The following is a 57,671-nucleotide window of genomic DNA, read 5'->3' as shown; positions in this document are numbered from 1 at the left end:
CTCAAGTCATTTTCGCTTGTTGCTTACTTCCGACTCAAACCACCAATCAACCACAACAAGGCGTTTAAAAACCTTGCTTTTGCCAAAAATTCTTGACCCAAAAAAAACGCGACCAGGCAAAGCCCGATCGCGTTTTTTTTACCAGGGGGTAAAAATTATTTTTTACCTGAAGCAGCTTCCTGCTCAGCCTGACGTAATGCACGTGAAGTAGTTACAGATACGATAGTATCTTCCTGTGCATTGGTAATAGTTAAGTTTGGCAATTTAATTTCGGCCACTTTTACTGATTTACCAACTTCCAAAGCTGCAATGCTTACTTCAATAGCATCTAAATGATCTTTAGGTAATGCTTTGATGCGCAGTTTCCTTAGTTTTTGAACTAATTTACCACCCACTTTAACACCTGGCGAAGTTCCGGTTAATTTAACAGGGATCTCGATAGTGATAGGCTTTTTCTCGTCAAGCAATAAAAAGTCTACGTGGATAATTTGTTCAGTTAAAGGGTGAAACTGCAAATCTTTAATAATAGCCTGTGATTTAACACCAGCAACGTCAAGATCGATGAAATGAACAACCGGAGTGTAAACTACGGCTCTCAAATCAGCTGCGGACACTGAAAAGTGGGTTTGGGTTGGCCCACCGTAAAGTACTGCAGGCACTAAGCCTTGGTAACGCAGTTCTTTAGCGTCTCTTTTCCCTACGTTCTCTCTTGGAGAACCGCTAATAGCAATTGATTTCATTGTTTTTTATTTTATTTATTATTTATTAAGTCCATGGTCGATAGTCAATAGACCATGGATTTGTTTTAATGCGTGTTCCCTCTGCCATGGACTATTGACCATCAGCTATGGACTAATTAGTCTACCCTAAACAACTGGCTTATCGAACCGTGTTCATTTACATTGCTTATAGCTTTTGCAAACAATTCGGCAGTTGATAATACTTTTATTTTAGGGCTTTCATATTTCAATGGTATGGTGTCGGTAACTATTAGTTCGGTTAACACCGAGTTTTCGATAGTTTCGTAAGCTTTACCAGATAATACGGGGTGTGTACAAACCGCGCGTACGCTGCGTGCACCACGTTCCATAATTAAGCCTGCTGCTTTGGCCAGCGTGCCGGCTGTATCGCAAATATCATCAATCAATACAATGTCCTGGTCGGTTACGTCGCCAATCAATGTCATCGATTCAATCTCGTTGGCACGTTTACGACGTTTATCGCAAATTACAACCTCGGCATTAAAAAATTTAGCAAAGCTGCGCGCCCTGTATGAGCCCCCCATATCTGGCGATGCAATGGTTAAATTACCAAGACCAAGGCTTTTAATGTACGGCACAAAAATGATAGAAGCATCCAGGTGATCAACCGGAACATCAAAAAATCCCTGTATCTGCGCTGCGTGCAAATCCATGGTCATGATGCGGTTAATACCGGCTGCCACCAATAAATTGGCTACCAGTTTTGCGCTTATAGCTACGCGGGGTTTATCTTTCCTGTCCTGGCGCGCCAAACCAAAATACGGGATAACGGCGTTTACATAATGTGACGATGCACGGCGGGCGGCATCAATCATCATCAGCAATTCCATCAGGTTATCAGTAGGCTGGTGGGTACTTTGTATCAGGAATACATCGCATCCCCTTACAGTTTCATTAAAATGTGGTTGAAATTCGCCATCACTAAAACGTGAAAGTACTACATCGCCCAATTCGCGGCCATAGGCTTCAGCAATTTTTTGCGCCAGCGCTTTTGAGCCCGAACCTGCAAATAATTTAACCGGATTAAATTGTAATGGCATTTTTTTGAATTTTGAATTTCGGATGTCCGATTTCGGATTTGGTTAATTTTCAATTGCTTATCAAGCTAAAATAAAATAAACCAGGCCGTTAACAACCCCCTAAAATACAATTCGGACCTCGATTTTCTAAAACGGAATAAATCCGAAATCAAAAATTCGAAATCCGAAATTTCTTGTTGCCCGACCAGGATTCGAACCTAGACAAACGGTACCAAAAACCGTCGTACTACCATTATACTATCAGGCAATCTCCCTGGATGTTTTACTCTCCGAAAAGGAATGCAAATATAAGACGATTTTTTAACTCTCAAAACAGAATTTGAAAAAAGTATTTACAAGCCTGTTTTACAGCTAAAAACGATTAAAAAGAGTTAAGGTAAGCCGTTTGGTTTCGGCATCATAATAGTTTTTTGCTAATTTCGGCTCAATTAAGCCTTTTGATATACGAAAGTACCTGACATGAACTACACTAAGATCAACAATATTTTTGGCTGGATAGCCGGTATTATCGCTACCATTACCTACATTTTAACACTTGAACCATCGGCCAGCTTTTGGGATTGTGGCGAATTTATAGCTTGTATCTTCCGCATGCAGGTAGCTCATCAACCGGGAGCGCCTTTGTTTACCATGATAGGTAAAGTATTTACACTGTTATCTATGGGCGATAATACCAGGGTTGCCTACTGGGCCAATATGGCCTCGGCATTGGCCAGCGGCGCAACTATCCTGTTTTTATTCTGGACGGTTACTGCGCTTGCTAAAAAAATACTGGTAAAAAAAGCCGAAGATATTAATATCGCCAGCCTGATTATCATTATAGGTTCAGGTTTGGTTGGTGCTTTGGCCTATGCTTGGTCAGATACGTTTTGGTTTTCGGCAGTTGAATCTGAAGTTTATGCGCAATCATCTTTATGTACAGCCATCGTTTTTTGGGCTATACTAAAATGGGATGCCCATGCTGATGAACCCAACGCCAACCGCTGGATTGTTTTTATTGCCTACATCATGGGCTTATCAATAGGCATCCACCTGTTAAACCTGCTGGTAATACCGGCAATAGCTTTAGTAATCTATTTCCGCAAGGCAAAAGCCATAACCGCCCAGGGCACGCTACTGGCATTTTTTGCGGGTGTGGTATCGGTAGCTTTTGTGTTATGGGGCGTTATCCAGTTTACAGTTAAAGGCGCGGCCTTCTCCGATCTGCTTTTTGTAAACACCCTGGGTATGGGCTTCGGCAGCGGTGCTATTGCTTTTTTTGCATTATTGATAGGCACCATTGCTTTTGGCATTTATTATACTATTAAACAATCGCAGCTTGCCATTATAGCTTCGGCGGTATGTTTTATATTGGCGCTGGGTATTAGTACCGGCATTATTGGTGCACTTATTGGCATAGGTATTTTGGCCTTGTTGGAGTACGTGATTAAAATTCGTGAAAAACGTTTTGCTCTCAATAGCTTTTTTGTGTGCCTGTTGTTCATACTGTTTGGCTACAGTTCATTTGTGATGATAGTAGTGCGTGCCAAGGCCGATCCTAACCTTAATAACAGCGATCCGCAGGATGCATTTGCCCTTAACAGCTATTTAAACCGCGATCAGTACGGTGATACGCCATTACTATACGGCCAGTTTTTTGACTCTACCCCTACCGAGCAAACCCAAGGCGCCCAAATTTACCGCCGCGGCAAAACTCAGTACGAGGTTGCAGGCAAAAAACTGACAACCGTTTATGATCGTAATACCATTTTTCCGCGTATGTTTAGCGATAAGGGCGGCCATGCGCAGTTCTACCGGGCATGGAGCAAACTGGCCGATGGCGAAAAGCCAACCTTTGCAACCAACCTGGGCTTTTTTGGTACCTGGCAGGTTAACCAGATGTATACTCGCTATTTCCTGTGGAATTTTGTTGGCCGTACCAATGACCTTGACGGGCAAACCAGCAATAGCGGCGCCGATGGCAACTGGATAAGCGGCTGGAATTTTAACAAGCCATTGCCTGCCGAGGTTACCCAAAGCAAAAGCTATAACCGCCTGTACTTTTTACCGCTGATTATTGGCCTGGTGGGCTTATTCTTCCACTTTAAAAGCGACCAGCGAAACGCCGGTGTAGTATTGGTACTCTTCTTTTTTACCGGCTTGGCCATTGTGCTTTACCTTAACCAGGACCCCCTACAACCACGCGAACGTGATTATGCCTACGCCGGATCATTTTATGCTTTTGCCATTTGGATAGGCCTTGGTGTTATGGGCGTGGCCGAGCTTTTAAGGAAGGTGGTTAATGCTAAAACCAGCGGAATTATTGCCACCGTGGTTTGTTTATTAGCCGCTCCCGTTTTAATGGCCAACCAGGAGTGGGACGACCATAACCGGTCGACCAAGCTTACGCCGCATGATATGGCCTACAACTATCTTAACTCCTGCGCGCCAAATGCTATTTTGTTTACTTATGCCGATAATGACACCTACCCGCTTTGGTATATACAGGAAGTTGAAAACGTAAGGCCCGATGTACGCATTGTAAATTTAAGCTTACTGGGTACCGATTGGTACATCCGGGGCATGAAACATAAGATGAATGAATCGGAGCCTTTGCCTATTACGATGCCCGACGATAAATTTAAAGCCGGTGTACGCGATGTGGTTTATTTAAGCGATAAAAACCTGCCGGGCTCAACCGAGTTAAAGGATGTTTTTGATTTTATTACTTCGGATGAAAAGGAAGCGATGGCCGACTATGGTAATGGCGAAATGGGCAACTATCTGCCAACCAAAAAATTCAAAATAACGGTTAACGCAGACGATGTGGTAAAAACCGGAACAGTGCCAGCCGCCCAAAAGGATCAGATAACACCCGAAATGGATTGGACATTTAACGGCAAATACGTAACCAAAGATATTTTGGCTATGATGGATATTTTGGCCCACAATAACTGGAAAAGGCCAATTTACTTTGCTACCACCGTGCCTGATGAAAACCTGATAGGCCTGGGCAAATATTTGTATAGCGAAGGTTTTGCAAACCGCCTGATGCCATTAAAAGTTGATACTGCTGCAAACGCGGCCGATTTGATTAACACCCCGGTAATGTACCATAATATGATGACACAATACAAATGGGGCAACATGAAAACGGCCAGCTATCTTGATCATGAATCAAACACCATGTTTTATCCACTGATCTCGAGGTTATATTCCAGCCTGGCCGATAACCTGTTAAAAGAAGGAAAAACCGACCTGGCTAAAAACGCGTTAAAAAAATACGACGAGGTAATGCCGGAGACCATCCCAAATACCGAGATAGCCATCCGCAAATATTACCTGATTGAAACCGCCTATCGCCTGGGCGAAACCCAAATGGCCAACAAACTGGCCAACCTGATTGATGCTTACGTAACCAACCTTCTGGCTTATAATTTAACACTGTTGCAAAGCGGCGATACCACGCTGGAGAGCCGCGATATCCAATATTCGATGTCGATGCTGAACGGGTTGGTAGAGTTTACCAAAAACTACAAACAACCACAACTGAACGCCAAATTTAACGCGCAGTTTAAAGAATATGAGAAGAAATTAGGCATGGGTACGGGGAAATAGAATTAAGAATTTAAACGGGCTGTCATGGTGAGCCCGTCGAACCATAGCGGGCAAAGACCTCTCCGCGCGAGTCTTCGACAGGCTACCCATGACAAGTTAAAAACGGAAGTCATCCTTGTAACTTGTTTCAGGATCCCACAGGACAGGTGACCCGCATGAAGTATACTTAGCACGTGGGGTGCTGAAACAAGTTCAGCATGACATTAGGGCGAAATCATTGTCATTCTTCCTTCAGGATTTCGCGAAATTTTACAACTCAGACTGACAGGTCTCCCACCGAATACGTTAAGAATAGACGCTCTTGTAACAAAAAGGGTGATACTAAAAAAAGCGGCAATCGCCGCTTTTTTTAGTATATGGTTATTAAAGTCCGAAAACTATTATTCGTTTACTACACCCATCGAACAGAATTTTTCGATGCGCTCGTTAACCAGTTCGGTAACGTCTTTTTCTTTGAGGATTTTAAGATCTTTTAGCAATTGCTTTTTAAGCGTGGCAGCCATAGCTACGGGATCCTGGTGGGCGCCACCAAGGGGCTCTTTAATAACCCCGTCTATCAGCTTGTTTTTTAGCATTTCTGTAGATGTCAGTTTCAAAACTTCGGCGGCACGTTCTTTATTTTCCCATGTTTTCCAAAGGATGGTTGAGCAGTTCTCCGGCGATATTACCGAATACCAGGAGTTATCCAGCATCATTACTTTATCGCCAATACCTATACCTAATGCGCCGCCTGATGCACCTTCGCCTATAATAACACAGATGATAGGTACTTTAAGTATCGACATTTCTAACAGGTTACGGGCTATGGCTTCACCTTGTCCGCGCTCTTCGGCCTCCAGGCCGGGGAATGCTCCGGGGGTGTCAATTAAGGTAACAACCGGCTTGTTGAATTTCTCGGCCATTTTCATCAGCCTCAGAGCCTTCCGGTAGCCTTCGGGGTTAGCCATACCAAAGTTGCGGTACTGGCGCTCTTTGGTGTTACGGCCTTTTTGCTGGCCTATAAACATCACTGTTTGGCCATTTAATGTTCCAAAACCACCAATGATGGCTTTATCATCGCCAACTGTACGGTCGCCGTGCAATTCAATAAAATCATCGCACATCAGCTCAATATATTGCAGGGTATATGGCCTTTCGGGATGGCGGGAGATCTGTACCTTTTGCCAGCCGGTAAGGTTGCCGTATATTTCTTTTTTGGTGCTTTCCAATTTGGCTTCCAGCTCTGCAACCGTTGCCGACATATCCAACTTGTTTTTATCTTCAACCTGCTTCACCTTTTCAATTTGCTGCATCAGCTCGGCAAGGGGTTTTTCAAAATCAAAAGTTATTTTCATACACTTTATTTGGGGCCGCTAAATTAAACAAATCAATCGGCAAATTTATCAATTATGATTTTGCAAAGTTTCCAGCTTTTTTATCTGGGCCGGCGATAGCAGTTTCCAGGTATTGTAGCAGGCAATCAAAATGGCATCCCGCAGTTCGCCGTAGTACAAGCCCGACCGGTTACTATAAAAAATGATGCTGCCTTCGTCGGTTCCTTTGTTAAACAAATCATCCAGTCTCTTTTCGTTGGTAACAATAAATCCCCCCATTTCAATTCGTTTGCGTTTCAGCTCTTTAGCAATAGCTTCAATCTTAGTAATTTGTATGGGGCTAAGGCCTGCCTCCTTTTTAAACTGCATAGCCACATCCGGCATTGGGTAATGGTTCAGCAGTGCCACCGGCGGCATATTATAAATATCATCTCCTTTTAACAATGCGGTATACTGCGCATCAGTTAAAGTTTTAACAGGCGATTTTTTCAAGGTACTATCGGGCGTCTGCGCCGCAATTCCACTATAAATAAACAGGGAAGCTATAAATACAGGTATTGTTTTCAGCATAGGTTGCAGTTTACAAAAAAGCCGCAACTATTAGGCCAATAAACTTCCACCTTTCTTAATTTGCGTAATAGTTATGAAATACGATACGCCAAATAATCAAAACGAATCCTACTTAATATCCCTGACCTATGCTCCTTTACCTTCATGCCTAAAGATAGAAGCCTGAAACCTAAATTAATAATTGATTGTAGAAGTTATGCAAACGAAAGACCCATTCCGGCGGGTGAGTCTTCCGTTTCCACTAATCCTCGAACGAATACTTTATTTAACGACAGTTGCTTCCAACTCAACTTTTAAAGTTTCGAATAAGCTTTTCACCTCCAAAAGCGTAAGTGCTTGTTTGACGCCATTCCTGACAGCCCAATCTTGAAAAATCTTAAAATTCGACAAAAGCTCAGAGGTCGATGTCGTATAAATATTTAAGCGGACGATCCCTTCAGGTTTGTACCCTGCCTTGCTGATCACAGTCTCTAAATTCTGCAATGCTTTGGTCAGTTGAGTTTTCATATCGTCATTACTTGATATTCCGTCATCGCTTATAGCGGTTTGTCCCGAAATGTAAAGTGTGCTTTCCACATGTCTTGCTTCAACAGCCTGTACATAACTGCGTTCGTCCTGCCACCCCCAGGGATTGATTATCCTTTTTTCCATCTGTGCATGTTTTGAAGTTTGCGCCCATGCAGGTGCAGTAATTGTTAATAATAGTGTTGCCAGTTTTGCGATCTTTTTCATAATTGCAGTATAAATTTACAGTGCAAAAATCCGGATAACATTCGGGATCAAGCCTTGATATACCTCACCATTATCATGTGAGGTATATCACACTATTAATTAAAACGGCTCAAAGTTTCACGGGATACTCCCAGGAATGCAGCCAGCTGACTTTTCGGCACCCGCTGAACGAGTGAAGGATATTGCTTAAGAAGTTGTTCGTAACGCTGTTTTGCATTAGAGGTTAACAAAGAGACGATGCGCCTTTGTGCACCAAGAAAGCCGAAGTTGGCTTTTTCGAGAAAAAATTTTTCCATCTTTTCCATTCTATCACAAAGATTGCGGTAATTTTCCAGCGTTAAGCACAGTACTTCTGTATCTTCCAGGCATATCAGTGACATGGTCGATAGGGTCTGCGTATAATAGGCCAGAAAATCGCTTTCCCACCAGTCTTCCATAGCAAACGAGACAATATGCTCCTTTGCCGTATCGTCAATATACACCAGCTTTAAAAGCCCGGACAGAATAAAAAAATTGTGTTTTACAGATTCTCCTTCCTGAATAAGAAATTGATGTTTTTTAAATTTTTTAGCGGTGAAATGACTTAATACAAATTCATACTCATCATCGTTGAGTAACACGATCTTTTCTATATGGTTTCTTAGTCTTTGATCCATGCTCCTTTTTTAATGATTTCTATACTAATAAAGATAATTATCTCCCCCTTAAAAAACGCGGGGAGTATAAAAAAGGGTTTCCGATGCATACTAAACCCGAATGTTATTGGGGTCGGCTCTCGGCTTTCATTATCTTACCACTCTTCGATTTCATAATATAAAATAAACATTTCATTAAACAAGGAACAGAACGCTTTCTTATTCCACCTTTACCACCTTTGTCCTTGCCGAAATCCCGTTTTCATTAAAGGCCTCTATCTGGAAATAGTAAGGTAAATCCCTATCCATCCCGCTAAAATAAAACTCGTTTTTGCCGTATACCATCATGTTGTTGTACAGTTTATCGGGCGCTATGCCAAAATAAATGGTATAGCCGGTGGCGTTATCATTGGGTTTCCATTTAAGCCAGGAGTTACGGCGCTCGCTGTCGCCACGCAGCACAATCAGGTTTTGAACAGTATCAGGCTTTGCGCCTGCACCCTTACCAAATACCCGGAATCCTGATAGCGCAAACTTTCCGGTAGGCATATGCAGATTAATCATTTTCAGATAACGCGCTTTTGCTGGCGTTTTTAGTTCGATATAATCATGCGGTACATCTTTTTTATTTCGGCTTTTGTCAATCAAAGGTTTCCATGTTTTTCCATCTACCGACGAGTAAACCATATACTGGTGATAAACGCCCATTGATTTGCCCATAAACGTGGCGTCCTGGTCGGCATAGTTAATTTGCACGGCGTTGATGGTACTGATTTCGCCCAGGTCGGTTTTAAACCACTCGCCTTTGCTGGCAGTTTTGGCGCTCCAGTAAGTCTTGATATCTTCGTCAACCGCATTATTGGCGTAGTAAGCGCCCAGGGTCGACGATATTTCTACCGGCTTATTATAGTTCAGCAGCATCCAGCCGGTAAAGTTACTTTGCAGGTGGTCTTCGGCGCCGGTGGCCAAATATTGGGGATAATCACCATAGGCGGTGTTGCAATACAGCGTTCCGTCTTTATCAAAACCGGCAGGCCAAAAGCCAATGCGGCGTTCAAAGTTATTTTTTACCGAAATACCCATGGTGCTGATATGCCAGTAGTTGCCATACTTATCGGCCCAGGTTGCTCCGTGCCCCGCTCCTTTTGCAAAGCCGCCGGGCTTGTACGAGAACGGATTATGTTTTTGATAGGTAAACGGACCAAGTGGCTTATCGCCCACAAAAACGCCATCGCCATAGCCGCTTTGTTCGGTACCGGGCGCGCCAAATTGCAGGTAGTATTTGCCGTTATGCTTGTTCATCCACGAGCCTTCAATAAAGGGCAGCAGGAATACATTATCATTATGTTCGCCGAAGCGCTCCCAGCCATGCTTTTCGGGATCCAGCTTAACCATTTCTTTTTTGGGGCCGATGGGTTCAAATGTTTTCCTGTCTATCTCCTGCCCATAAAGCGGCAGGGTATTGCTCGATCCGTGGTAAATGTAAACCCGGCCATCGTCATCGGCAAACATGCCAGGATCCCAGGCGCCTACTTTAAAATAGTCTTTAGCCGCTTTCCAATCATCTTTGGTAGGGTTGGTGCTCATCCAAAGGGTAAAATCCTTATTATAGGTCGATCCTATCACCAGCAAGGTATCGCCTAAAACTAATGTTGCAGGCGCGCAAAGTTCATCGCCTGCAACCTGGTTGTAGGAGCGTACAAATTTGCGGTATACAAAATTCCAGTTCAGCATGTCATCACTCCACCAGTAACCAAACTGGTTTGTGCTGAACAGGTAGTATTTGCCTTTAAACAAGGTCATGGTGGGGTCGGCAGTTGCGCGGTGTTTGCCCCAGCTTGCAAAACTATCAAAAGGGGTGTAGCCGTAATCGAGGTTAAGGGGATTGCAATAAGTTAACCTTTTGGTTTGCGCGCTTGCATGCAGCAGGAAAAAGCAAAGCAATAGCATCAGTAAAATACGGGCAGCTATCTTCATCATATATGCACTGGTTTATATAGGTAATAACAGGATGCTAATATCTGTTTTTAAACAACAATTAAAAGATGGCTTACTACTACATTTACTGCACAAAAACACCCGGTTTGGCTAAAAGTTTACCCAAACCACATTAACCATTACTCCAATTGTAAACTTTTTATCATTGTGTGTTAAAAACACAATTAATTTGTAGCTTCATGGCGTAAACCAATTTGTACCAAAATCCAGTTTTATGAAAAAGAGATACCTGCTGCTTTTCATTGTGCAATTATTTTTTTGCGCCGCTTCATTTGCGCAATACCCCAAAATGGATAAGCTGCTTTACGGCGTAGCTTATTACGATGAATATATGCCTTACGAACGCCTTGACAAAGATGTGCAGATGATGAAAGAGGCGGGCATAAACGTGGTGCGCATTGCCGAATCGACCTGGAGCACCGTTGAACCGCAGGATGGTATTTTTGATTTTACCCATATTGACAGGGTGCTGGCGGCCATGCAAAAAGGCGGCATCAAAGTGATTGTTGGTACACCTACCTATGCCATACCTACATGGATGGCCAGAAAACATCCCGAAATATTAGCCATTACACCACAGGGCCAAAACCAATACGGACCAAGGCAAAATATGGATATTACTAATACCGATTTCAGGATGTATGCCGAGCGGGTGATCCGTAAGATAATGGAGCATGTGAAAGATAACCCCGCCGTTATTGGTTACCAGGTTGATAACGAAACTAAATCATACGGTACATCTGGCCCAAATGTGCAGGCGTTGTTTGTAAAATACATGCAGGCCAAATACAAAACGCTTGATAATATTAACCATATTTTTGGCCTGGATTACTGGAGCAACCGCATTAATGCGTGGGAAGATTTCCCATCGATGAATAACACCATCAATGGAAGTTTATCATCTGAATTTGCCAAATTTCAGCGCCAGGTGGTTACTCAATATTTAGGCTGGCAGGCGGCCATTGTGCGCGAATACAAACGCCCCGACCAATTCATTACCCAAAACTTCGACCTGGACTGGCGTGGCTCTTCTTTCGGTATCCAGCCCGATGTTGACCATTTTGCGGCTGCCAAGGTCCTGGATATTGCCGGGATAGATATTTATCACCCCAGCCAGGATAAGCTTAACGGCGCCGAGATTTCTTTTGGCGGCGATGTTACCCGATCAATGAAGGGCGGTAAAAACTATTTGACCATAGAGACCGAAGCGCAGGGATTTGCTCAATGGACGCCTTATCCCGGTCAGCTACGATTACAGGCTTTCAGTCACCTGGCCTCGGGCGCCAATATGGTTGGTTATTGGCCATGGCATTCCATCCACAACTCGGCCGAAACCTATTGGAAAGGGTTGTTAAGCCACGATTTTGAGCCCAACCCGGTTTATAACGAAGCTAAAACCATCGGCAAAGATTTTGACCGGCTAAGCCCGAAACTCATCAACCTGAAAAAGAAAAACGATGTAGCCATACTATTCAGCAACGAGGCGCTTACGGGCTTTAAGGCTTTTGGCTTTGGTTGGGGTGTACGCACCGGTTATAATGAAGTATTGCGCCAATTGTACGACGGCTTATACCATATGAACGTAGGCTGCGATTTTGTTGACCCTACCAGCCTGAACATCGAAAACTACAAGCTACTGATTGTGCCCGTTTTGTATGCCGCACCCGATAGTTTATTGCAACGGCTTAACCGCTATGTTAAAAATGGCGGCCACGTTGTTTATACTTTTAAAAGCGGCTTTAGCGACGAAAATGTTAAGGTACGCACCACTCACCAACCCGGCATAATTAATGAAGCTTTAGGAATTTACTACAGCCAGTTCACGGTGCCCGAAAACGTTGGCCTTAAAGGCGATGATTTTAACCTGAAACCGGAAGATAAAAAGCTTAATACGTGGATGGAACTCATCACCCCTACCACTGCCAAAGTACTGGCCTATTATGACCACCCGGTTTGGGGCAAATACGCGGCCATTACCGAAAACACATACGGCAAAGGCCTGGCAACTTACATTGGCTGCGTTACAACCAGCGCCGTTACCGATAAAATACTGGCCGACGCGGTTAAAAAGGCAGGCCTTTGGGGTACCGATCAGCAGTTGGCTTTCCCTGTAATTACCAAGTACGGCGTAAACCAGGCGGGTAAAACGGTGCATTATTATTTTAATTACTCGGATAAGGAAATAAACTTTACCTATCCTTATGGCAACGGGAAGGAACTGTTCTCAGGAGCAAATGTAAGCAGCAATTCGGCTATGCAATTGGAGCCTTGGGGGATGAAGATTGTGGAGGTAAATTGAGGGGTAATTTTGTCTGAACCTGGATTAAACAGATTCTCCGGATTTTTCGGATTTTGACATTGACGAGACGACAACACCAAGCAAAAAAACTTGCGAAGTTTTGAAAACTTCGCAAGTTTAAATTAGAGAGCAATGGGCTTTAGAAATTAAAAGTCTCCCCCTTCAGGGGGAGATTTAGAGGGGCTACACCGCCCTCTTCAGCGTAAAGGCAAACCGGCTCCCTGCCCCTATCTCGCTATCAACCATAATATGGCCGCTTTGGGCTTCAATAAAATCTTTGGCAATGGCAAGGCCAAGGCCGGTGCCGGTTTGGTCGGCGGTGGCGTTGGGCACTTTAAAGTAGCGCTCAAATAACCTCGACAGGTATTGCTCTTCTATGCCTTTACCATGATCTTTTACCGAAAATTCAATCTCGTCGTTCTTATGCTTTTTAACAGTTAGCTCCACAACTGATTTTTCGTGGCTGTATTTTATGGCGTTTGATAACAGGTTGATAAGTACCCAGGTAGTTTTATCAAGGTCGGCATGTACCTCGGGCAGGGTATCGTCGCATTTTACTTTGATGTTTACTTGCTTTTGATCGGCTGTGAATTTAATGGCCTTTACCGCATAATCAACAATGTTACGGGGGTGTGTGCTGCCGAAGTTAAGCTGTAGCTTACCGGTTTCAACCTGTGCCATATCCAACAGTTCGCCGGTTATTTGCAGCAGGCGGCGGGCATCATCGTCAATATTTTCCAGCAATTGGCGTTGCTCGGTATTTACATTACCTATGCGGTCGTCCTCCAGTAATTTCAGGCTCATTTTGATGGACGATATGGGCGTTTTTAACTCGTGCGATATGGTGGCGATGAAATTGGTTTTAGCTTCATCCAGCTGCTGGTACTCGGTAATATTTTTAAGGATAATTACCTTACCTATCACTTTACTTTTACTGCTCACGGATAATGAATCGCGGCTGTAAAAGCTTTCGCGATTATCTGCAAAAATCTTTAACCGTGGCTGTTCATTAATTAACAGGTTGCGCAGCAGGTCGTTCTCCAACGCTATGTCTGGTGCGTACCGGCCGGTAAGCTGTTCGGTGGTCATGCCTATCAGGTTACACGCTACTTCGTTGGCAAATATGATAAACTGCTTTTCGTCTAAACCAATAATAGCATCGTGCATGGTATTAATAATAGTCTCTATCCGTTTTTTCTCAAACAGGATGCTGGCCAGGTTACTGTTCTCATACTCATCCAGTTTCCGGGTCATATTATTAAAAGCCTGCCCCAATTCGCCAAACTCATCATCGGAGTGAAAGTCTATCTGCTGGTGGTAATTACGATTTGATACCTCTTTTATCCTTGCCGTTAATTCCTTTAACGGATCGGCTATATAACCCGGAAAATTTACCGCAAAAGTGAACGCGATAGTAAACAACAAAAAAGCACTGACGGCCACCAGCACATTTGCCCTGCTTGCCGTATCAGTGGCGATGGCATTTTTTCGCGAAATTGCATCCATATTCAGGTGCATAATACCATAAATAAGCCGGCGGGCATGGCTCCTTAAAGGCAATTGCGCGGCTATATTGTTATTATGCTGCTTTATCTGCGTGTAAACAAGCGTCAACGAATCTGTTAATTCCTGCTCACCCTTTTCTGTAACATTATGTTGCTGCAGTTTAAGGTTATTGTCGATAACCGCAATTTGTTTTGGCGAAAGCGCCTTATCATTCGCATCGATGGCATCCTGCATGTTTTGGGTAAACTGCAGGGTTTTATAATTATCCTTAAGTATTGCCCCGGCATCGGCCGACAGCCGGTTAAGGAAGTAAACAGATAACCCGCAACAGGTGAGCGCCAGTACAAACAAGAAACCGATGCCTGTACGGAGTTTATTTTTAATAGTCATGGTTATGATAGTATTACAAGGTCTATATCAGTTTTTGACATTTTATTTAACAATTGGGTAAACACTGCCGTTTTCATAATAACCTGGTAAAATTTAAACCGTGGCTTACCCAGGCAGATAGTGGTAATGTCGTATTTTTCGGCCGTTTCCCAAATGGTTTGAGCTATGCGGTCGCTTTTCACTTTAATTACTTCGCCCCCCAGTTGTGTTGCCAGTTTCATATTATTAATAAGGTGGCGCTGCGATGCAAGGTTTATTTTATCGCTGCTTTCTCTTGATGTTTGCACATACAAAACAAAAAATTTAGAGCGGTAATATGATGACAACCTTGCCGTTTTACGAATAATTATTTTGGCCGATTCGTCATTAGTACTAATGCAGGCCAAAAAAAGCTCGGGCCGTAGTTTAATGGTCTTGGGTATCTCAATATCTATCTTCCGCTCTACCTGGTGGGCTACTTCGCGCAGGGCCAGTTCGCGCAGCTGTAAAATTCTATCGGCCTGGAAAAAGTTGTTGAGCGCCATAGGCACTTTTTTCTCGTCGTATATCTTACCTTCCTTTAAGCGGTCTATCAGTTCATCGGCGGTAAGGTCGATGTTTACTACCTCGTCTGCCAGTTGCAAAACCTTATCGGGTATACGCTCGTTTATTTTGGCCCCGGTTATACGTTCCACCTCTTCGTTCAGGCTTTCCATATGCTGGATGTTTACCGCGCTGATCACATTAATACCCGCGTTCAATATCTCCAGCACATCCTGCCAGCGTTTTTCATTGCTGCTGCCTTCAATATTGGTATGGGCCAGTTCATCAACCAAAACCACCTCGGGGCGCAGGCTAATGATGGCTTTCAAATCCATCTCCTCCAGCTCTTTACCCTTGTAAAACAGTTTGCGGCGGGGTATTACCGGCAAACCCTCTAATTGGGCAACGGTTTCTTTGCGGTTATGCGTTTCAATGTAGCCAATTTTAACGTCGATGCCGTTACGCATCAAAGCCTGGGCCTCCTGCAGCATGCGGAAGGTTTTACCCACGCCCGCGCTCATGCCTATGTAAACCTTGAATTTCCCGCGCCTTGATTTTTTTATCAGCTCCAGGAAATGCTCAACCGACCGTTCTTTTTCGCCGTCCATATGCCCAAGCCCCCTCTAAATCTCCCCCTGAAGGGGGAGACTTTAAAAATTTTAATTTATTTGACACTTATTAATACCCATTATGTTTAAAGCCGCACAAATCCCATTTTGGTTTACAACCAAGCCCCCCCGCAAGTCAAAAGTCTCCCCCTTCAGGGGGAGATTTAGAGGGGGCTTATAAAAGGGAGAGCCCTCGCGGCCCCCCTTTTAAGGTATGAATGTTTCTCAAACTAACATATAATTAAACCAAAATTAACTATACAACCATTCATACATATCTTGAGCCCCACCTAAATCCTCCCCTAAAGGGGAGGACTTGAGAAAAAACTGCAATCCAAAGCCCCATACTTCAGGGGGAGATTTAGAGGGGGCTTAAAAGGCGTACACCGCTGCCAGCACAAATTGCGAGGCAGTTTTAGTCGGGTCGCCCGAGTTATTTTTAAACGCGTTTGCCGATCCATTGTCGACCCTAAACTCGGGTATCAATGCCAGCGGACCAGCCTTAATATTTGCTGTAAAAGTTACAGCCGCTACGTTTTCGCCGGGTGCAGGCGCTGCTGTCGAGGTATAGGTGCCGGTTTTTGTTTTAAAGTACTCGCCCCTAAGGCCTAATGTTACATCTTTTGAAACCGCGTATTGCGGATACAACGCCACCCCGTTAAAACCTCCTGTTATGCCATTGTTAGCTTTATAGTCGGCAGCGTTTAAGCCTAATTTAAAGGCATCTGTTATTTGGTAGGCTGTGGTCAAATCAAATTCTGTCCCCTGTAAACCACCTGTAATAACATTCAGATAAGCTGCCCATCCCTTTACCGGGATAACCGTTAGCTGAGCGCCAAAATTGTTAACCCTTTTGGTAGCTTGGTAGGCATTCCAGTTATCGTTAAATGCCCCAACCATCAGGCTTATTTTATCGGTAAAAGCATAAGTTGCCTTTACGCCTGCATTCTGGAACGGGCCATTGGTGAACAGGTACGATGTAGAATAGTTAAAATTACCAACAGGGCTTATCACCTCATAACCAATAAAGGTTGCCATATAACCACCGGTAAGGGTTAATTTACCGGTTACATCGTACGCTACATACAGGTTTTGGATATGATACGAGTCGCCGTTTGGCCCGTTAGGTACGGATTGCGCCTGCCCCCTTGGGCCAAAAGACATTTCGCCTAAAAAGGCAGCTTTACCAACTTTCTTTTTAATCCCCAGGTCTATCATCCCAATCGAAACTGAATTTTGGTCGGTAGCAAAACTGGTAGGGACCTGGCTGCCTTTATCAGCAATGTCGTATTTATAATAAGTATCAACCGATCCAAAGATCACCAATGGCGCATCGGATGTTGTTTTAACAGTGTCCTGTGCTTTGGTTATCAAAGCGCTTAATAGTAAAAATGCAGGTACTAATATGAAGGTCTTTTTCATTTATGTATAAAAATCATTTACTTTTTCAGTTCCCCTCTCGAGAGGGGGTGCGTTGGGATTGTGCGGTAGCAGGGGTGTGTTATGCCATTTCGCGGGTTAAACACACCCCTCCCCCCTCTCAAGAAGGGAATAGCACTTGGCCCCGCTTTTTTTAACTACTTAAAGAGGGCTATTTCTTTAGCTCGTCCAATGCTACATTCAACTTCAGTACGTTTACTTTTGATGGGCCAAATAAGCCAAATAATGGTTTTTCGGTATGCTCATCAACCAGTTTGGTTACAACATCGGCAGATAGGCCACGTACTTTGGCAACACGGGCTACCTGTACCTTTGCGCCTGCAGGCGAAAGATCAGGATCTAACCCACTACCCGATGCGGTAACCAGTTCGGCAGGGATCTGGGCACGGGTTACACCGGGATTATGCTTTAAAAAATCCTGGATGCGGCCTTCAACCTGTTTCAAATAATCGGGGTTTGAAGGGCCTTTGTTTGAACCTCCCGAACCGGCAGCGTTATAATCAACAGCCGACGGGCGGCTCCAGAAGTATTCGTCCTTAGTAAATTTTTGACCTTCGTTGGCATAACCAACTACGCGGCCTTTGTATGTTACGGTTTCCCCATCGCCATGGCCGGGAGTCAATTTACCAACACCGGCTATAGCTAATGGATAAATACCGGCTGTAATTACTATCAGGATGATAGTTAACTTGATTGATGGCAACAAATATGTTTTCATTTTCTTTTTAGATTTGAGATATGAGACTTGAGATATGAGATTTCCTTATCTCACATCTTTTAAATTGGATCTGAGTGCTTTGATATGAGATTTTCGACATTCTTTTTTTATCTCAAATCTCATATCTCACCTCTCAAATCTCTTCTATATAAATACGCCTACGGCAAGGTCAATTAATTTAATACCGATAAATGGTATCAGTATACCACCAAGGCCATAAATCAACAGGTTACGGCGTAGCAACGCACTGGCACCTATCGGTTTATATTCTACACCACGTAAGGCCAACGGTATCAGCAACGGGATAATGATGGCATTAAATATCACTGCCGATAATATGGCCGATTCGGGGCTGTGCAATGCCATGATATTAAGCGCCCTTAATGATGGTATAGATACCATGAATAAGGCCGGAACAATAGCAAAGTACTTGGCTACGTCATTGGCTATCGAGAAGGTGGTAAGCGTACCGCGGGTCATCAGTAATTGTTTACCAATTTCCACAATCTCAATCAGCTTGGTTGGGTCGTTATCCAAATCAACCATGTTACCGGCTTCTTTGGCTGCCTGGGTGCCGCTGTTCATGGCTACACCAACATCGGCCTGGGCTAAGGCTGGGGCATCGTTTGTACCGTCGCCCATCATGGCTACCAGTTTGCCACCTTGTTGTTCTTTTTTAATGTAGTTCATTTTATCCTCGGGCTTAGCCTCGGCAATAAAATCATCCACACCTGCTTTTTCAGCAATAAATTTGGCAGTTAAAGGGTTATCACCAGTAACCATTACCGTTTTAACGCCCATTTTACGCAGGCGGTCAAAGCGTTCGGCAATGCCTGGTTTAATAATGTCCTGTAATTCAATTACACCCATTATCTCCTCGTTTTGCGATACTACCAGCGGTGTGCCACCATTTGATGAGATTTTTTTAACGTTATCCTCAACCTCGGTTGGGAATGCGTGACCAGCCTTTAAGGCAATGTTACGAATGGAATCAAAAGCCCCTTTACGGATGCGTAAACCATCGGGTGTATCCAAACCGCTTGAGCGGGTTTCGGCGGTAAATTTTATAAATACCGAATTTGCGGGGGCAACCACTTTAGATAAGGTTTTATCCTCATGGGCAAGTTCCACTATCGATTTACCTTCGGGGGTTTCATCGGCCAGAGAACTTAATACACATGCGGCTACAAAGCTGGCGTTGCTAACACCTGTGGCGGGATAAAAATTGGTTGCCTTACGGTTACCAATGGTAATGGTACCTGTTTTATCTAATAACAAGGTATCCAAATCGCCTGCAGTTTCAACCGCTTTACCGCTTTTGGTTATCACATTTGCGCGTAATGCCCTATCCATCCCGGCAATACCGATGGCCGATAACAGGCCACCGATAGTGGTCGGAATAAGACAAACAAATAATGAGATGAATGCGGCAATTGTTATCGGGGTATTTGAATAATCGCCAAAAGGTTTCAGGGTAACGCACACAATAACAAAGATGAGCGTAAAGCCTGCAAGCAGGATAGTTAAAGCTATCTCGTTTGGTGTTTTCTGGCGCGATGCACCTTCAACCAGCGCAATCATCTTATCCAGAAAGCTTTCGCCGGGCTGGGTGGTTACCATAACCTTTATCTTATCAGATAATACTTTGGTACCACCTGTTACCGACGATTTATCACCGCCAGATTCGCGGATAACCGGGGCAGATTCACCTGTGATGGCCGATTCGTCGATGGTAGCAATACCTTCAATAATCTCGCCATCGGTAGGGATATTGTCGCCTGTTTCGCATATAAACACATCGCCTTTTTTTAACTGGCTCGACATTACCATGGTTTCCTTACCGTTAACCAGTAAGCGGGCGGGAGTTTCCTCGCGGGTTTTGCGCAGGCTTTCGGCCTGGGCTTTACCACGTGCTTCGGCGATAGCTTCGGCAAAGTTGGCAAAAAGTACGGTAAGCAACAGTACCAAAAACACGGTGAAGTTATAGGCAAAGCTGCCCTGTCCTTTATTTGCAAAGGAAAATATAGTTACAATAAGCATTACTGCCGTTCCTATTTCAACGGTAAACATAACCGGGTTACGGAACAGTATGCGTGGGTTTAGTTTGATGAACGACTGTTTAAAAGCCTCTTTCATCTGATCGCCCTGAAATAATGTATTTGAGGTTTTCATGATTATCTAAGTGAAAAATGTTCAGCAATTGGACCTAAAGCCAGTGCAGGAAAAAACGACAGGGCGGCTATAATTACAATCACCGCGAATATCATTAACCCAAAAGTTGAGGTATCGCTTTTAAGTGTTCCGGCAGATTCAGGAATGTATTTTTTATTGGCCAATAAACCAGCTATAGCCAGCGGACCAATTATTGGTAAAAACCTGCCCAGCACCATTACAATACCGGTAGTTACGTTCCAAAAAATGTTACCATCGCCCAACCCTTCAAAACCCGAACCGTTGTTGGCCGCTGCTGAAGTATACTCATACAGCATTTCAGAAAAACCGTGGTTACCGGGGTTATTTAACCATGTTGACGGTTTTACTGCCCAATCGGCACCAGGCATGTGTACCACCACGTATGATGATACGGCTAAGCCTACCAATATGATGAATGGGTGTAATAAAGCAATCAGCGAAGCTACCTTCATTTCCCGGGCTTCAATTTTGCGGCCCAGGAACTCCGGTGTACGGCCTACCATCAGGCCCGATATAAATACCGCGATGATGATAAAGATGTAAAAATTAAGGAAACCAACACCCACACCGCCATAAAAGCAATTAACCATCATACCCAGCAATTGCATACAACCTGATAAAGGCATGGTACTATCATGCATGGAGTTTACCGAACCTGTTGAAGTAACAGTAGTCATTATGCTCCAGTATGCGGAATTGGCCGGTCCAAACCTTACTTCCTTGCCCTCCATAGCACCGGTAGGCTGGCTAACACCCATGTGGGTTATAGCCGGGTTGCCGTTTAGTTCGGCATTAATGGTTGGTATCATCAGCATGAGCATTCCCAGCGTCATCACCCCGAAAATTACGTAAGCAAATTTCTTTTTATTAAGGTAAAAGCCCAGGGCAAATACCAGCGCTATAGGAATAATAAGCTGTGCAACCAACTCAACTGTGTTGGTTAAGTAGTTAGGGTTTTCGATAGGGTGGGCAGAGTTTGCACCAAACCAGCCACCACCGTTTGTACCTAAGTGTTTAATAGCTACCAGTGCAGCAACCGGGCCGCGGGATACATGAACGGTATCGCCCTGCATGCTAATGAAAGTATCTTTACCTGCATAGCTGGTAGTCATGCCGTTAAAGGCGAAGATGACAGCTATTACAAATGAAATAGGCAATAATATACGGGTAATGGCTTTTACAAAGTAATCCCAAAAGTTACCCAGTTTATCGGTCACTTTATCTTTCAGGGCCCTGTACAGCACAACCAGCGCTGCAATACCGGTAGCTGCCGATACAAAGTGCAGGAACATAAACACAAAGTGCTGTGTAAAGTAAGTGGCGCCGCTTTCGCCCGAGTAGTGCTGTAAGTTACAGTTTACCAAAAAACTGATGGCGGTGTTAAAAGCCGTATCGGGCGACTGGCCAGGATTTGCATCCGGGTTAAGTGGCAGGTGGCCTTGTGCCATTAAGCAAACAAATGCATAAATAAGCCATACGCTATTGATAGTAAGCAGGGCAAATAAATGCTGTTTCCAGTTCATTTCCTTTTTGGCATCAATGCCGCTGAAACGAAAAATGAAACGTTCAAACGGGGCTAAAAAGTCGAGCCAGGTTTTTTCGCCCTTAAAAATGCGGGCGATGTAACGGCCCAGGGGGATGGCTATTGCCAGCGTGAGCAGGTAAGTAAAAATTACACCTGAAATTTCAGTGTTCATGGTTTAATAGTTTAAAATTTTTCGGGTTTAAGCAGCACATACACCATGTATACAAACACAGCCACTGCCACGATGAATAATGCGATCATGATGATTAGATTTTTTCGAAGTAATTAACTGATTTGAAGAAGATCCAGAATATGACCACGAAAGTCACTATGTAAATTGCAATCTGTAAAATATCCATATTCTTATGTTTTTGCAGAGAGCTTTACCAAGTAGATGCCAATAAATGACAACACCTATCAAATAACTGAATTACAGTTAATTAACATTTAACATCAGCGACAAAATGGATTTAATTGATGAATATTGCCTATCATTTTGATAGATGATTATCAATCTGGGAGAAAGAAATGATATGTTGCGAAAAACACCTTTATCAAGGGCAGGTACGAGGCAGCTATTAGCCACAAAAACTCGCGGCAGCGGTGGTACCATTCTACAAAAATGCCCTGGAACAGGCAGGACACGGAACATTTGACTATCAGCTATCTTTATCTAATAATCAACAAACTAAATATTATTCATTTTTTTACCGGAAGCTATTGTTTAACCGGCAGATGGCTGGGTTATGTATTCTTTATAAATACCTTCAAACATTAGCTTGTCTTCTACTGCCTGTTTAAATGGTTTATCTAAAAAAGTGTTACTGTAACCTATCGCCTTCGCCAGGTTCTTCAGCACCTTAAAATATGTAACCTCGATACCTTCAACTAGTTGCAGATAAAATACAATAAAAACATCTCGCTCCATAGGCGTTTTGCCCGACCGGATGGCAGTTATATAGGCTTCAAGCGTCATGGCTTTCATGCCCAGTACGCTTATTTTTGATTGATCTTCGCCTATCGCGCTAAATATCCCGTCAATGTGTACCATCTGGTTTTCAGCATCATCACTGCAATCCTGTATGGCATTTTTTAAATATTGCAGTGTTGCCAGGGTTTTTATCTCCTCAAAAAAATGAATAAGATGCAGCTTGCCGCAATAAATGCTGTTTAAGTGTTCGAGGAAAATTTTTTTAAGATGCGCATCTTCAAACTTCACCTCCTGTGGCGATAGGTTTTTATCAGGGCTTGGGGTCATCGCTTAATAATTATTGGAAAATCTGTTTAAAGATACTATAATAATTATCATAAAAAGCAAATTACATCTCCATTAAAAAACAATAACGCAATGGCTAAAACAACTATATTTGCCATTATATTTTTAACATTATGCTACAACGAATACAAAGCATTTACCTGCTTGCAGCCAGCCTGGTTTTGTTTGCCCTTTACTTTTTCCCGCTGGCCCATAACGTTTACGTAAATAATGTCCCTGTAACTATTACCGTCACCGGCATTTTTCAGGATGTTAACGGCGCGCAAAAACATATCGAATCTTTTACGGCGCTTACGGCCATAACGGCTGTAGTGGCGCTTATACCACTTGTTATAATTTTCCTTTTCAAAAACCGCAAGCAGCAACTGGCTTTTTGCTATGGCGCTATATTGGTATTGTTTGGCTACAGTTTCTGGATGGCGCAAACTGTAAAAAAAGCGGTAGGCGAAGGCGTTCAATTAGATACGCATACAATGGGAATTGGTTTGTTCCTAACATCAATAAGCATTATTATGCTGCTATTGGCCACCAAGGGTATCAAAAATGATGAAAAGCTAATCAAATCTGCCGATAGGTTAAGATAGTATTATATAAGCAAAGTTTTAACAAGTAATAGTGCAAATTAAAAACCTGTGCTTGGATAGCTTTGCTACAAAAGGCAAAAAAAAGCGATAACACCTGTTTTTAATCCAATCCAAAATACGTCCGGTACTCCCGGATTGATCAGTAAAATTTACAAAATCCATAATTAAGTTGCTATTTCAAAAGCTATTACCGCCAAAATCAAAATAGATTACTCAAAAGCGATTTTGACTGCATATACTTATTGCTTTTGTAAAATATTAGCGCTATCTTTGCGCCCGATTTGGCGATGTTGCCAAATTCGTTATTTTAATTCATGAACCCATTTATTGAACTGGGAATCCGTCATGATATTGTTAATGCCATCTCTGAGTTAGGGTTTGAAAACCCAACGCCAATCCAGGAACAGTCAATTCCGGTATTGTTAACAGGCAGCAACGATTTTGTCGGATTAGCCCAAACCGGGACCGGTAAGACTGCTGCCTTTGGCCTACCATTATTAGAGCTGTTGGATTTTGAAGAAAATCATCCACAGGCACTTGTTTTATGCCCAACACGTGAACTTTGTTTACAGATCACGAACGACATTAAAAATTACTCCAAAAAAATGGACAACGTTCACGTTGTGGCCGTTTATGGCGGAGCAAGCATTATGGATCAGTTACGCCAGATTAAACGCGGCGTACAGATCGTTGTGGCCACACCAGGCCGTATGCTTGATATCATTAACCGTAAGGCGATAGATTTTTCGAAGGTAAAATTTGTAGTATTGGATGAAGCTGATGAAATGCTCAATATGGGCTTTCAGGAAGACATTGATAATATCTTATCTACCACTCCGGACGAGAAAAAAACCTGGCTGTTTTCGGCCACCATGCCAACTGAAGTTCGCCGTATAGCGAAAAAGTACATGCACGAGCCATTTGAGCTTACCATGGGCACAAAAAACACCGGCAATGCCAATATTGAGCACGAGTACTACATTGTACGTGCCCGTGATAAGTATGCCGCTTTTAAACGTATTGTTGATTTTAATCCTGATATTTTTGGTATCGTATTTTGTCGTACCAAAATTGAAACGCAGGATATTGCAGAAGCCCTGATCAAAGACGGTTACAATGCCGATTCGTTACATGGCGACCTGTCGCAACAGCAACGCGATAAAGTAATGAAACGTTACCGCGAGCGCAGCCTGCAATTGTTAATTGCTACTGATGTTGCTGCACGTGGTATTGATGTTAATGATGTAACACACGTTATTAACTACTCGTTACCAGACGAGGTTGAAAACTACACCCACCGTAGCGGCCGTACAGCCCGTGCCGGTAAAACAGGTGTATCTATCAGCATTATTAACGCCAAAGAATTAGGTAAAATACGCCAGATTGAGCGCACCCTGGGTAAGCGCTTTGTTAAAGCCGAGATTCCAACCGGGTTTGATGTTTGCGAGAAACAATTATTCTCCATTGTTCATAAAGTACACAACGTACAGGTTAATGAGCAGCAAATTGAGCAATATATCCCGCGTATTATGGAAGAGTTTAAGGATATGAGCAAAGAGGAGTTTATCAAACGCTTTGCATCAATTGAATTTAACCGTTTCCTTGATTATTACAAAAACGCGCCAGACCTTAACGCAAGCGTTGAAGAAGGTGGCCGCAGGGATAGGGATGACCGTGGTGAGCGAGGCGAACGTGGTGCTTCAAGCGGCCCCTCTGCTTACACCCGTTTATTTATAAACTTAGGTTCGGTTGATGAATTTAACCGCGGCGATTTGTTAGGTTACATTTGCAACACATCAAAAATTAGCGGCCGCAGCGTTGGTAAAATAGATGTTAAAGGTGTTTATTCATTCTTTGAAGTACCTAACGAAGATGTTGAAAAGGTAAGCGCAGGCTTTAAAGACGCCGAGTACAAAGGTCGCCCCGTACGGATAGAAGTATCCGGCGAAGGCACCAGCGACCGTCGTGAAAGCAGTGGTGGTTACCGTGGCGGCGACCGTCGTGAAGGTGGTTACCGTGGTGGTGAACGCCGAGAAGGTGGTGGTTACCGTGGTGGCGAAAGAAGCAACTCAGGCGGCGGTGATCGTCGTAGTGGTGGCTTCCGTGACTTCTCCGGCAAACCCCGCGAAGATCGCCCGGAACGCAAAAGAAGATTCTAAGTTTAGTATCAAGTAGTAAGTATCAAGTAGCAAGATAATATTAACTTATTGAAGCTGTCTTGATACTTGATACTAAATACTTACTACTGGATAAAAGATAGTTTTCATGGGCTTCCCCTGGTAAGGAAGCGAGTTTTAGTTTAGTTTTGTTAACAAAGCCTTCAATGCCGCCAGCATGAGGGCTTTTGTTTTTTGATATACCTCCCCACCGTAGCGACGCAACATTTTGCGTCTCCCGCCAGACAGGCGAATTTGCAAGTTGGATTTGCACACGGGAGACTACACGAAAAAAAGATCTCAACCTTCACAATAAAACCACTCGCTATTCTCTACTCACCACTCACAGCCCCTACCTCGCAAACTCCACCAAATCCGAATCCGGGTAAAAGAGCGTGAGTTTATGATCATCCAGGTTTTTTATCAGGAATTTAGTATATGGCCTGCTACCCTGGTACGATGTAAAAATGGTATCTTTTTGCACAAAATAATCTTCAGTAACCGGTTGTCCATCATCAGTGGTAAAACCTTTTTCTGTTATCTCCAGTTTAGTAGCACCATCTTTTGAAACCCATTTGCCTATCAATTTTCTGTTAACTTCGCTTTTTGCAGTCTGATTACTATTACATGCAAACAATATAAGGACATAAACAACGGGTACAACCACTAACGGATATTTTTTCATGGCAAACATAGTAAGTGCAGGCCTAAGCCTGCACTGTTAAGATACAATTTTTATTTTTCCGGTTTATCAATAAGCTGAGATTTTTTTACATAAACCCTGTGTCCTTTTTTGTTTATGTAATAGTACTTATCATGCTCATCAATGTAAACGGTATGGTTACCAGGACCAACCTTTCCTTCGTACTTCTTATCAACTACAGCCGATGCGCCGTTGGCGGCAATCTGTGATGTTTTGTGCCCTACCTTTTTAGCCGTTCTTGAAATTTTATGTCCAATTGTACTGTCTTTGTGGGTTTGTGCAAATACTGGCGATATCATAAATGTACCGGCTGCAAACATTGCAATTTTGAATAAATTTTTCATGGTAGTAAATAAATTAAGTTAATGCTATTAGCATTTAACTCAATTTCTCGGCCAAAAGCCTCATTTCAACCACCGGTGAGTGTTTTTGATATAAAATAGCATAAACAGCATCGCAAATGGGCATGTTTACCTTGTACTGTTTGTTAACCTGCTGTAGGCAATTTACTGCATAATATCCTTCGGCTATCATATTCATTTCCAGCTGGGCCGATGTAACGGTATACCCCTTCCCTATCATATTGCCAAAAGTACGGTTACGGCTAAACTGCGAGTAAGCGGTAACCAGCAAATCGCCCAGATAAGCCGATTCTTTAATGTCCCGGTTAATAGGGTGCACTGCATCAACAAACCTTTCCAACTCGCGTATCGCGTTTGAAATGAGCACCGACTGGAAATTATCGCCATACCCTACTCCATGGCAAATACCACCCGCAATGGCATACACATTTTTTAATACAGCGCCCCACTCGGTGCCATAAATATCATCAGATACATTGGTTTTTATGTAACGGGTATTAATCATTCCCGCAAACTCCGTAGCCAAAGCAGCATCACCGGATGCAATGGTAAGGTAAGAGAGTTTCTCTAATGCAACTTCTTCGGCATGGCAAGGTCCGCTTATTACAATAAAATCTTCAAACGGAATACCATATTTTTGGTGTAAAAACTCGCCGATAATTAAATTTTCATCGGGCACAATACCCTTTATAGCCGATACAACTTTTTTGCCAGCCAAATCTGCAGGCGTAATGCCAGTTAGTGCTTCTTTTAAAAAAGCAGCCGGCACATTTAGCAACACAATATCAGCCACTTGTATCAATGATTTTAAATCTGTTGATATATTTTGTTTAGGCAGCTTTATTTCTACCGAGCTTAAATAATGGGGATTATGCCCAAATTTGTTTAGGTGCTCAACCGCCTGCGTATTACGCATCCACCAAAAAATTTCCTTTTCGGTAGTATTATCAGCCAACATTTTTACATTGGCTGTAGCCCAGCTTCCTCCGCCAACAACGGTTATCTTTTTGTTATACATTTAATAAATTAAAGTAGTAATGCCAGGTTTAAGTTTTAATTGACAAAGCAAATTAAGGAATTTTTATTCAGATAAGGGGAAAGGTTAAAGGCGAAAGGTTAAAGTGCTTGACGACTAAAATTAAAGGGCTTTTAAAATGATAAACTAAATTGGTTAAGTTTGTTTATAGTGTCACTGCTATCAAGCGCTGTCATCCTGAGGAACGAAGGATCTGTTGGCCGACATGCATCGCCGCCTGAAAAGCGGCAAACAGATCCTTCGTTCCTCAGCATGACAGGGGGATAAAACTTTTTTTTACCATATGAACCCATCACCCAGGAAAACATTTAACGCAGGCTTTACCGATGCCAAATACCAGGAATTTTTGAGCAAACTTAACGAGGGGCTGCACAGCCCTGTTCAATTTCGTGTGGCCGAGACACCTGTTTTTTTGACTACCGATTTTCGCGACAGGCTGATTGCCGCCGGGAACGACATCGTAGATACCATCCTCCGACCCGGTTTTAAGGAACTTACTGAACGGGCAATTCCCGATAAATGGCGTGTTGCCAATGAGACCAGTCATCCCCATTTTATAGCACTTGATTTTGGCGTATGCAAAGATGAATACGGCAATATTGTACCTAAGCTGATAGAAATGCAGGGCTTTCCATCCTTATACGGGTTCCAGGTTTTGCTGGGCGATGTTTATGCGGATGTTTTTGATATTGCCGGTGATGAAACCGTTTATTTTAACGGATTGAACAAAGCCAGTTACATTGACCTGCTCAGGAAAACTATTATAGGCGATTGCAAACCGGCCGAAGTAGTTTTAATGGATGTAAATGCCCCGGAGCAAAAAACCGCGGTCGACTTTTATATTACTGAAAAATACCTTGGCATCCCGGTGGTATCTTTAACCGAGCTGGTGCAACAACAAAATAAGCTATTTTATAAAACAGATGGAGGCCTTCAATTAATTAAGCGTATTTATAACCGCTTGATTTTTGATGAAATTGATAATGATCCGGAGATTTTTGAAAAGGTTGTTGATATCAGGGAGCCTGTTGATGTGGAGTGGATAACACACCCCAATTGGTTTTACCGCATCAGTAAATTTACCATGCCTTTTTTAAGCGGCAGTTATATCCCCAAAACACAGTTTTTGCACCAGGTAGATTACCTGCCTGCCGACCTGGAAAACTATGTATTGAAGCCCTTGTTTTCTTTTGCCGGTCAGGGTGTAATTATTGATGTTACTTTGGATGATACCCGCAGTATTAAAGATCCGGAAAACTGGATATTACAGCAAAAAGTTAATTATGAACCTGTTGTGCAATCGCCAGATGGTGGGGTAAAGGCCGAAATCAGGTTGTTGTACCTATGGCCGGACGGAGACGAAAAACCTACACTGGCCATAAACCTGGCCCGGTTAAGCCGCGGAAAAATGATTGGTGTACGATATAATAAAGATTTTGACTGGGTTGGCGGAACAATTGCCTTTATGCCGCGTTAAACCATATACTATCAACGGCGTCTGTACGTATATATTAAAAATTAAGTATTTTTGCAACATGAACATCCAGGTAATTTTAGTTATTGTTCTTTTTGCCGCCGCTATTTTTTACATCGGCCGTATGATATATAAAAGCCTGACGGCAAAAAAAAGCTGCGGAGGCAATTGTAAATGCGGCGTTGATTTTTCGGGCATCGAGCCTGGCAAAACAAAAAAGTAGCCTGCAACATCCATTCATCATATCTTCATTTGTTACCCATACTTTTAAACCAGAAGTAATCTCACTTAATGTCTTCAAATAAGCAAATTTTTCAGGCAGACTCACCAGGCAGATGGAACCGCTTTAAATGGCTCAGTCGCATACTGTTTGCCTTTTTGGCAATAGGTATTGTTGCTGTAATAGTTACCATTAAATCTACCTATTACCCCAGTCTGCCAAGCCTCGACCTGGCGCCAAAAAAAATGTCGAAAGAGGAACTTGCGCAAATCAAGCGGTCAACCAAATACCGGTCGTTTAAAATACAAAAAGGCGAAATTGAGGCTCTTGAACGTGCAAAACGCCTTCATCAACGCAAACATCCTAATAATAAAGACCGCCTGAATGTGGCCTTTTACCGCCCATGGGAGCCACAGGCTTATTATTCGTTGCTGGATAACATGCCAAAGCTTGATATGGTGGTAAGCGAAGGTTTTTCTATCCTTCCGGGTGTCGACACTGTAATTACCAAAGTTGATACGGGGCTCATCAACGTTAATAAAAAATATAATAAGCCCATTGTACTCACACTATCAAACTATATAAATAAAAACAACCAGGAAGGCGGTTATGATAGCTATGATATTGAGCGTATTTTTAAAAAACCTGCTTTGCGTGCCGGTTTTATTAACAGTATTGTAAATGCCCTTACAAAATATAAGTTTAAAGGCATCAATGTAGACCTGGACGAAATTAAAGACCGCAACAGCAAAACTTATATTGCTTTTCAAACCGAGCTTTATAAAACATTAAAAGCCAAGGGTTTCCTGGTTACACAAAACGTAGTGCCCGAAGATGAGGCTTACAATATTATAAGGTTGCAGCATGTTAACGATTTTTTGTTCATTATGGCCATTGATGAGCATAATGAGCTAAGCAATCCGGGCGATTTATCAAACCAGCACTGGGTTGAACAGATACTGGATGATGTATGCAGCCAGGTACCCAGCGAAAAAATTATATTGACCTTTGCAGGCGGCGCTTATGACTGGCGCGAAACCAGCATCGGCAAATCCATAGGTTATCAGCAGGCTATTAGCGCTGCCGAAGAAAACCAAAGCAAGATCACATTTGATCCGGCTTCGGCAAATTCTCATTTTACCTATATGGATAAGGATAGCCTTGACCATACCATTTATTTTGCCGACGCTGCTACCAACTTTAACGTCATCCGCATGGCCGATGACTGGGCAACCGGCGGGGTGGCTCTGTGGCGCATGGGTACCGAAGATCCAAGGCTATGGTCGTTCTTCCAGAAAAACCTGTCTATCGATTCGCTGCGTAAAACCGGTGTCGACTTAAAAAAGTTAACTTCTGTTGGTTTAAATAGCCGTAAAAACGTAGAGTATGATGGCGATGGCGAGGTGCTCGACCTGATAACCACGCCCCAAACCGGCGAGATTGATGTAAAACTGGATACAGGCAACTATACCATCACTGCGCAAACTTATAAAAGACTGCCCACCAAGTACATGATCCGTAAGTATGGGTATAAGCCTAAAAAGGTTGTGTTGACCTTTGATGACGGACCCGACCCGGATTACACCCCACGCATTCTTGATATCCTAAAAAAAGAAAAAGTTCCGGCCTCCTTCTTCGTAGTGGGTTCCATGGCCGAAAAAAACATAGCCATCCTGAGGCGAATTTATGAGGACGGTTATGAAATTGGAAACCACACATTCTTCCATCCGGATATATCAACCATCAGCCTGCAACGCGTGGTGCTTGAGCTAAACGCTACCCGCAAAATCATCGAATCGGTTACAGGCCGCAGTACCATCCTGTTCCGCCCGCCATTTAATGCAGATGCCGAGCCCGAAACGTTGGCCGAAGTAATCCCTGTAGCCGAAAGCCGCAGGCAAAGCTATATCACTATTGGCGAATCTATCGACCCATGGGATTGGCAGCCCGGCGTAACAGCCGACAGCATTGTTGCCCGCACCATCAGGCAGGCCAACAATGGATCGATGATCCTGCTGCATGATGCCGGCGGCGATACCCGTGAAGAAACAGTAAAGGCATTGCCAGCCATTATACACTACTTTAAAACTCATGGCTACCAGTTTACTACTATTGCCGATGTGCTTGACAAAACCAAAGATGACCTGATGCCACCTATAAAAGACGATCATACCGGCATTTTTGGCCCTATGTATGATGTCGCGGTACATGCTTATTACTACTTCAACTGGTTTTTGATATATGTGTTTTTGTCGGCTATATTCCTGGCTATAGGCCGTATTGTTTTGATTGCTATACTTGCGGTAAGACAAAACAGCGAGAACAAAAAAACCGTAAAACTGCGTGGCGACAATTTGCCACTTCCCCCCGTGAGTATTATTGTACCAGCTTATAACGAGGAGGTAAATGCCGTTGCCACTATCCAAAGTTTATTAAAAACCGAATACCCGGTTTTTGAAATTATTTTTGTTGACGACGGATCAAAAGATAAAACATTTGAAGTAGTATCGGCTGCTTATGAAGGCCATCCGCTGGTTAAAATATTAACCAAGCCCAATGGTGGTAAAGCATCGGCCCTTAACTTTGGTATAACCCATGCCACCAGCGATTTTGTTGTTTGTATTGATGCAGATACGCAACTTAAAAACGACGCTATTTATCAATTGATGAGCTACTTTACCGATGAGGAAATTGGCGCTGTGGCAGGCACAGTAAAAGTTGGCAACGAAACCAATATTATTACCCGGTGGCAATCAATAGAGTACATTACCGCCCAAAACATGGACCGCCGCGCTTTCGACCTCATCAATAGCATTACGGTAGTACCAGGCGCTATTGGAGCATTCCGCAAATCGGCCATTTTCCGTGCCGGCGGCTTTACTTACGATACCCTGGCCGAGGATTGTGATTTAACTATGCGCATCCTCAAACAAGGCTACATTGTAAAAAACTGTGCCGAAGCTATTGCATATACCGAAGCACCGGAAACCATTAATATGTTACTTAAACAACGTTTCCGCTGGAGTTTCGGGGTTATTCAAAGCTTCTGGAAAAACCGCGACGCATTGTTTAACAAAAAGTATAAATTCTTTGGGATGGTGGGCATGCCCAATATCCTCATTTTCCAGATTATACTACCACTGTTCTCCCCGTTGGCCGATCTGATGATGATCTTCGCGCTGTTTGGCGAGAAGCCGGAGAAAATGCTGATATACTATGTGGCTTTTGTGGTTATCGATTTCATTGTGGGCATTATTGCTTTCCGAATGGAAAAAGAAGATTACAGGAAGCTTATTTACATTATACCGCAACGTTTCCTGTGGAGACAGCTGATGTATTACGTACTGTTTAAATCGATGCGTAAGGCCCTTAAAGGCGAGTTAAGCGGCTGGGGCGTACTAAAACGTACCGGTAACGTAAATGTTAAAGGCGGTCAAAAGAAGAACAACTCGGCAATTTACATTATTGTTGCTTTGCTAATAATTGCTGCGATTGTATTCTGGGTGGTAAAAAAGTGGTATATGTAAGTTAAAGAACTGTAAGCAAGTCAAGGCAAAAACACCCCGCGTCTGGAATGTATTTTTTCTTGATTCCTTGCCTTTTAGGTTATTCTCTTTCGATCAAACAAACCGCATAAGCAACAACGCCTTCCTGACGCCCTATAAAGCCTAATTGCTCGTTAGTGGTAGCTTTTATAGATATGTCATCTTCGCTGATAGATGCCGCTTTGGCTATATGCACCTTCATAGCCGGGATGTGGGGGTTTATCTTTGGTGCCTCCAAACATACCATGGCATCAATGTTGCCAATGCTGAAGCCCTTTTCTTTTATTAATTTAACAACATGCTGAAGCAGGATAAGGCTGCTGATACCTTTCCAGCGGTTGTCTGTATTGGAGAAATGAAAACCTATATCGCGCATATTAGCGGCGCCAAGCAAGGCATCACAAATGGCATGTAAAAGTACATCAGCATCTGAATGGCCATAAGCGCCGGAATGGTGCTCTAAATTAACCCCGCCCAAAACAAATGGGTGCTGCTCACGCAGCTGGTGAACATCAAAACCAAACCCTACTTTAATTTTACCCATTATTATTTTGACACATTGGAGGTACCGCCAAAACTTGCCGATAAACTAAAACGCAAGGTATTGGCCAAAGGACTATTTTGCTGGCTGGCTGCCAGGTATGAGAAATCGAACTTAAAAATATCATATTTAACACCAAAGCCGAGAGTTACATAACGCCTGTCGCTTTTGCTTGGGTTTTCATATAAATAACCAGCCCTTATGGCAAACTGGTTGTTATACCAGTACTCGGCGCCGGGCGACAGGCTTATTTCCTTCATCTCCTCGCTAAAACCACCAGGGGCATCGCCAAATGACTGAAAAACACCCGATGGTACCGATACATCATCGTTTTTGCCACTTATAATTGTGCCGTTGGCATCTTTTATAGGAGGAGTGGGTGTTAGCAGCTTGTTTATGTCAAAGGCAACCGTTATCTGGTTATTTTCGTCAAGGTTCCAGGTGTTGGCCGCGCCTAACTTTAAATTGGCAGGTAAAAAATATTTAGGCCCATTGGTAGTATAGCTAATTTTTGTGCCAATGTTGGATATGTTGGCACCAAAAGCAAACAGGTTATCATCGCCATAGGTCGATTTATAAAACATCGATACATCCGCAGCAAAAGCATTGCCGGCCCTGCCTGTTTGGGTTGATCCCGCAGTGGCAAACGACACACTGGAAATGCTTGAATGAATGTAACGAGCGGTTAACCCCAATGAAAAATTCTCTCCAAACTTACGCGCAAAACTAACATCGAGCGAAAACTCATTTGGCGTGTAAGTACCCTGGTTATTGGATTGGTCGTCATTAAGCTGCAATGAGCCATAATTAAAATAGCGCAACGAAGCACCGAGTGTGTTACGATCGTCAATTTTATGGGCATAGCTTAGGTACGACAAACTAATGTCGGGCACCAGGTGCCTTAACCACGGAGAATATGACAACGAAAGTGCATCATTACTTTCAACAAAAGCAAGCTTCGAGGGATTCCAGAAATTAGCGTTAACATCCGGCGAAATAGCAACCCCCGCCTCGCCCATCGCGCCCGAACGTGAATCGGGGGTAATGTTTAAAAACGGTACTTCAACGCGCGATCCTCTGTATGCGCTTCCGTCAGTACTTGTTTGCCCTACAACCGTAAATGGCAGTAAATACAATGATAAGAAGGTTATATTCCGAAATGTAAAAAACTTCATTGGGTGCAATTTAGCTTTATTATTTAAATTGATAAATATCCGCTCATAATTTATATCGGATTTTTTTGTGAAGACATTTGGTTGCAAACGACTAAAAAAAAACAAAACATTGCAACCAACGTTGCACCATTTCCGTTAAAAGCATCAATAATTGTTTGATTTATTTAGAAGAAGATGCATTAGCATTAGCATTATACTCATTTTTTTCTAAATTTACGTCATTAATATAATTGTAAAATTATGAAAATACTTTTTACTAAAACTGCTTTAGCCCTTGCGGCTGTATGTGCATTGGTAAGCAGCTGTAGTAAACCATCGGTATCGCAAAAAACCGGTTTAGTTTATAATAACAAAAATAATGGTGGCTATGAGCGTTACAGGCAAACACATCCCGCGCCAGGCCCGGGCCTGGTACCTATTGAAGGTGGTACCTTTGTAATGGGTGGCAGCGCCGATCAGGACGTTACTTATGATTATAACAATGTACGCCGCAGAGTAACTGTACCGTCATTCTATATGGACGAAACAGAAGTTGCCAACCAGGATTGGCTTGACTACCTGCATTGGTTAAGCATTACTTTCCCTCAAGACCGTGAATTGTATTACAATGCCTTACCAGATACATTGGTTTGGCGTAAACCATTATCATATAACGATCCTTACGTTGATAACTACCTGCGCCATCCCGCGTTTCAGGATTACCCGGTGGTGGGTGTTAGCTGGGACCAGGCACAAGATTATTGTGCATGGCGTACCGACCGCACCAACGAAAACATTTTGCGTGAAACCGGGCGTATGGTAACCTGGAAAGATCAAAACGCAAAAGGCAAAAACGGCGGCGCTACGGCAGCGACGGGAGCATCGCAGCCTTTTAATACCGATATATACCTGAATGGCCAAATGAAAGGTGCCGGAATAGACGGTAAAAAAATGATGCCTAACTTAAGCCCTAACGCTGCCGCAGGTACTGGCAAAAATGCTAAACCCGTAAGGCCCGTGCGTATGGAAGATGGTATATTGAAACAGGCTTATCGTTTACCATCAGAAGCCGAGTGGGAGTACGCTGCTTTGGCACTGGCAGGCAACACCCAATTTGAAAATATTGATGACGGTAAAATGTACTCATGGAATGGCATGGGGGTTCGTTCGGCAAAGAGCAAAACCCGTGGCTTAATTTTAGCCAACTTTAAAAGGGGTGCCGGCGACAACATGGGTGTGGGTGGTTATTTGAATGATAAAGCCGACATAACCGCACCTGTGCGTACCTATCCTCCAAATGATTTTGGTCTTTACCAAATGTCGGGCAACGTAAACGAGTGGGTGCAGGATACCTACCGCCAAACATCTTTTGAGGAGTTTGAGGATTTTAACCCTTTCCGCGGTAACCAATATACCAACAAACGCCTAGCCGACCCATCTAAAGGCTTATACGCCAAAGATAAATATGGCAAGCCCATTAAAGACCCTGCCAAATCAAACAAAAAAATGAAGTATGCCGATTACCTGGCATTACAGCAAGGCCAGGATCCAAATACCGTTAATAGTGCGCCGGCACAGGGTACACCTGCCAACGGCGCGCCGGCAACTCCGGGGGCACAGCCAAACGCTACCGCTCCTAATACTACTGTTGGCTCATTGGTTAAAGAGTCCGGCAAAAAATACGATCCTGATTTCAGGGGCGAAAAGGATACGGTAAATACAGCTTTATACGGTAATACAACATTAGTAAACGATCATTCGAAAGTTTATAAAGGTGGCTCATGGAATGACCTTGCCTATTGGATGAACCCGGCAACCCGCCGCTTTATGGACGAGGAAGAATCGAGTGCCGAAGTTGGTTTCCGTTGCGCGATGACCTTAGTAGGTGCCCCGGAAGTTTATCCTAACGGCAAGCCACACTACCCGGTTAAAAAAGCAAAGCCATTTAAGGCTAAATAAAATACCCAATTTTAAACTTAAGTATCAAGGCCGTTCAATTTGAATGGCCTTGTTTGTTGTGGTGGATTAAAGTGCCCGCACCGTTCGCAGCTCAGAAATAAGATCCGGATTCCGTTGATCCTCTGTATCAGTTGCAACTATCAAGCCATCAAAGCGCCATAAATTATTTGATATAGTCTCGTCAAGGCTATCACTGCCTGGAAACAGCCATATCATACTCCCTACAAATGCCATAATGCAATTGTTAACAGCCGATGCCACAAACCCCATGGCATTTGGCATTGGCGTTGATGAGCCTTATATCCAGACATCTGGTATGTTCTATTTAATCGGGTTAGATTGGCCTCCCATGAGGTAAAAAAATCCCGGCAACATCAGCTACCGGGATTTCATTCTATATAGTGTAGTGCTTACTAGTAACCTGGGTTTTGTATCAAATTAGAATTGGCATCTATTTCACGTTTTGGTATAGGGAATACCAATTTCGGAGAGTCCCAATCGAATGTATCTACAGTGTTACCGTCACCATCTACCGATCGGGTAGTTTCTTTGTAACGTTTCAAATCGCCTAACCTAAAGCCCTCAAAAGGAAGCTCGACCCGGCGCTCCTGCTTCACGGCATTAAACAAAGCAGTAGCGCTTACAGCTGCAGTATTAGCTAAACCGGCCCTGTTTCTAACCTTATTTATATCAGCAGCTGCACCAACAAGATCGGGAACGGCTTTCTTGATCCTAGCTTCGGCGCGGATAAGATAAATCTCGGCCAGACGAATAGTTACAACGTTACCGAATGCGTTATTAAACTTGGTTGTGAAGGGATCATCGGTAAACTCATTGGCCCTGTCATCGCCTGCTTCGTACCGGTCAAAGTGTTGTTGATTGATATAAGTTTCGCCACGGCCAGCGTAATCAGAACTTGCGTAAACCTCATTCAATGCATTAAAACCCGATTGATTTGAGATTTGAATAGCAAAAATATCCTCGGCGGTATTAAATACGCGTGTAGCCTGATCCGGATGTTGAAACTCGTCGGCAAAGTGTTCAATAAGGCTGTACGCACCCCCATCTATTATTTTAGATGCCTCAACCTCTGCCTGGGCATAATTTTCCTGGGTGAGGTAAATACGTGCCAAAACAGCCGAAGCAGCCGCCGAGCTTGCATAAGTTGATTTATTTGGGAGATTAGCTTCAGCAATCTTCAAATCTGCAATGGCCTGTGCATATATTTCGGCAACTGTATTTCTTTTTACTTTTTGAATGCCGGCTATAGTCGTGGTTGGTGTTAAAACAAGAGGCACAGCAAGGTTAGTTGTCGGACTGCCATCATTCCACGCTCTGCCGAAAGCCCGGGCCAAATCAAAATAAGTCATCCCGCGTAAAAACCTGGCTTCTCCTTCAACACCTGCTTTATCTGTTGAAATAACCAGGTTTAGATTGGCTAAAACTGTATTACATACTCCAATGGTGTTGTAACCACTGTCCCATGCCCCCTCAACAAAAAAGTTGTTAATCGTAATCTTTTTGTCGTTGAGTTCGGTGTAGTCAGAAAATGTCCCGAAATAAGAGAAATCTCCGTCATCGGCCAAAAAATCAGTAGTTGCTTGCAACCGCCCGCCATATAGCCCTCTTAAACCGGCTGCGGTATATGCTCCGATAAGCACCCCTTCCACATCTTTTGATGTTTTGAGAGCCTGGTCAGCTTCGACTGAATTTTGCGGTTTAATATCTAACTGCTTTTGACAGCCAGAGTTATACAGCATTGCTAATGTACTCAATGCTATAATTGAATATTTTATTTTTTTCATCTTCTTCAGCTTAAATTAAAATCCCACGTTAATACCAAATGTTATTGTTTTAGCCTGCGGCGCTGCATAAAAATCATAGTTCTGGGTAATATTGCCAGAAAACGCGTCCGAATTCAGCTCAGGGTCCCAACCTTTGTACTTGGTCCAGGTGGCTAAGTTTGTAGCTTGCGCGTAAATCCTCAAACTACGTAGTTTAATTTTTTCAAGTATACTTTTGGGGAAATTATAACCTAATACAATATTTTTCAAACGAAGGTATGATCCATCACTTAAGTACCTCGAACTTGGCGATACGCCATTGCCGCCAAATAAGCGGGCCTCAGGAACCATTGTAATATCGCCCGGCTTTTTCCATGATTGAAGCTGATCAAGAGTTTGATTGTCGGCACCGTTATTAAAACCAACCGACATGTACTGCCCACCACCATTATAAATCTTATCGCCATTTACTTCCTGCAACAGGAAGCTAAAGTCAATTCCTTTATAACTAACAGTGTTATTTAAGCCGGCAATAAATTTAGGGTTAGGGTCGCCAACTACAACAGGAGTTGCTGCATTATAATCATTGGTTGTTGTACGGTCTCGCTTACCACCGCCCAAATCGGTGTTTTTATAATAAAGTGCATCACCATTGGCCGGATCGGCACCCGCAAATTCAACAGTATAAAAAACACCCAATGGTTGTCCCTCAACTGCACGGTTTACGCCATCTCCGCTTCCGGTAATCACCTGGCCTTTCAAATCGGTAATTTTATTACGGTTAACTGAAAAGTTAAAGCTGGTTGACCAGGTAATCTCTTTGCCCACTATGTTCTTAGAATCTATCTGCATTTCAAAACCCTTGTTTTGCAGCTTACCTAAATTTTGAGTAATTGTTGTATAACCAGAGGTTGCAGGCACTTGTACGTTTAACAAAAGATCCTTAGTTTTTCGCAAGTAAACGTCAAACTGTCCGGAAAGCCTTCCGTTAAAAAACCCAACATCTAAGCCAATATCTGTTGTAGCCGATGTTTCCCACTTCAAATCCGGGTTTGGCAATTGGGTAGGCCTTGATCCCGCAACACCCGCATAACCAAATTCAGAAAATAACCCGCGCGATGGGAAGTTTCCAATCTCTGAGTTACCCGTTATACCGTAACTCGCACGTAATTTTAAATCAGAAACCAGTTGTTGCTGTTTCATAAAACCTTCCTGCGAAATAACCCAGCCAACAGAACCTGCCGGGAAAAATCCATAACGGTGGTTTGCCCCAAACCTTGATGAGCCATCAATACGGCCACTTACCGATAACAGGTACTTTTCGTCAAACTTATAATTTGCCCTGGCAAAGTACGAAAGCAATGAGTACGCTGTTGATGATGACGATCCGGCTGTGATATCGGCGGAACTGATTAGCTTTTTATAAGCGTCACTCGGAAACTGGTCACCGCTGATAGAGTTAAGATCGTTTTGTTGACGTTGATAGGTCATACCACCTACCGCGTTGATATTACTTTTACCAAAGTCTTTTATAAACTGTAAAAAGTTATTGGTGTTAAAATTTACCGATGTAACGGACGAGTTAAAGCCAACCCCGTTTGGTGTACCTGAATTACGGGAGGTTAAACTACCTGCGTAACTATCTTCACTTGAATTCAATATATCCACACCTACTTCCGACCGGAAACTTAAAGAAGGGAGCAGCTTTACCTGCGCATATACGTTTCCAAGATTCCTGTAATCTATTGTATTAAAATATGCGTTTTGCGCATTTAATAATGGATTATAATAAATAGGAAAATTACTGTTTGGTGTACCTGTAGTAGGATCAAGCGCGCCACTTGTTAAACCTGTACGCGGATCGATAACGGGCGTGATCGGGCTTAATGCAACAATTTGCTCGGGGGTCGAAAACTGATCATCATTTGATAAACGATAATTTTTGGTACGCGATACACTTAAATTGGCACCCACTTCCAGCCATTTATTAGCCTGGTTACTAACATTGGTACGCAAACTGTACTGGTTTATAGCATTGCCTATCAGGAAGCCTTTTTGATTATTATAGGTGCCGGATATGTAAAACTTGGTTTTATCGGTACCTCCTGACAGTACAAGATTATAATTTTGCACGGGGGCATGTTGAGTAATTTCTTTTTGCCAGTCGGTATTTACAGCGTACGTTTTATAATTGTCACTGCCGGCAGCATACCTCTTTAACCGCGCCTCAACAGAAGTTGTTGAATACCCTCCGGCAGCGCCAGCCAATCTTAATAAAGTAACATACTGTTCGGCATTTAAAAACTCGCGCTCGCGTGTCGGTTTGCTAAAGCCGTAATACTGGTTGTAGGTTACTTTGGTATCGCCGGCCTTACCTTTCTTGGTTGTAACTAAAACCACACCATTTGACGCCCTTGAACCGTAAATAGCAGCAGCAGATGCATCTTTTAATATATCAATAGATTCGATATCATTTTGATTCAGATCGACCAACGGATTGGTTGACGCACCATTGCTTGAAAAATCATCAACAGTGATAGGCAAACCATCAACCACGTATAAAGGCTGGTTACCTGCTGATACAGACGAAGCACCACGGATACGCACCTGTATGCCTTGCCCCAGCTTACCGTTTTGTGCCTGGATATATACGCCCGGTGTACGGCCCTGAATAGCCGACTCTAAACTTGGTACAGGAATATTTTCAATGTCGGCGCCTTTAATTTTTGAAACCGAGCCTGTTAACGATGCCCTGCTTTGAGTACCGTAACCAACAACCACAACTTCGTTAAGCTGCTTGGCATCAACGGCCAAGCTCGCATTAACAGCCATACCACTTATTGCAATTTCTACCGGTGTATAACCGATAAATCTAAAGACTAAAACTTTGGCTGTAGCAGGTACCGAAAGTTTGTAGGCTCCACTTACATCTGTTTGAACGCCAATACTGGCGGCACCTTTCACGGTCACGCTTACCCCAGGTAAGGGCGAACCATCCTTTTGATCTGTTACCTTACCTGTAATAATCCGGTTTTGAGCAAAAACGAATGAAATGCAGGAAAATAACAACAAAATTGTTAGTAGATTTTTCTTCATAGAGTTAAAATGTTAATTAAAAAAAAGTAAGTTATTAACAAAAAGGCAAAAAAACAATTAAAGCAATTAAGATTGCCTGCGTTTTTACAAACACAATATAAAAATTAGCGTAAAAAATAACCAAATTTTAAAACTCAATCAGGATTTGCCCTTTTTCTACTTTGTTCCCGCTCTTTATCCTGATTTTTTTTATAGTAACATCAGCAGGGCATTTGATAATGTTTTCCATCTTCATGGCTTCAAGTATCAAAAGGTTATCCCCTTTTTTAACTTCATCGCCTTCAACAGCAAATACTTTGAGTACAAGACCCGGCATGGGGGCCTTAATCTCGCTTAGCTGGGCGCCGGATAAACTACTCAGTCCCAATTTATCCAGCAAAATATCAAACTGATCTTTTACCGTAATTGTATAGATATTGTTGTTTATCTTAATTTGGGCAGTTTTTTCGACGCTGTTAAAAGATACTACGTCGGCATTGTAAGATTGGTTGCCTTCTATAACATGATAGATGCCTTCGCCGATATGTTTAATATCGGCAGTGGTAGCCTTATTATTAATAAGCAGGCCGTCATCGTTTCTCGCCGCCTCAAAGCTATACTTCTCATTTATTTTTAGCTGATACATGTGTTGCAGGGTTTGAGTTGCAGGATAGTGTAGTTTTTAAGTAAGGATAAATTAAAGTTATGCAAATATCCCGACTACCGCCAGTGGCAAATTTAAATTTACTGTCAATTTAAAACCTCAGCGGATATATAACTATTGCGTAAAAACATACTGCACCATATTGGCACCCATTTTAAGCGCCTTAATACGGGTTTCCTGGGTATCACCCGCGTAGGTGCCATAATCTTCCCAGCCATTGCCAAGGTCGCACTCGTAGTCATAAAAGCACACTAATCGCCCTTTGTATATCAGTCCAAAACCTTGTGCGCGGGTACCATCATGTTCATGTATTTTGGGCAAGCCATTAGGGAAGCTGTATTTTTGGTGATAAATGGGATGATTAAGTGGCAGTTCAACAAATTCAAGTTCTGGGAAAACCTTTTTCATTTGCGGGCGGATAAATTTATCCAGTCCGTAGTTATCATCGATATGCAAAAAGCCACCACCTGTGAGGTATTTGCGCAGGTTTCGGGCTTCCTGGTCGCTAAAAATCACGTTACCATGCCCTGTCATAAAAACAAATGGATAATTAAAAATAGATGCACTGCCTGCTTCTACTACCTCATCATCGACATCAAAATTAGTTTTCAGGTTTTCATTACAAAATTTTGCAAGGTTAGTTAAAGCAGTTCGGTCGCCATACCAATCGCCCCCGCCGGCGTACTTAAGCCGCGCCATTTTGTATGCTGGTGCACAAAAGCCACACATTACAACAAATGCGGTAAAAGCTATAGCAGTATACGTAAGTTTCTTCATAGCCGGTTTAAAAAATTAACCTCAAAGCAGGCCTCCAGGGCAGCGGTTTCGGTACGCAACCTGGCCTCACCCAAAGTTATCGGTTTAAAGCCGCTTTCCAAAGCCAGCTCAATTTCGGCAGGACTAAAATCACCCTCAGGTCCTATCAATATTAAATAACGCCCCTGTGGGTTTATTACTTTACGCAAATCGAGCTTATCGCCCGGTTCACAATGAGCAATAAACCTTTGTCCATCAAAAGGTAGAGCTAACAGCTGGTTAAATTTAACCGCATCATTTAGTACAGGATGGTATGCTTTTAACGATTGCTTGATAGCAGCGGTAATAATCTTGTTAAGCCTGTCAACTTTGGCTTCCTTACGCTCAGAACGCTGGGTAATGATAAGCGATATTTCATCAATACCAATTTCGGTGGCTTTTTCTAAAAACCATTCCAGGCGCTCGATATTTTTGGTGGGTGCTACAGCTATGTGCAGGTAATGGTTCCGTTTATTAAACTCCGGAGTAACAGAAGTAATATTGAGGATGGTACGTTTAGGATGCGCATCGTGAATAACCGCATTATAAAATCCGCCGCGGCCGTCAATCAGTTGAACTTCGTCACCTGCCTCCAGCCGCAAAACACGTATAGCATGCTTGCTCTCTTCTTCACTTAGAAAATATTGAGGGTGCGAGGGGGCGATATCAGGTGTATAAAAAAGATGCATTGGCTAAGCAGATTAATGTAAATCTACAGCATCTTCTTCATTTATCAGCAATTCCAGTTTCACAGATTCAATATTCTGGTCTGATTTGCGCAGCACCGTAATATTATAGCCATTTGATTCCTTTTGCTCGCCAACATCCGGAATTTTACCGAATATGTCGCCCAGCCAGCCGCTTACAGTATCAAAGTCGCCATCTTCGGGCAAGTCATGGGGTAGGTGTTCGTTTACGTCATATATGGGCGCAAGGGCATTTACAATAAACTCGCGCTCATTAACTTTTTCTACAATTGGTTTTTCCTCATCGTATTCATCCTGTATCTCACCTACCAGTTCTTCCACAATATCTTCCAGGGTAACCATCCCCGCTGTTCCGCCAAACTCATCAAGCACTATGGCTATCTGGATACGTTTTTGTTGCAGTTCGGCCATCAGATCGTTGATCTTTTTGGTTTCGGGGATGAAGTATGGCTTGCGGATTATATTTTTCAACACAATTTCCTCGTCGCGTGCCAGCAGCGGCAAAATATCTTTGGCGTGTACAATGCCTATAATTTTATCTATAACGTCGTCATAAACAGGCATTCGAGAATAGCCTTCATCAATGATCATATCCAGCAGTTCCTGCCTGGTTGAACTGATATCGATGCCCGAAATTTTGGTACGCGGCACCATGATATTTTTAACTACACGTTCGTTAAAATCAAAAACGTTCTGGATCAGCTCATGTTCGTTTGAATCCAATGCGCCCGATTCTTTTCCCTGTTCAAGCAGGTATTGTAATTCTTCAGAACTGTGGTGTGCTTCACCCCCCTCTAAAGTATTTATACCTAAAAGCCCTAAAATAAAATTGGCAAAGCCGTTCAGTACCCAAATCAAAGGTTTAAAAAACACAAAGAAAAACCTAAGCGGCAGCGAAATGGCCAGCACCGTACGAACCGACTTTTGAATAGCAATAGATTTGGGAGCAAGCTCGCCAAATACAATATGCAATACGGTGATAAAAGTAAAAGCCAAAATATGACTGGCGGTAATAAACCCGCTTGACAGTGTTATACCTACAGCTAAAAATGCACGGATAACAATGTTAGTGGCAACCTCTTCGCCCACTACGCCAAGCGCCAGCGAGGCAATGGTAATACCCAACTGGGTAGCAGCCAGGTATCCATCAAGGTTATGCAGTATACCGCGAGCAACTTTTGCTACTCCGCTGCCCGATTTTGCTTTAATTTCAATTTGTGAACCCCGTACCCTTACCATGGCAAACTCTGCGGCTACAAAAAAACCGTTGAGCAAAACCAGGAATACGGTTGCAATTAAATAAAAGGTACTTATTTCGTAATGCGCGGGGTCCATCTATTAATTATTGCGTGACAGGAAAAGTAGACTTATACAATTCCAAACTCTCTTTTATTACCTTATGTGCGTAACGCACACCTAATAAATGTTCGATAGTTACGTTTTTGCCTTCCAGTTTCTTGTAATCTTTAAAAAAACGTACAATCTCTGTCATGGCGTGTGGCGGCAATTCATTCAGGTCGTTAATATAATTAACCGACATATCATTTTTTGCCACCGCAATTATTTTGTCATCCTGTTCGCCATTGTCAACCATGTGCATCACGCCTACTACTTTTGCTTCTATTATCGACATCGGGAAAACATCAATTGAACAGAGCACCAGTATATCCAACGGATCTTTATCATCACAATATGTTTGCGGTATAAAGCCGTAGTTGGCAGGATACATCACCGATGAAAATAACACACGGTCCAATTTTAATAAACCAGATTCTTTATCAATTTCATATTTGGCTTTTGAGCCTTTAGGTATTTCAATTATCGCATTAACAATTTCGGGCATATTATCCCCTGGAGAAACCTGGTGCCATGGATGTTGTGTACTCATTTGGTATTTGTAGTATATTTATTATCTAATATTCTGTTCTTTATTCTCTGCAATTTTCTTCCGTACGTAAGCAACAACAAGGGGTATGGTAGTAATTACTATAAGCCCCAAAACTACATACTGCATGTAATCCTTTAACTGCGGGAACCGTTTTCCTAAAAAAAAACCGCCCAAGGTAAAAGTGCACACCCATGCTACGCAACCAACAAGGTTGTATAAAGCAAACTTTTTAAGATCAACTTTAACAACACCTGCAAATATAGGGGCAAATGTCCTAACGATAGGGAAAAATCTGCCCAAAATCAAAGCCATACCGCCGTATTTGTTATAAAAGTCGCTGGCCAGTATCACATATCGCTTCTTAAAAAACAGCGAGTCGTTTCTATTGAACAATACAGGCCCCGTTCGATGACCAAACCAATATCCCGTAAAATTTCCTAATATGCCTGCTGCAATGAGCGATAACACCAATGTAGATATATTTACGTCAACCTTGCCTGCAGAACACAACAAGCCTGCCATAAATAACAAATAGTCTCCTGGCAAAAAAAAACCAAAAAACAACCCGGTTTCAGCAAAAACAACAACAAGCAGGAAATAAAAACCTCCCCTACTTATGATGGATTGAGCGTCCGTTAAATTTTGAAGGTAATCCCAAAAACTTTCCATTCACTATATCTGTAAAACTACAAATATTATATCAATTTGCAGTACCCAGTTACTATTAAATGAAATAGGAAATAAAATCAGGGTAAACACCGATGATGATAGTTGCCAATGCCGAAATAGCAAAAACAATTTTATAGTAAGCCGGCACCACCAGCTCGGCCCTATCTGCCGCCCTGAAGTACATGGCCACAATAACCCTGAAGTAGTAGAAAATACTGATGATTGCGTTTACAACAGCTACTATAACCAGCCAAAACTGGTATTTAGCAAGCGCACCGGTAAACATATAAAACTTACCCATAAAGCCTGCAGTAAGCGGGATACCGGCCAATGAAAGCATGGCAACAGTAAGTACTAATGCCAGGAAGGGATTCTTTTTTGCAAGGCCGTTAAAACTCTCAAAATTATCGCTGCCGCTTTGTTGCTGCACTAAAATAAGGGCACCAAATGCTACAATGGATGCAACAGAATAGGCAGTTGCATAAATAAATACCGAATTAGCCGAACTTGCGCCTAAAGCAACAATTGCAAAAAGCAGGTAACCAGCATGCGAGATACTTGAAAAAGCAAGCATCCTTTTAAAGCTTTGCTGATATAATGCAGTAATGTTGCCTATAAATAATGTTGCTACAGTGATAACCAGTAAAATTGGTGTCCAGAAATCAGATAGCGGCGCGAAGCATACCGAAAACAAACGCAGGAATGCAGCAAAGCCTGCAGTTTTAACCACCGTAGACATGAAAGCCGTTATAAGGGTTGGCGAGCCTTCGTAAACGTCTGGCGTCCAGAAATGGAAAGGCGCAGCGCCTACTTTAAAACATAGCCCAACAATAATAAGCCCTATGCCTGTATAAAACATAGGATCCGCGTGTGGATGCGCAACAACCCAATCATTAATAACCTCCAGGCTAAAAGAGCCTGTTGTGCCGTAAAGCAAAGTAATACCAAACAATAAGAAACCTGTTGAGAACGCCCCCATCAGGAAATATTTTAATGCCGCCTCGTTTGATGCAAAATCGCTCTTCTTGATGCCCGCCAGTATGTATAAACTTACCGACATGATTTCGATACCAATAAACATCATCGTTAGGTTGTAGTAAGAAACCATTACTATAATCCCTGTTAATGAAAACAGGATAATAGCGTAATACTCGGCAACGTGGTTACTTATCTTCTCAAAATATCCGGCTGATAACAGCAGGATTAAAATGGTTGTTATTATAACTATTGATGAAAATACAACAGAGAAATTATTAAACATCATCATACCATGAAAAGTAGGGATTGTGGTATCGGGCCTTTTATACTCCGCCACGGCGCAAGCCAGCGCAGCAAGCAAACCAACAATGGTAACAGGTAATAATGCCTTTGAAACCTTGTACAAGCCAAGGTACAGCAACACTATCGGTAAAACAGATATGATGATTAAAGTAGTCATGTTTTTAATAAATTCTAAAAGCCAAATTCTAAACTCTAAATGCGCGCAGCCAGCATTAAAAGGCTGGTTTTGTATTCAAAGTATTTATCAAATTAGTAACAGCCGCCTCAGATATGTGCAAAATAGGTTGCGGATAAATACCTATACCAATTATTAATACGCAGATAATACCAAGTACTAATTGCTCAGATCCGCTGATATCTTTAAAATTGGTAGTTAATTCATTGGTTTCGCCCTGCATTACATTTTTGTACATGCGCAGCATATAAACCGCACCTAAAATAATGGTTGTACCGGCAATAACAGCCAAAGCAATATTCATGTAATGGAATGCGCTATACTGAAACACCCCATCTAACAATAAAAACTCGCCTACAAAACCATTGGTTAACGGCAGACCTACTGTACCCAATACAATAATTAAAAACGCTATGGAAAATTTAGGTGCTACTTTAGCAATACCACCAAGATTTCCTATCTCGCGGGTGTTTAAACGGGTGCTGATGATATCCCAAATAAAAAACATACCAACAACGTTTATACCGTGGTTAAGCATCTGCACCAACGCTCCCTGTACGCCCTGCTGGCTCCATGTAAATATGCCTGCGGCAATTAAGCCAACGTGCGCAATAGATGAATAAGCTACCAAACGTTTGCCGTCAGTTTGCTTAAAAGCAATAATCGATGCATAAACGACGCCTATAACCGCCAGTGTAGTTATAATGGCCTGCCAGTGGTCAAGACCTGCAGGTGCATTTGGGATCATCCAGCGAATAGCGCCATATACACCCATCTTAAGCATAATACCTGATAACATCATGGTACCGCCGGTTGGGGCTTCTGTATAAGTATCGGGCTGCCAGGTATGGAAGGGGAATACAGGCATCTTAATGGCAAATGCCAAAAAGAACGCCAAAAACACCCATGATTGCTGCTGAGTGCCTAATTTTAAAGTGTAAAAGGCATGTATATCAAATGTTTTTGTTGGTGATTGCAGGTACAGGTAGATGATGGCCACCAACATAAACAACGAACCTGCAAACGTGTAGATAAAGAACTTAAGCGTAATGCGGATACGGTTTTCGCCACCCCAAAGGGCGCATATAAAGTAAATTGGAATTAATGCAGCCTCCCATCCTACGTAAAACAAAAAGCCATCCATCGCAGTAAACACCAACAACAAGCCAGCCTGCATAAACAAAATCAAGCCGTAAAAAGCACCCGCGTTTTTGTACTCATGCTTAAATGTACTTAATATGATAAGCGGAACAAGCAATACCGTAAGTAACACTACAATCATGCTAATCCCATCAATACCCGCTTTAAAATAAATGCCTAACCTTGGTATCCATGGGGCATCTATAACAAACTGCGAAGTTGCATCGGGTACAAACTTGCTTAAAAACAAGCCCGCTACTGCCAGCTCGGCTATTGCAAAAAATAAGGCGGCATATTTAGCTGTGTTGCCTTTTAAAAAGGCTACTATAACTGCAGCAATTACCGGTAAAAAAATTAATATACTAACGGTCATTTTATGTTTTAAACGCTATCGTTTATACTTTAGTTAATCCAAATACGGTATACAGCAGTACGCCTATAATACCCAGTACCATTACAAATATGTAAAAACCTACATTACCGGTTTGCAGTAAACGCAAGCCTTTGCTGGTTTCAATTGTACCTTTACCAATCCCGTTCACCAGGCCGTCGATACCCATTTTATCTACTACATTGTAGAAGAAGGTCGACAGAAAATCCAGGGGTTTGCGGATAAGAAAATCATACAGTTCATCAACATAAAATTTATGGTATGATAAGCTGGTTAGTGCCGGGCGCTCTTCGGTATCAGCCACCGGTACGCGGCCGTTTTTAACATATTTAACATAAGCATAAATTAATGCTGCAAATGCTAACGCTACCGAAATTATCATCAATGCTTTTTCTGTACCTGCAGATAATTCATGCATTGGCAACGCGGCAGTTGATGCTTTAAATACCGGCGCGAGGTATTGCCCTAACTCATGGTGGCCGCCTAATACTTCAGGCACACCTATTAAACCACCTACGATGGATAATATAGCTAATACAATCAAAGGAATAGTCATGGTAGCCGGCGACTCATGCAAATGATGTTCCTGCTCATGGGTTCCGCGGAATTTACCCCAGAAGGTAAGGTACATCATCCGGAACATATAGAAAGAGGTTAGCATCGCTGTAAACACACCAATTACATAAAATGTAGTGCTATGTTCGTAGGCGTGGGCTAAAATTTCGTCTTTTGAAAAGAAACCAGAGAATGGCGGGATACCAGATATCGCAATGGTGCCAATCAGCATGGTTATAAAAGTAACAGGCAACTTACCTTTCAAGCCACCCATTTTACGCATATCCTGTTCGCCGCTTACCGCGTGAATAACAGAACCTGCACCAAGGAATAATAAAGCTTTAAAGAAGGCATGGGTTAACACGTGGAAGAAAGAACCTGTGTAGGCGCCAACGCCCAGGCCCAAAAACATATACCCCAACTGCGACACAGTTGAATAAGCCAGTACCTTTTTAATATCAGTTTGTGTAAGAGCAATTAGCGCGGCAAACAAGGCCGTAGCTAAACCTACTATCGCAACCGCTTCCATAGCAAACGGGGATAGTGTATAAATAATGTTTGAGCGGGCGATCATATATATACCGGCTGTTACCATGGTTGCAGCATGTATTAATGCCGAAACCGGTGTAGGGCCGGCCATAGCATCCGGTAACCAGGTAAACAACGGTAACTGTGCCGATTTACCCATTGCACCCACAAACAGCAGTAAAGCAATAGCTGTAAGCGGTGCAGCACCAACTTTCATTGCCGCTACTTTAGGGAAAAGAGTTGCAAATTCAACAGTGCCAAAAGCGTAGATAATAAGGAATACGCCCATTAAAAAGCCAAGATCGCCAATACGGTTCATGATAAAAGCCTTCTTGGCGGCATCCGCATAGCTTGGGTTGGTATACCAGAAGCCTATCAGCAGGTATGAGCATAAACCAACACCCTCCCAGCCTATAAACATGATAATGTAATTTGAGCCCATCACCAGTAAAAGCATGAAAAATACAAACAGGTTCAGGTAAGAGAAAAACTTACCGAAACCTTTATCATCATGCATATAGCCAATAGAATACAAGTGGATCAGGAAACCTACACCTGTAATTATAAGCAACATTATAGAACTCAATTGATCTACAAGAAACGCGAAAGGCACTTTTACGGGCCCCGCGTTAATCCAATCGAAATAGTTAACGTTAATTACCCCGGTTGCTTTTACCTGGAAGAAAACAGCAATGCTTAAGGCAAACGATGCCAATACCAGCGCACTGCCAATAAAGCCTATTACGCCTTTTGATAATGAATTACGGCCAAGTCCGTTAATAATAAAACCGGCTAACGGTAATATGGGAATAAGCCAGATATATTGATTCATGTTTTGAGTTATACGTTTTACGTACTACGTTATACGTTTTTAATTTATTTATTCGTCTGTCGCCAGATTAAAACTCTCTCCCAATGCAAATCCGGTTTGCCTATCGGGGATTGCTTCGTACCTCGCAATGACGGTATGTTTTATATTTGTTATAATTCTAAAATCCGAAATCGAAATTCCGAAATCTAAAATCACCTTACCACTTCAGTCTGTTCAGCACGTTAATATCTATCGAATTTGTGTTCCTATAGATCATCACGATGATAGCAAGGCCCACAGCTACTTCGGCAGCAGCCAGCGCCATAATAAAGAATACGAAAACCTGGCCGGTAGCATCGCCCCTGTAAACAGAAAATGCAGTTAGCAACAGGTTTACCGAGTTCAGCATCAACTCAACCGACATAAAAATCACGATGGCATTACGGCGGATTAATACGCCCATTACACCAATCGAAAAAATAATGGCACTTAACAATATGTAATGATTAAGCGGCACCGCGTGCATGGTATTTGTTAAACTTTCCATTATGTAGTTTTAGGGTCTTTTGTAGCCAGCAAAACAGCGCCTACCATTGCCGATAACAGCAATACAGACGATACTTCAAATGGCAGTAAAAATTCGTTAAACAATACTTTACCCAGGTTTTTCACCAACCCAAGGTCGGGGTTTTGCAGTACCACCGGGTTTGATGTGGCAACCAGTTTTAATGACGATGCAATTGCAACAGCAAGAATGCCACCGCCAAATACACCGGCTATTTTGATCATAAACGGTTTAACCGGCTCGCTTTCCTTATTCAGGTTAATGAGCATCAGGGTATACAGGAACAATACCAGGATAGCGCCCATGTACACTATGAAATTTACAATAGCCAAAAACTGGGCATTCAGTAAAATATAGTGAATGGTGAACGTAAAAAAGGTAAGTATAAGATAAAGGATACTATGTACCGGATTTTTGGCCGAGATTACCAATATCGAAAAGAATATGGACAAAAACGCGATGAAGTAAAATGTACTCATGTTTATATTTACAAAATACCTTTGCCCTGCTTTAAGGTTGGGCAAAGGTATAAAACTTCTTTATTGATTTAAGGGTGCCTCTACTAATTTGTCTTTACCGTAAATAAAATCCTTCCTTAAATAGTCGGCAGGCACAATATCTCCGTCAAGGTAAATGGCCTCTTTAGGGCAGGCCTCTTCGCATAAGCCGCAAAAAATACAGCGCAGCATATTTATTTCGTAAACAGCAGCGTATTTTTCTTCGCGGTACAGGTGCTCTTCGCCTTTCTGGCGCTCGGCGGCCGTCATTGTAATAGCTTCTGCAGGGCATGATAAAGCGCACAAACCGCAGGCGGTGCAACGTTCTTTACCATCCTCATCGCGCTTAAGCGAGTGCATGCCGCGGAAGTTTTCAGAAAACTCACGCTTCTCTTCAGGATAGCTGATGGTTACCGGCTTCCTGAAAAAGTGCTTCATCGTAGTGGCCAAACCGCCAACAATGGCCGGCAGGTAAGCACGCTCCAGAAAATTGAGCGGCTTTACTTCCAATACTTTTTTCTTATTGCTTAATGATTCCATTTAATTAAAATCCAAAGTGTTTAAGTGCTGTACTCACCACACCGGTAAGCACTATGTTGGCAATAGCCAATGGTATCAATATCTTCCAGCCCAAATCCATCAGCTGATCATAACGGAAACGCGGGATTGTCCAACGCACCCACATAAAGAAGAAGATGAACAGGAATATTTTTGCAAAAAGCACAACAGTGCCAATCAGCGGGCCAATTGCAGGGCCTACATGTGCTGTAACCCAATCCATACCAGGGTAGTTATAACCGCCCCAGTAAAGGGTAGCCATCACTGCCGATGAGATGAACATGTTGATATACTCTGCAAACAAATAGAAACCTAATTTCATTGATGAGTATTCAGTATGGTAACCACCTACAAGCTCGGTTTCGCACTCGGGCAAGTCAAACGGCGTACGGTTGGTTTCGGCAAATGCGCATACGATGAATATCAAAAAGCCTAATGGCTGACGAAAAAAATTCCAGCTAAACCATCCATTAGCCCAAAATCCGTGCTGCTGCTCGGCAATCTCTTTCAAACTTAAAGTGCCGGTAAGCATTAATAAGGCAATGATGGATAAACCCATCGAAATTTCGTAGCTGATGTTTTGAGATGCCGCACGGATAGCTCCTAACAATGAGTATTTATTGTTTGATGCCCAGCCGCCAATCATTACACCATAAACGCCTAATGATACCACGCCGAAGATATATAATACACCAACATTGATATCGGTAACCTGCAAATCGACAATGTGACCGCCGATAACCATTTTTTGACCCCATGGGATAACAGCCGAACCTATACAAGCCGTTAAAATAGCTAAACAAGGGCCTACTATAAACAGAAAAGAAGTAGCATTTGTAGGGATAATCTCTTCTTTTAAAAACATCTTGCCACCATCCGCAAGCGGCTGTAAAATACCCCAGGGACCGGCACGGTTAGGGCCTATCCTATCCTGGAAAAACGCCGCTATTTTACGCTCGGCATAGGTTGAGTACATGGCCACAACCAAACTGATCAGGAAAATAACAACGATCAGTACAATCCTAAATATTAAATCGGTTCCCATTATAAGCGTGTATCCCTTTCAAATTGTTCTTTATTGGCTTCAAGTAATACCGGGTTGGTTTTAACAACCGGCAGCGGCGTAAACTCGTAATGATTTGAGCTGATAACCGATTTGTGCGATATTTTACGCGGGCCTTCAATTACCCAATCAGCTGTTTTCTTTTTATCAAAACGGCAGGTATTGCAGATAAATTCTTCTACCTCGCCATAAACATCTTTACGGCCGGTTACCCTGATCACATCCTCACCTTTATACCATAAAGTTACCTTACCACAGCATTTATCACAATCGCGGTGCGCATCTACCGGCTTGGTAAACCAAACACGGTTTTTAAAGCGGAAAGTTTTATCAGTTAACGCGCCTACCGGGCAAACATCAATTACGTTGCCCGAGAAATCGTTATCAACAGCTTTTGTAATATAGGTAGAGATCTCTGAATGATCGCCCCTGTTCAGGATGCCGTGTAAGCGGGTATTGGTGATCTGGTCGGCAGTGAAAACACAACGGTAGCAAAGGATGCAACGCGTCATGTGCAACTGAATTTTATCGCCGATATCAATTTTTTCAAAAGTACGGCGGTCAAATTCGTAGCGGGTTTTAGCCGCACCGTGCTCAAAGCCTAAATCCTGCAGGTGACATTCGCCGGCCTGGTCGCAAACAGGGCAATCCAGCGGGTGATTGATCAATAACATTTCAACCACACCTTTGCGAGCCTCAATAACTTCGGGCGATGTAATATTTTGCACTTCCATGCCATCCATTACACCGGTACGGCATGATGCTACCAGTTTAGGCATAGGGCGAGGGTCTTTTTCAGATCCTTTGGTCACCTTAACCAAACAGGTACGGCATTTACCACCACTGCCTTCCAGTTTGGAGTAATAGCACATAGCAGGCGGAACAATGTCGCCACCTATCTGCCTCGCGGCATTAAGTATGCTTGTTCCTGGTTCTACTTCAACGGGTATTCCGTCAATCGTTACTTTCATCGACATTTATATATATAACGTCCTCGTATAAACTCTAAATCCTAATTACAAAATCCTAAACTCTAATTTTTCAATTATAAAGTTTAAGAGTTCCGTCATTGCGAGGTACGAAGCAATCCCCGATTTGCAAATCCGCTCAGCATAGTCGGGGATTGCTTCGTACCTCGCAATGACGCGTGTGTATTATACCGCCGCCGCCACGGTCAATGGATCCGCATAATGTGCCAACCCAAAATTCCTTGTCACAGCTTCAGCTCCATTAGTTACGTGCCATTCAAACTCGTCCCTGAAGTGTCGTATCGCACTGGCTACGGGCCAGGCTGCAGCGTCACCTAACGGGCAAATGGTATTTCCTTCAATCTTTTTAGATACATCAACCAGCAGGTCCATATCGCTCATTTTGCCATGGCCATGCTCTAAACGGTGCAATACTTTTTCCATCCATCCTGTACCTTCACGGCATGGCGAACATTGCCCGCAACTTTCGTGGTGATAAAAACGGGTGAAGTTCCAGGTATTGCGTACTATACATTGGTCTTCATCATAAGCTATAAAACCACCCGAACCCATCATGGTACCACTTACAAATCCACCATCAGCTAATGATTCATAGCTCATCAGGCGTGGTTCGTTATTAATGGTCTTCATGAACAGGTTAGCCGGCAAAATCGGTACAGATGAACCGCCTGCTACCACGGCTTTTAAGCGTTTGCCGTTGGCGATGCCACCGCAATATTCGTCGGAGTATAAAAATTCTTCAACAGGCAGGCCAAGGTCAATTTCGTAAACACCTGGTTTTTTCACGTTACCGCCAGCCGAGATCAGCTTGGTGCCTGTGCTTCTGCCAATACCTATTTTTGCATACTCGTCGCCACCTTCGTTGATAATAGGCACTACGGCGGCAATTGATTCCACATTGTTTACCACTGTCGGGCAGCCATACAAGCCAGCAATAGCCGGGAATGGTGGTTTAATACGCGGGTTACCGCGCTTACCTTCCAATGATTCTAACAGGGCGGTTTCCTCTCCGCAGATGTATGCACCACCACCCGGTTGTACATACAGCTCCAGGTCGTAGCCCGATCCTAATATATTTTTTCCTAAAAATCCCTTTGCTTTTGCTTCCGCGATAGCCCTTTCCAGGATGCGGATCTGCGGCATCATTTCGCCACGAACGTAGATATATGATGTTTTGGCACCCAGCGCAAAGCTGGCAACAATCATCCCCTCAATTAATAAGTGAGGGATGTAAGTCATCAAATAGCGATCTTTAAAAGTACCAGGCTCCGATTCATCGGCATTACAAACCAGGTAACGTTCTACCCCTTCGGGTTTAGCCAAAAAGCTCCATTTCATGCCGGTTGGGAAACCCGCACCACCACGACCGCGTAAGCCTGATTTTTTTACCTCTTCCACAATCGCCTCAGGCGTCATGGTTTTTAAAGCTTTCTCTACAGATGCATAACCACCCTTTTGGCGGTACACATCAAATGTATTGATGCCGGGTACGTTTATATGTTCTAAAAGTAATTTGCGTCCCATTGCTTTAATTTTTTGCTTTTGCCCTTAAATCACTAACCAGTTTATCAACCGATTGGTTAGTTAAATTTTCGTAAAAAGTATATTCGGGGCCTATTTGTAAAACAGGGCCGTAGCCACACGCTGCAAGGCACTCTACACCTCTCCAGCTAAATAAGCCATCGGCAGTAACTTCGCCTTCGGGTACACCAAGTGTTTGCTCAATATGATCCATGATCTTATCGGCACCAACTACACCACATGGGCCTGTACGGCACACTTCCAATACGTATTTACCGCTTGGCTTAAGCAGGTACATGGTATAAAATGTAGCTACTTCGTAAACCTCTATCGGCAATATATCCAAATAGGCTGCTACCTTATCCATAGCCTGCGGGCTTACCCAGCCAAACTCGGCCTGTACATAGTGCAGGATAGGCAACAATGCCGATTTTTGTTTACCTGCAGGATAGCGGGTAACCACATCAGCAAATTTATTCAGCAGTTCCGGGCTAAACTCAACCGAAACCTGAGTATCTTCAACTCTAAGCATCTAACTCTCCGGCTATAACGTTTAAACTACTCATATTAATAATCGCATCTGATAATAACATCCCACGGCTCATTGGCGCGTACATCTGGTAATTGATAAAGCTTGGCCTGCGGAAATGCAAACGGTATGGACTACGCCCGCCATCATTCACCAAATAAAAACCTAACTCGCCATTAGCGCCCTCAACCGAATGATAAACCTCGGTGTTAGGGGTTGGTATCTCGCCCATCACAATTTTAAAGTGATAGATCAAGGCTTCCATGTTATTATAAACTTCTTCTTTTGGAGGCAGGTAAAACTCCGGCACATGGGCGTGAAAAACATCCGATGGCTCTTTGTCCAGTTTGGTTAAGGCCTGGTCAATCAGGCGCAAACTTTGCCACATCTCTTCGTTGCGTACCAAAAAGCGGCTGTAAACATCGCCATTGGTTCCTACCGGTACTTCAAAATCAAAATCTTCGTATGACGAGTATGGGTTCATGGCCCTTACATCGTAATCAACACCGGCGGCGCGCAGTAAAGGGCCTGTCCAACTATAGCTTAAGGCATCTTCGGCGGTAACAGCGGCCACATCTTTTGTCCTATCGACAAAAATGCGGTTACGGTTAAACAGCGATTCAAACTCT

General features: G+C 42.9%; 47 protein-coding genes and 1 tRNA gene (1 of these 48 cut by a window edge). 8 read left to right on the top strand and 40 right to left on the bottom strand.

Going from position 1 to position 57,671, the window contains the following annotated elements; genetic code table 11:
* Positions 1-155: 155 nt before the first annotated feature.
* The 3 genes from BMX56_RS21990 to BMX56_RS21980 form a co-directional block, all read right to left on the bottom strand.
* The gene (locus tag BMX56_RS21990) at positions 156-740 is read right to left on the bottom strand and encodes a 50S ribosomal protein L25/general stress protein Ctc (protein ID WP_090651834.1); all 585 of its coding nucleotides are present in this window, start codon (positions 738-740) and stop codon (positions 156-158) included.
* Between the two features lie 116 nt (positions 741-856).
* Entirely contained in the window at positions 857-1,801 is a 945-nt protein-coding gene (locus BMX56_RS21985; protein ID WP_090651833.1) for a ribose-phosphate pyrophosphokinase, read from the bottom strand.
* 176 nt (positions 1,802-1,977) lie between these two features.
* Positions 1,978-2,048: transfer RNA gene (locus BMX56_RS21980), tRNA-Gln, on the bottom strand.
* A gap of 212 nt (positions 2,049-2,260) precedes the next feature.
* Here BMX56_RS21980 and BMX56_RS21975 point away from each other — a divergent pair.
* Positions 2,261-5,398 (top strand): DUF2723 domain-containing protein, encoded by a 3,138-nt coding sequence (locus tag BMX56_RS21975; protein ID WP_090651832.1) that lies wholly within the window; start codon positions 2,261-2,263, stop codon positions 5,396-5,398.
* A gap of 380 nt (positions 5,399-5,778) precedes the next feature.
* Here the strand turns inward: BMX56_RS21975 and BMX56_RS21970 are convergent, their stop codons facing one another.
* The 5 genes from BMX56_RS21970 to BMX56_RS21950 form a co-directional block, all read right to left on the bottom strand.
* A complete protein-coding gene (locus tag BMX56_RS21970; RefSeq protein ID WP_090651831.1) occupies positions 5,779-6,732 on the bottom strand; it encodes an acetyl-CoA carboxylase carboxyltransferase subunit alpha in 954 nt (317 codons plus the stop codon).
* A gap of 48 nt (positions 6,733-6,780) precedes the next feature.
* Positions 6,781-7,281: a hypothetical protein gene (locus tag BMX56_RS21965; protein WP_090651830.1), complete on the bottom strand. Its 501-nt coding sequence runs from the start codon at positions 7,279-7,281 to the stop codon at positions 6,781-6,783.
* A gap of 261 nt (positions 7,282-7,542) precedes the next feature.
* Complete coding sequence (locus BMX56_RS21960) at positions 7,543-8,013, bottom strand: RidA family protein (RefSeq protein ID WP_255369890.1); 471 nt, start codon at positions 8,011-8,013, stop codon at positions 7,543-7,545.
* 95 nt (positions 8,014-8,108) lie between these two features.
* Positions 8,109-8,669: a Crp/Fnr family transcriptional regulator gene (locus BMX56_RS21955; protein WP_090651829.1), complete on the bottom strand. Its 561-nt coding sequence runs from the start codon at positions 8,667-8,669 to the stop codon at positions 8,109-8,111.
* 198 nt (positions 8,670-8,867) lie between these two features.
* Positions 8,868-10,628, bottom strand: coding sequence for a family 43 glycosylhydrolase (locus BMX56_RS21950; protein WP_255369889.1), 1,761 nt, complete (start codon positions 10,626-10,628; stop codon positions 8,868-8,870).
* A gap of 232 nt (positions 10,629-10,860) precedes the next feature.
* Between BMX56_RS21950 and BMX56_RS21945 the strand changes: the two genes are divergently transcribed.
* The gene (locus tag BMX56_RS21945) at positions 10,861-12,945 is read left to right on the top strand and encodes a beta-galactosidase (RefSeq protein ID WP_218152466.1); all 2,085 of its coding nucleotides are present in this window, start codon (positions 10,861-10,863) and stop codon (positions 12,943-12,945) included.
* A gap of 183 nt (positions 12,946-13,128) precedes the next feature.
* Here BMX56_RS21945 and BMX56_RS21940 read toward each other — a convergent pair whose 3' ends face one another.
* The 8 genes from BMX56_RS21940 to BMX56_RS21905 form a co-directional block, all read right to left on the bottom strand.
* Positions 13,129-14,841, bottom strand: coding sequence for a HAMP domain-containing sensor histidine kinase (locus tag BMX56_RS21940; RefSeq protein WP_090651827.1), 1,713 nt, complete (start codon positions 14,839-14,841; stop codon positions 13,129-13,131).
* A gap of 2 nt (positions 14,842-14,843) precedes the next feature.
* Entirely contained in the window at positions 14,844-15,971 is a 1,128-nt protein-coding gene (locus tag BMX56_RS21935) for a sensor protein KdpD (RefSeq protein ID WP_090651826.1), read from the bottom strand.
* A gap of 372 nt (positions 15,972-16,343) precedes the next feature.
* The gene (locus tag BMX56_RS21930; protein ID WP_090651825.1) at positions 16,344-17,393 is read right to left on the bottom strand and encodes an outer membrane beta-barrel protein; all 1,050 of its coding nucleotides are present in this window, start codon (positions 17,391-17,393) and stop codon (positions 16,344-16,346) included.
* Positions 17,394-17,562: 169 nt separating this feature from the next.
* Entirely contained in the window at positions 17,563-18,129 is a 567-nt protein-coding gene (locus tag BMX56_RS21925) for a K(+)-transporting ATPase subunit C (RefSeq protein ID WP_090651824.1), read from the bottom strand.
* Positions 18,130-18,273: 144 nt separating this feature from the next.
* On the bottom strand, positions 18,274-20,301 hold the full coding sequence (gene kdpB / locus BMX56_RS21920; protein ID WP_090651823.1) for a potassium-transporting ATPase subunit KdpB: 2,028 nt from the start codon (positions 20,299-20,301) through the stop codon (positions 18,274-18,276).
* A gap of 2 nt (positions 20,302-20,303) precedes the next feature.
* The gene (kdpA, locus tag BMX56_RS21915; RefSeq protein WP_090651822.1) at positions 20,304-22,019 is read right to left on the bottom strand and encodes a potassium-transporting ATPase subunit KdpA; all 1,716 of its coding nucleotides are present in this window, start codon (positions 22,017-22,019) and stop codon (positions 20,304-20,306) included.
* An 11-nt stretch (positions 22,020-22,030) separates the two neighbouring features.
* A complete protein-coding gene (gene kdpF / locus BMX56_RS30710; RefSeq protein WP_090651871.1) occupies positions 22,031-22,108 on the bottom strand; it encodes a K(+)-transporting ATPase subunit F in 78 nt (25 codons plus the stop codon).
* A 463-nt stretch (positions 22,109-22,571) separates the two neighbouring features.
* Positions 22,572-23,105: a DUF892 family protein gene (locus BMX56_RS21905; protein WP_090651821.1), complete on the bottom strand. Its 534-nt coding sequence runs from the start codon at positions 23,103-23,105 to the stop codon at positions 22,572-22,574.
* Between the two features lie 131 nt (positions 23,106-23,236).
* Here BMX56_RS21905 and BMX56_RS21900 point away from each other — a divergent pair, with 131 nt between their 5' ends.
* Both BMX56_RS21900 and BMX56_RS21895 read left to right on the top strand, forming a co-directional pair.
* Positions 23,237-23,707: a DUF4293 domain-containing protein gene (locus BMX56_RS21900; protein WP_090651820.1), complete on the top strand. Its 471-nt coding sequence runs from the start codon at positions 23,237-23,239 to the stop codon at positions 23,705-23,707.
* A 314-nt stretch (positions 23,708-24,021) separates the two neighbouring features.
* Entirely contained in the window at positions 24,022-25,866 is a 1,845-nt protein-coding gene (locus BMX56_RS21895) for a DEAD/DEAH box helicase (RefSeq protein WP_090651819.1), read from the top strand.
* A 349-nt stretch (positions 25,867-26,215) separates the two neighbouring features.
* On the opposite strand, the gene BMX56_RS21890 is transcribed toward BMX56_RS21895, so the two are convergent.
* Genes BMX56_RS21890 through BMX56_RS21880 form a run of 3 tightly spaced genes read right to left on the bottom strand, consistent with a single transcriptional unit; the run spans position 26,216 to position 27,946 of the window.
* Entirely contained in the window at positions 26,216-26,548 is a 333-nt protein-coding gene (locus tag BMX56_RS21890) for a hypothetical protein (RefSeq protein WP_143065504.1), read from the bottom strand.
* A gap of 50 nt (positions 26,549-26,598) precedes the next feature.
* Complete coding sequence (locus tag BMX56_RS21885; RefSeq protein WP_090651817.1) at positions 26,599-26,910, bottom strand: hypothetical protein; 312 nt, start codon at positions 26,908-26,910, stop codon at positions 26,599-26,601.
* Between the two features lie 34 nt (positions 26,911-26,944).
* Positions 26,945-27,946 (bottom strand): NAD(P)H-dependent glycerol-3-phosphate dehydrogenase, encoded by a 1,002-nt coding sequence (locus BMX56_RS21880; protein WP_090651816.1) that lies wholly within the window; start codon positions 27,944-27,946, stop codon positions 26,945-26,947.
* A 301-nt stretch (positions 27,947-28,247) separates the two neighbouring features.
* On the opposite strand from BMX56_RS21880, the gene BMX56_RS21875 reads away from it, so the two are divergent.
* From BMX56_RS21875 to BMX56_RS21865, 3 genes are all read left to right on the top strand, one after another.
* Entirely contained in the window at positions 28,248-29,441 is a 1,194-nt protein-coding gene (locus tag BMX56_RS21875) for a hypothetical protein (protein ID WP_090651815.1), read from the top strand.
* Between the two features lie 58 nt (positions 29,442-29,499).
* Positions 29,500-29,661, top strand: coding sequence for a FeoB-associated Cys-rich membrane protein (locus BMX56_RS21870; RefSeq protein ID WP_090651814.1), 162 nt, complete (start codon positions 29,500-29,502; stop codon positions 29,659-29,661).
* Positions 29,662-29,729: 68 nt separating this feature from the next.
* A complete protein-coding gene (locus BMX56_RS21865; RefSeq protein WP_090651813.1) occupies positions 29,730-33,185 on the top strand; it encodes a glycosyltransferase in 3,456 nt (1,151 codons plus the stop codon).
* Between the two features lie 79 nt (positions 33,186-33,264).
* Here BMX56_RS21865 and ispF read toward each other — a convergent pair whose 3' ends face one another.
* On the bottom strand, positions 33,265-33,747 hold the full coding sequence (gene ispF / locus BMX56_RS21860; protein ID WP_090651812.1) for a 2-C-methyl-D-erythritol 2,4-cyclodiphosphate synthase: 483 nt from the start codon (positions 33,745-33,747) through the stop codon (positions 33,265-33,267).
* 2 nt (positions 33,748-33,749) lie between these two features.
* Positions 33,750-34,919: a type IX secretion system outer membrane channel protein PorV gene (gene porV, locus BMX56_RS21855; protein WP_143065503.1), complete on the bottom strand. Its 1,170-nt coding sequence runs from the start codon at positions 34,917-34,919 to the stop codon at positions 33,750-33,752.
* Positions 34,920-35,159: 240 nt separating this feature from the next.
* On the opposite strand from porV, the gene BMX56_RS21850 reads away from it, so the two are divergent.
* Positions 35,160-36,857 carry an SUMF1/EgtB/PvdO family nonheme iron enzyme gene (locus tag BMX56_RS21850; RefSeq protein ID WP_090651810.1) on the top strand — a complete coding sequence of 566 codons (1,698 nt, stop codon included), beginning with the start codon at positions 35,160-35,162 and terminating at the stop codon, positions 36,855-36,857.
* A gap of 413 nt (positions 36,858-37,270) precedes the next feature.
* Here BMX56_RS21850 and BMX56_RS21845 read toward each other — a convergent pair whose 3' ends face one another.
* From BMX56_RS21845 to BMX56_RS21755, 19 genes are all read right to left on the bottom strand, one after another.
* Positions 37,271-38,662: a RagB/SusD family nutrient uptake outer membrane protein gene (locus BMX56_RS21845; RefSeq protein ID WP_090651809.1), complete on the bottom strand. Its 1,392-nt coding sequence runs from the start codon at positions 38,660-38,662 to the stop codon at positions 37,271-37,273.
* A gap of 15 nt (positions 38,663-38,677) precedes the next feature.
* On the bottom strand, positions 38,678-41,737 hold the full coding sequence (locus BMX56_RS21840) for a SusC/RagA family TonB-linked outer membrane protein (protein WP_090651808.1): 3,060 nt from the start codon (positions 41,735-41,737) through the stop codon (positions 38,678-38,680).
* A gap of 127 nt (positions 41,738-41,864) precedes the next feature.
* Positions 41,865-42,362: an acyl-CoA carboxylase biotin carboxyl carrier protein subunit gene (locus BMX56_RS21835; RefSeq protein WP_090651807.1), complete on the bottom strand. Its 498-nt coding sequence runs from the start codon at positions 42,360-42,362 to the stop codon at positions 41,865-41,867.
* A 132-nt stretch (positions 42,363-42,494) separates the two neighbouring features.
* Positions 42,495-43,109 (bottom strand): DUF4159 domain-containing protein, encoded by a 615-nt coding sequence (locus BMX56_RS21830; RefSeq protein WP_090651870.1) that lies wholly within the window; start codon positions 43,107-43,109, stop codon positions 42,495-42,497.
* A gap of 44 nt (positions 43,110-43,153) precedes the next feature.
* A complete protein-coding gene (locus BMX56_RS21825) occupies positions 43,154-43,864 on the bottom strand; it encodes a 16S rRNA (uracil(1498)-N(3))-methyltransferase (protein WP_090651806.1) in 711 nt (236 codons plus the stop codon).
* Positions 43,865-43,876: 12 nt separating this feature from the next.
* Positions 43,877-45,217 carry a hemolysin family protein gene (locus BMX56_RS21820; RefSeq protein ID WP_090651805.1) on the bottom strand — a complete coding sequence of 447 codons (1,341 nt, stop codon included), beginning with the start codon at positions 45,215-45,217 and terminating at the stop codon, positions 43,877-43,879.
* Between the two features lie 7 nt (positions 45,218-45,224).
* The gene (locus BMX56_RS21815; protein ID WP_090651804.1) at positions 45,225-45,770 is read right to left on the bottom strand and encodes an inorganic diphosphatase; all 546 of its coding nucleotides are present in this window, start codon (positions 45,768-45,770) and stop codon (positions 45,225-45,227) included.
* A 21-nt stretch (positions 45,771-45,791) separates the two neighbouring features.
* The gene (locus BMX56_RS21810) at positions 45,792-46,439 is read right to left on the bottom strand and encodes a DedA family protein (protein WP_090651803.1); all 648 of its coding nucleotides are present in this window, start codon (positions 46,437-46,439) and stop codon (positions 45,792-45,794) included.
* Positions 46,440-46,494: 55 nt separating this feature from the next.
* A complete protein-coding gene (locus tag BMX56_RS21805; protein ID WP_090651802.1) occupies positions 46,495-47,877 on the bottom strand; it encodes an NADH-quinone oxidoreductase subunit N in 1,383 nt (460 codons plus the stop codon).
* A 55-nt stretch (positions 47,878-47,932) separates the two neighbouring features.
* On the bottom strand, positions 47,933-49,408 hold the full coding sequence (locus BMX56_RS21800) for a complex I subunit 4 family protein (protein WP_090651801.1): 1,476 nt from the start codon (positions 49,406-49,408) through the stop codon (positions 47,933-47,935).
* A 22-nt stretch (positions 49,409-49,430) separates the two neighbouring features.
* Positions 49,431-51,341: an NADH-quinone oxidoreductase subunit L gene (nuoL, locus tag BMX56_RS21795; RefSeq protein WP_090651800.1), complete on the bottom strand. Its 1,911-nt coding sequence runs from the start codon at positions 51,339-51,341 to the stop codon at positions 49,431-49,433.
* A 196-nt stretch (positions 51,342-51,537) separates the two neighbouring features.
* Entirely contained in the window at positions 51,538-51,867 is a 330-nt protein-coding gene (gene nuoK, locus BMX56_RS21790; protein ID WP_090651799.1) for an NADH-quinone oxidoreductase subunit NuoK, read from the bottom strand.
* Entirely contained in the window at positions 51,867-52,364 is a 498-nt protein-coding gene (locus BMX56_RS21785; RefSeq protein WP_090651869.1) for an NADH-quinone oxidoreductase subunit J family protein, read from the bottom strand. Before BMX56_RS21785 ends, nuoK begins: the two co-directional genes overlap by 1 nt.
* A gap of 60 nt (positions 52,365-52,424) precedes the next feature.
* Positions 52,425-52,922 (bottom strand): NuoI/complex I 23 kDa subunit family protein, encoded by a 498-nt coding sequence (locus BMX56_RS21780; RefSeq protein ID WP_090651798.1) that lies wholly within the window; start codon positions 52,920-52,922, stop codon positions 52,425-52,427.
* A 4-nt stretch (positions 52,923-52,926) separates the two neighbouring features.
* Positions 52,927-53,985, bottom strand: a complete 1,059-nt coding sequence (gene nuoH, locus BMX56_RS21775) for an NADH-quinone oxidoreductase subunit NuoH (protein ID WP_090651797.1) — start codon at positions 53,983-53,985, stop codon at positions 52,927-52,929.
* Positions 53,985-54,974, bottom strand: a complete 990-nt coding sequence (locus tag BMX56_RS21770; RefSeq protein ID WP_369829648.1) for an NADH-quinone oxidoreductase subunit G — start codon at positions 54,972-54,974, stop codon at positions 53,985-53,987. The genes nuoH and BMX56_RS21770 overlap by 1 nt, the downstream gene beginning before the upstream one ends.
* 183 nt (positions 54,975-55,157) lie before the next feature.
* Complete coding sequence (gene nuoF / locus BMX56_RS21765; RefSeq protein ID WP_090651795.1) at positions 55,158-56,516, bottom strand: NADH-quinone oxidoreductase subunit NuoF; 1,359 nt, start codon at positions 56,514-56,516, stop codon at positions 55,158-55,160.
* Between the two features lie 4 nt (positions 56,517-56,520).
* On the bottom strand, positions 56,521-57,045 hold the full coding sequence (nuoE, locus tag BMX56_RS21760) for an NADH-quinone oxidoreductase subunit NuoE family protein (protein WP_090651794.1): 525 nt from the start codon (positions 57,043-57,045) through the stop codon (positions 56,521-56,523).
* On the bottom strand, positions 57,038-57,671 hold the 3' portion of the coding sequence (locus BMX56_RS21755; protein WP_177183878.1) for an NADH-quinone oxidoreductase subunit D. 578 nt of this gene lie beyond the right edge of the window; the window shows 634 of its 1,212 coding nt (coding positions 579-1,212); the start codon falls outside the window, past its right edge — the gene reads right to left on this strand; its stop codon occupies positions 57,038-57,040. The genes nuoE and BMX56_RS21755 overlap by 8 nt, the downstream gene beginning before the upstream one ends.

Source organism: Mucilaginibacter sp. OK283 (assembly GCF_900110415.1).
Lineage (GTDB): Bacteria > Bacteroidota > Bacteroidia > Sphingobacteriales > Sphingobacteriaceae > Mucilaginibacter.
This window is presented reverse-complemented; position numbering and strand designations above follow the sequence as displayed.

Coding starts and splice junctions, on each gene's coding strand:
- BMX56_RS21990 (WP_090651834.1), bottom strand. CDS start 740: ATGAAATCAATTGCTATTAGCGGTTCTCCAAGAGAGAACGTAGGGAAA.
- BMX56_RS21985 (WP_090651833.1), bottom strand. CDS start 1,801: ATGCCATTACAATTTAATCCGGTTAAATTATTTGCAGGTTCGGGCTCA.
- BMX56_RS21975 (WP_090651832.1), top strand. CDS start 2,261: ATGAACTACACTAAGATCAACAATATTTTTGGCTGGATAGCCGGTATT.
- BMX56_RS21970 (WP_090651831.1), bottom strand. CDS start 6,732: ATGAAAATAACTTTTGATTTTGAAAAACCCCTTGCCGAGCTGATGCAG.
- BMX56_RS21965 (WP_090651830.1), bottom strand. CDS start 7,281: ATGCTGAAAACAATACCTGTATTTATAGCTTCCCTGTTTATTTATAGT.
- BMX56_RS21960 (WP_255369890.1), bottom strand. CDS start 8,013: ATGAAAAAGATCGCAAAACTGGCAACACTATTATTAACAATTACTGCA.
- BMX56_RS21955 (WP_090651829.1), bottom strand. CDS start 8,669: ATGGATCAAAGACTAAGAAACCATATAGAAAAGATCGTGTTACTCAAC.
- BMX56_RS21950 (WP_255369889.1), bottom strand. CDS start 10,628: ATGATGAAGATAGCTGCCCGTATTTTACTGATGCTATTGCTTTGCTTT.
- BMX56_RS21945 (WP_218152466.1), top strand. CDS start 10,861: ATGAAAAAGAGATACCTGCTGCTTTTCATTGTGCAATTATTTTTTTGC.
- BMX56_RS21940 (WP_090651827.1), bottom strand. CDS start 14,841: ATGACTATTAAAAATAAACTCCGTACAGGCATCGGTTTCTTGTTTGTA.
- BMX56_RS21935 (WP_090651826.1), bottom strand. CDS start 15,971: ATGGACGGCGAAAAAGAACGGTCGGTTGAGCATTTCCTGGAGCTGATA.
- BMX56_RS21930 (WP_090651825.1), bottom strand. CDS start 17,393: ATGAAAAAGACCTTCATATTAGTACCTGCATTTTTACTATTAAGCGCT.
- BMX56_RS21925 (WP_090651824.1), bottom strand. CDS start 18,129: ATGAAAACATATTTGTTGCCATCAATCAAGTTAACTATCATCCTGATA.
- kdpB (WP_090651823.1), bottom strand. CDS start 20,301: ATGAAAACCTCAAATACATTATTTCAGGGCGATCAGATGAAAGAGGCT.
- kdpA (WP_090651822.1), bottom strand. CDS start 22,019: ATGAACACTGAAATTTCAGGTGTAATTTTTACTTACCTGCTCACGCTG.
- kdpF (WP_090651871.1), bottom strand. CDS start 22,108: ATGATCGCATTATTCATCGTGGCAGTGGCTGTGTTTGTATACATGGTG.
- BMX56_RS21905 (WP_090651821.1), bottom strand. CDS start 23,105: ATGACCCCAAGCCCTGATAAAAACCTATCGCCACAGGAGGTGAAGTTT.
- BMX56_RS21900 (WP_090651820.1), top strand. CDS start 23,237: ATGCTACAACGAATACAAAGCATTTACCTGCTTGCAGCCAGCCTGGTT.
- BMX56_RS21895 (WP_090651819.1), top strand. CDS start 24,022: ATGAACCCATTTATTGAACTGGGAATCCGTCATGATATTGTTAATGCC.
- BMX56_RS21890 (WP_143065504.1), bottom strand. CDS start 26,548: ATGAAAAAATATCCGTTAGTGGTTGTACCCGTTGTTTATGTCCTTATA.
- BMX56_RS21885 (WP_090651817.1), bottom strand. CDS start 26,910: ATGAAAAATTTATTCAAAATTGCAATGTTTGCAGCCGGTACATTTATG.
- BMX56_RS21880 (WP_090651816.1), bottom strand. CDS start 27,946: ATGTATAACAAAAAGATAACCGTTGTTGGCGGAGGAAGCTGGGCTACA.
- BMX56_RS21875 (WP_090651815.1), top strand. CDS start 28,248: ATGAACCCATCACCCAGGAAAACATTTAACGCAGGCTTTACCGATGCC.
- BMX56_RS21870 (WP_090651814.1), top strand. CDS start 29,500: ATGAACATCCAGGTAATTTTAGTTATTGTTCTTTTTGCCGCCGCTATT.
- BMX56_RS21865 (WP_090651813.1), top strand. CDS start 29,730: ATGTCTTCAAATAAGCAAATTTTTCAGGCAGACTCACCAGGCAGATGG.
- ispF (WP_090651812.1), bottom strand. CDS start 33,747: ATGGGTAAAATTAAAGTAGGGTTTGGTTTTGATGTTCACCAGCTGCGT.
- porV (WP_143065503.1), bottom strand. CDS start 34,919: ATGAAGTTTTTTACATTTCGGAATATAACCTTCTTATCATTGTATTTA.
- BMX56_RS21850 (WP_090651810.1), top strand. CDS start 35,160: ATGAAAATACTTTTTACTAAAACTGCTTTAGCCCTTGCGGCTGTATGT.
- BMX56_RS21845 (WP_090651809.1), bottom strand. CDS start 38,662: ATGAAAAAAATAAAATATTCAATTATAGCATTGAGTACATTAGCAATG.
- BMX56_RS21840 (WP_090651808.1), bottom strand. CDS start 41,737: ATGAAGAAAAATCTACTAACAATTTTGTTGTTATTTTCCTGCATTTCA.
- BMX56_RS21835 (WP_090651807.1), bottom strand. CDS start 42,362: ATGTATCAGCTAAAAATAAATGAGAAGTATAGCTTTGAGGCGGCGAGA.
- BMX56_RS21830 (WP_090651870.1), bottom strand. CDS start 43,109: ATGTGTGGCTTTTGTGCACCAGCATACAAAATGGCGCGGCTTAAGTAC.
- BMX56_RS21825 (WP_090651806.1), bottom strand. CDS start 43,864: ATGCATCTTTTTTATACACCTGATATCGCCCCCTCGCACCCTCAATAT.
- BMX56_RS21820 (WP_090651805.1), bottom strand. CDS start 45,217: ATGGACCCCGCGCATTACGAAATAAGTACCTTTTATTTAATTGCAACC.
- BMX56_RS21815 (WP_090651804.1), bottom strand. CDS start 45,770: ATGAGTACACAACATCCATGGCACCAGGTTTCTCCAGGGGATAATATG.
- BMX56_RS21810 (WP_090651803.1), bottom strand. CDS start 46,439: ATGGAAAGTTTTTGGGATTACCTTCAAAATTTAACGGACGCTCAATCC.
- BMX56_RS21805 (WP_090651802.1), bottom strand. CDS start 47,877: ATGACTACTTTAATCATCATATCTGTTTTACCGATAGTGTTGCTGTAC.
- BMX56_RS21800 (WP_090651801.1), bottom strand. CDS start 49,408: ATGACCGTTAGTATATTAATTTTTTTACCGGTAATTGCTGCAGTTATA.
- nuoL (WP_090651800.1), bottom strand. CDS start 51,341: ATGAATCAATATATCTGGCTTATTCCCATATTACCGTTAGCCGGTTTT.
- nuoK (WP_090651799.1), bottom strand. CDS start 51,867: ATGGAAAGTTTAACAAATACCATGCACGCGGTGCCGCTTAATCATTAC.
- BMX56_RS21785 (WP_090651869.1), bottom strand. CDS start 52,364: ATGAGTACATTTTACTTCATCGCGTTTTTGTCCATATTCTTTTCGATA.
- BMX56_RS21780 (WP_090651798.1), bottom strand. CDS start 52,922: ATGGAATCATTAAGCAATAAGAAAAAAGTATTGGAAGTAAAGCCGCTC.
- nuoH (WP_090651797.1), bottom strand. CDS start 53,985: ATGGGAACCGATTTAATATTTAGGATTGTACTGATCGTTGTTATTTTC.
- BMX56_RS21770 (WP_369829648.1), bottom strand. CDS start 54,974: ATGAAAGTAACGATTGACGGAATACCCGTTGAAGTAGAACCAGGAACA.
- nuoF (WP_090651795.1), bottom strand. CDS start 56,516: ATGGGACGCAAATTACTTTTAGAACATATAAACGTACCCGGCATCAAT.
- nuoE (WP_090651794.1), bottom strand. CDS start 57,045: ATGCTTAGAGTTGAAGATACTCAGGTTTCGGTTGAGTTTAGCCCGGAA.